38 protein-coding genes and 6 pseudogenes (1 of these 44 running past the window's edge) are annotated in these 57,671 nt (G+C 67.9%); 23 read left to right on the top strand and 21 right to left on the bottom strand.

The features are described 5' to 3' along the window. The 5 genes from ACTRO_RS07210 to ACTRO_RS46965 form a co-directional block, all read right to left on the bottom strand. Positions 1-337, bottom strand: partial view of a phytanoyl-CoA dioxygenase family protein gene (locus ACTRO_RS07210; RefSeq protein ID WP_034262161.1) — the start only. 557 nt of this gene lie to the left of the window's left edge; 337 of the gene's 894 nt are visible here — the first part of the coding sequence; its start codon is at positions 335-337; the stop codon falls past the left edge of the window. 13 nt (positions 338-350) lie between these two features. Then, positions 351-1,175, bottom strand: a complete 825-nt coding sequence (locus ACTRO_RS07205) for a maleylpyruvate isomerase family mycothiol-dependent enzyme (RefSeq protein WP_034262157.1) — start codon at positions 1,173-1,175, stop codon at positions 351-353. Next, positions 1,157-2,359 carry an aKG-HExxH-type peptide beta-hydroxylase gene (locus ACTRO_RS07200; protein ID WP_169739842.1) on the bottom strand — a complete coding sequence of 401 codons (1,203 nt, stop codon included), beginning with the start codon at positions 2,357-2,359 and terminating at the stop codon, positions 1,157-1,159. The genes ACTRO_RS07205 and ACTRO_RS07200 overlap by 19 nt, the downstream gene beginning before the upstream one ends. Positions 2,360-2,433: 74 nt before the next feature. Beyond that, on the bottom strand, positions 2,434-3,564 hold the full coding sequence (locus tag ACTRO_RS07195; RefSeq protein WP_034262150.1) for a radical SAM/SPASM domain-containing protein: 1,131 nt from the start codon (positions 3,562-3,564) through the stop codon (positions 2,434-2,436). Positions 3,565-3,640: 76 nt separating this feature from the next. Continuing rightward, complete coding sequence (locus tag ACTRO_RS46965; RefSeq protein ID WP_157435888.1) at positions 3,641-3,805, bottom strand: hypothetical protein; 165 nt, start codon at positions 3,803-3,805, stop codon at positions 3,641-3,643. 286 nt (positions 3,806-4,091) lie between these two features. Here ACTRO_RS46965 and ACTRO_RS50825 point away from each other — a divergent pair. Then, positions 4,092-4,279: pseudogene (locus ACTRO_RS50825) on the top strand (hypothetical protein). A gap of 191 nt (positions 4,280-4,470) precedes the next feature. Here ACTRO_RS50825 and ACTRO_RS07185 read toward each other — a convergent pair. Further along, on the bottom strand, positions 4,471-4,950 hold the full coding sequence (locus tag ACTRO_RS07185) for a nuclear transport factor 2 family protein (RefSeq protein ID WP_034262146.1): 480 nt from the start codon (positions 4,948-4,950) through the stop codon (positions 4,471-4,473). Positions 4,951-5,305: 355 nt separating this feature from the next. On the opposite strand from ACTRO_RS07185, the pseudogene ACTRO_RS50820 reads away from it, so the two are divergent. From ACTRO_RS50820 to ACTRO_RS50815, 4 genes and pseudogenes are all read left to right on the top strand, one after another. Continuing rightward, a pseudogene (locus ACTRO_RS50820) lies at positions 5,306-5,470 on the top strand (hypothetical protein); the annotation flags it as partial. A gap of 133 nt (positions 5,471-5,603) precedes the next feature. Then, positions 5,604-6,182 carry a hypothetical protein gene (locus ACTRO_RS49525; RefSeq protein WP_245594318.1) on the top strand — a complete coding sequence of 193 codons (579 nt, stop codon included), beginning with the start codon at positions 5,604-5,606 and terminating at the stop codon, positions 6,180-6,182. A gap of 547 nt (positions 6,183-6,729) precedes the next feature. Beyond that, positions 6,730-7,029, top strand: a pseudogene (locus tag ACTRO_RS48755) (ATP-binding protein); the annotation flags it as partial. Positions 7,030-7,934: 905 nt separating this feature from the next. Further along, a pseudogene (locus ACTRO_RS50815) lies at positions 7,935-8,129 on the top strand (ATP-binding protein); the annotation flags it as partial. A 249-nt stretch (positions 8,130-8,378) separates the two neighbouring features. On the opposite strand, the gene ACTRO_RS07165 reads toward ACTRO_RS50815, so the two are convergent. Then, positions 8,379-9,284, bottom strand: a complete 906-nt coding sequence (locus ACTRO_RS07165; protein ID WP_157435886.1) for a hypothetical protein — start codon at positions 9,282-9,284, stop codon at positions 8,379-8,381. A gap of 1,416 nt (positions 9,285-10,700) precedes the next feature. On the opposite strand from ACTRO_RS07165, the gene ACTRO_RS07160 reads away from it, so the two are divergent. Together ACTRO_RS07160 and ACTRO_RS51335 are read left to right on the top strand one after the other, a co-directional pair. Further along, positions 10,701-11,219 (top strand): hypothetical protein, encoded by a 519-nt coding sequence (locus tag ACTRO_RS07160; protein WP_034262135.1) that lies wholly within the window; start codon positions 10,701-10,703, stop codon positions 11,217-11,219. Positions 11,220-11,295: 76 nt separating this feature from the next. Further along, positions 11,296-11,409: pseudogene (locus tag ACTRO_RS51335) on the top strand (DUF2716 domain-containing protein); the annotation flags it as partial. 168 nt (positions 11,410-11,577) lie between these two features. Here the strand turns inward: ACTRO_RS51335 and ACTRO_RS07150 are convergent. Beyond that, the gene (locus tag ACTRO_RS07150) at positions 11,578-12,363 is read right to left on the bottom strand and encodes an SPFH domain-containing protein (RefSeq protein ID WP_084316046.1); all 786 of its coding nucleotides are present in this window, start codon (positions 12,361-12,363) and stop codon (positions 11,578-11,580) included. Positions 12,364-12,582: 219 nt separating this feature from the next. After that, complete coding sequence (locus tag ACTRO_RS07145; RefSeq protein WP_157435884.1) at positions 12,583-12,948, bottom strand: hypothetical protein; 366 nt, start codon at positions 12,946-12,948, stop codon at positions 12,583-12,585. Positions 12,949-13,165: 217 nt separating this feature from the next. On the opposite strand from ACTRO_RS07145, the gene ACTRO_RS07140 reads away from it, so the two are divergent. Together ACTRO_RS07140 and ACTRO_RS07135 are read left to right on the top strand one after the other, a co-directional pair. Beyond that, the gene (locus ACTRO_RS07140; protein WP_342673753.1) at positions 13,166-13,486 is read left to right on the top strand and encodes an ABC transporter permease subunit; all 321 of its coding nucleotides are present in this window, start codon (positions 13,166-13,168) and stop codon (positions 13,484-13,486) included. 180 nt (positions 13,487-13,666) lie between these two features. Then, entirely contained in the window at positions 13,667-18,250 is a 4,584-nt protein-coding gene (locus ACTRO_RS07135) for a glycoside hydrolase family 3 N-terminal domain-containing protein (protein WP_051450445.1), read from the top strand. On the opposite strand, the gene ACTRO_RS46950 is transcribed toward ACTRO_RS07135, so the two are convergent. The 10 genes from ACTRO_RS46950 to ACTRO_RS07095 all read right to left on the bottom strand — a co-directional run bounded on the left by ACTRO_RS46950 (position 18,234) and on the right by ACTRO_RS07095 (position 27,843). Next, positions 18,234-18,494: a hypothetical protein gene (locus ACTRO_RS46950; protein ID WP_157435882.1), complete on the bottom strand. Its 261-nt coding sequence runs from the start codon at positions 18,492-18,494 to the stop codon at positions 18,234-18,236. The two genes, ACTRO_RS07135 and ACTRO_RS46950, sit on opposite strands and share 17 nt — an antisense overlap. Before the next feature lie 164 nt (positions 18,495-18,658). Beyond that, positions 18,659-19,648, bottom strand: a complete 990-nt coding sequence (locus ACTRO_RS07130) for a DMT family transporter (protein ID WP_051450444.1) — start codon at positions 19,646-19,648, stop codon at positions 18,659-18,661. A 553-nt stretch (positions 19,649-20,201) separates the two neighbouring features. Beyond that, positions 20,202-20,729 carry a DUF6879 family protein gene (locus ACTRO_RS07125; RefSeq protein WP_034262128.1) on the bottom strand — a complete coding sequence of 176 codons (528 nt, stop codon included), beginning with the start codon at positions 20,727-20,729 and terminating at the stop codon, positions 20,202-20,204. Then, on the bottom strand, positions 20,726-21,064 hold the full coding sequence (locus ACTRO_RS07120; RefSeq protein ID WP_157435880.1) for a hypothetical protein: 339 nt from the start codon (positions 21,062-21,064) through the stop codon (positions 20,726-20,728). Before ACTRO_RS07120 ends, ACTRO_RS07125 begins: the two co-directional genes overlap by 4 nt. A 470-nt stretch (positions 21,065-21,534) precedes the next feature. Then, complete coding sequence (locus tag ACTRO_RS48750; protein WP_051450305.1) at positions 21,535-21,816, bottom strand: hypothetical protein; 282 nt, start codon at positions 21,814-21,816, stop codon at positions 21,535-21,537. Continuing rightward, positions 21,791-23,056 (bottom strand): IS4 family transposase, encoded by a 1,266-nt coding sequence (locus tag ACTRO_RS07110; protein ID WP_034261336.1) that lies wholly within the window; start codon positions 23,054-23,056, stop codon positions 21,791-21,793. Before ACTRO_RS07110 ends, ACTRO_RS48750 begins: the two co-directional genes overlap by 26 nt. 302 nt (positions 23,057-23,358) lie before the next feature. Then, positions 23,359-24,699 (bottom strand): MFS transporter, encoded by a 1,341-nt coding sequence (locus ACTRO_RS07105; RefSeq protein WP_034262122.1) that lies wholly within the window; start codon positions 24,697-24,699, stop codon positions 23,359-23,361. 100 nt (positions 24,700-24,799) lie between these two features. Further along, entirely contained in the window at positions 24,800-24,925 is a 126-nt protein-coding gene (locus tag ACTRO_RS50260) for a hypothetical protein (protein ID WP_281177842.1), read from the bottom strand. 179 nt (positions 24,926-25,104) lie between these two features. Beyond that, on the bottom strand, positions 25,105-26,655 hold the full coding sequence (locus tag ACTRO_RS07100) for a sensor domain-containing diguanylate cyclase (RefSeq protein ID WP_051450443.1): 1,551 nt from the start codon (positions 26,653-26,655) through the stop codon (positions 25,105-25,107). Between the two features lie 3 nt (positions 26,656-26,658). Next, the gene (locus tag ACTRO_RS07095; protein ID WP_051450442.1) at positions 26,659-27,843 is read right to left on the bottom strand and encodes an FIST signal transduction protein; all 1,185 of its coding nucleotides are present in this window, start codon (positions 27,841-27,843) and stop codon (positions 26,659-26,661) included. Positions 27,844-28,234: 391 nt separating this feature from the next. Between ACTRO_RS07095 and ACTRO_RS07090 the strand changes: the two genes are divergently transcribed. Continuing rightward, positions 28,235-28,600, top strand: a complete 366-nt coding sequence (locus tag ACTRO_RS07090) for a nuclear transport factor 2 family protein (RefSeq protein WP_211244143.1) — start codon at positions 28,235-28,237, stop codon at positions 28,598-28,600. On the opposite strand, the gene ACTRO_RS07085 is transcribed toward ACTRO_RS07090, so the two are convergent. Next, positions 28,581-30,230, bottom strand: coding sequence for an amidohydrolase (locus ACTRO_RS07085; RefSeq protein ID WP_051452312.1), 1,650 nt, complete (start codon positions 30,228-30,230; stop codon positions 28,581-28,583). The genes ACTRO_RS07090 and ACTRO_RS07085 overlap by 20 nt on opposite strands. Positions 30,231-30,350: 120 nt before the next feature. Between ACTRO_RS07085 and ACTRO_RS07080 the strand changes: the two genes are divergently transcribed. The 7 genes from ACTRO_RS07080 (at position 30,351) to ACTRO_RS44790 (ending at position 48,002) form a co-directional block, all read left to right on the top strand. Beyond that, positions 30,351-31,331 (top strand): AsnC family transcriptional regulator, encoded by a 981-nt coding sequence (locus ACTRO_RS07080; RefSeq protein WP_342673723.1) that lies wholly within the window; start codon positions 30,351-30,353, stop codon positions 31,329-31,331. A gap of 652 nt (positions 31,332-31,983) precedes the next feature. Next, complete coding sequence (locus tag ACTRO_RS49520) at positions 31,984-35,925, top strand: carbohydrate-binding protein (protein ID WP_051450441.1); 3,942 nt, start codon at positions 31,984-31,986, stop codon at positions 35,923-35,925. Between the two features lie 24 nt (positions 35,926-35,949). After that, on the top strand, positions 35,950-38,136 hold the full coding sequence (locus ACTRO_RS49515; protein ID WP_084316043.1) for a carbohydrate-binding protein: 2,187 nt from the start codon (positions 35,950-35,952) through the stop codon (positions 38,134-38,136). A 237-nt stretch (positions 38,137-38,373) separates the two neighbouring features. Then, the gene (locus tag ACTRO_RS07065; RefSeq protein ID WP_245594317.1) at positions 38,374-42,441 is read left to right on the top strand and encodes a glycoside hydrolase family 3 C-terminal domain-containing protein; all 4,068 of its coding nucleotides are present in this window, start codon (positions 38,374-38,376) and stop codon (positions 42,439-42,441) included. Positions 42,442-42,969: 528 nt separating this feature from the next. After that, positions 42,970-44,430, top strand: a complete 1,461-nt coding sequence (locus ACTRO_RS49510; protein WP_051450440.1) for a chitinase — start codon at positions 42,970-42,972, stop codon at positions 44,428-44,430. A gap of 308 nt (positions 44,431-44,738) precedes the next feature. Beyond that, positions 44,739-46,358 (top strand): lectin, encoded by a 1,620-nt coding sequence (locus tag ACTRO_RS07055; protein ID WP_034260365.1) that lies wholly within the window; start codon positions 44,739-44,741, stop codon positions 46,356-46,358. A 15-nt stretch (positions 46,359-46,373) separates the two neighbouring features. Beyond that, on the top strand, positions 46,374-48,002 hold the full coding sequence (locus ACTRO_RS44790; RefSeq protein WP_063627936.1) for a GDSL-type esterase/lipase family protein: 1,629 nt from the start codon (positions 46,374-46,376) through the stop codon (positions 48,000-48,002). 73 nt (positions 48,003-48,075) lie between these two features. Here the strand turns inward: ACTRO_RS44790 and ACTRO_RS07045 are convergent, their stop codons facing one another. Beyond that, entirely contained in the window at positions 48,076-49,203 is a 1,128-nt protein-coding gene (locus tag ACTRO_RS07045; protein WP_034262119.1) for a glycoside hydrolase family 19 protein, read from the bottom strand. A gap of 478 nt (positions 49,204-49,681) precedes the next feature. On the opposite strand from ACTRO_RS07045, the gene ACTRO_RS42945 reads away from it, so the two are divergent. From ACTRO_RS42945 to ACTRO_RS48720, 6 genes and pseudogenes are all read left to right on the top strand, one after another. Beyond that, positions 49,682-51,586, top strand: coding sequence for an arabinofuranosidase catalytic domain-containing protein (locus ACTRO_RS42945; protein ID WP_245594316.1), 1,905 nt, complete (start codon positions 49,682-49,684; stop codon positions 51,584-51,586). A gap of 146 nt (positions 51,587-51,732) precedes the next feature. Next, on the top strand, positions 51,733-52,959 hold the full coding sequence (locus ACTRO_RS07035) for an ROK family protein (protein ID WP_051450438.1): 1,227 nt from the start codon (positions 51,733-51,735) through the stop codon (positions 52,957-52,959). A 119-nt stretch (positions 52,960-53,078) separates the two neighbouring features. Continuing rightward, a pseudogene (locus ACTRO_RS07030) lies at positions 53,079-53,914 on the top strand (IS5 family transposase). Between the two features lie 1,541 nt (positions 53,915-55,455). Then, entirely contained in the window at positions 55,456-56,646 is a 1,191-nt protein-coding gene (locus ACTRO_RS07025) for a tyrosine-type recombinase/integrase (protein WP_169739841.1), read from the top strand. A 168-nt stretch (positions 56,647-56,814) separates the two neighbouring features. Beyond that, positions 56,815-57,135, top strand: a complete 321-nt coding sequence (locus ACTRO_RS48725; RefSeq protein ID WP_211244141.1) for a hypothetical protein — start codon at positions 56,815-56,817, stop codon at positions 57,133-57,135. Between the two features lie 213 nt (positions 57,136-57,348). Beyond that, complete coding sequence (locus ACTRO_RS48720; protein ID WP_211244140.1) at positions 57,349-57,666, top strand: DUF389 domain-containing protein; 318 nt, start codon at positions 57,349-57,351, stop codon at positions 57,664-57,666. Positions 57,667-57,671 lie beyond the last annotated feature (5 nt).

The raw sequence follows: 57,671 nt of genomic DNA, 5'->3' as shown, positions 1-57,671 counted from the left end.
AGCCGCGGCCGAGGAGGGAGTCCAGGTAGCGCCGGGACTCGGGGTTGCGGACCAGCTCGCGGAAGGGGCGCGCGTCCGGCTCGGGCAACTGCAGCGGATCCGGCTTGAACCCGCGGCAGCGCCGGCTGCCGCCCAGCGTCTTCGACGGCCCCGGCCCGAGGGTCGAGCGCGCGATGCCCTCCGGGTGCCGGTCCACGGCCTCGTTGAGCCGGGCCACATGACTCTCCGTCAGGGCCCCGCGCACGACCACGAACCCGTTCAGGTCGAACAGGAACCGCTCGCGGTCGGTCAGCCGGTTCAGCGGGGCTGCGCCACCCATCGACGGCGACGGGTTCATCGGTCAACTCCCTTCACGGGCATCCGACGACCCTCCACCAGCGCTCGAACCCCGCGGCGGTCAGGGAGTCGGGGTCGGGGTCCGGGTTCGGCTGAAGCGGCCGTCGCCAGAAGCGCAGGAGCAGGTCCTGCGCCGCACCGCGCAGGGCCACCGGGTTCGGATCGGGCGGCGCCGTGCCGCTGCCGTCCGCCCCCGCGTCGAGGGCGCCCTCGCCGAACGCCACGTCCCAGGACGCCGAGGCCACGTCGGTGCACTCGACCAGATAGTGCTCGCCGGACGCGGCCACGGCGCTGCGGCGGCGGCGCATCAAGGGTACGAAGTGCGTGACGAACTCGTCGATCCCGTCGCCGGCCAGGCCCGGCTCGATGCGCAGGTCCTCGCCGTGCGCGCTGGCGGCGTCCCATTCGTGCACGACCGTCTCGTGGCACATCCGCCGGATCCAGAACGCCACGGTCCGCTCGCTCGACCACGACCAGATCCGCTCGTCCTCGCCCGCGGCCGCGAGGGTGTCCACGAGCGTGTCAGTGGCCTGCGTGAACCAGGCCCGCATCGTGCCCGGGGCGGGCGCCCGGACCGGACCGAGCCGGGTCTTGACCTCCTTGCCCGAGACGGGGCGGCTCCTGGTCAGCTCGCTGACGTGGAGGTAGACCGCCCCGACGTGATGGACGAGGTCCGCCAGGGTCCACGCCGGGCACCCGGGGACGATCAGCGTCGGGTCGTCCTCGGCCAGGTCGGCCAGGGCGACGGCGCTGCTCTGCACGGTGGCGAGATAGTCGGCGGCGAGATGGTCCGCGGCGAGATGGTCGGGCGAGCCCGACCCTAGCTGAGGAGATACCACGGTTCCCTCCGTTCCTCGGTCCCTGCGGCGGCCAGATGCTCCCCGATGACTCTGCGGGCCCTCTGGACCTCATGGTGGTGGCTCTCCTCGAGCTCGGCCAGCGCCGCGGCGTTGATCGCGCCCATGCCGTTCACCAGCGCCTCGCCGGCGGCCGTCGGCTGTGCGTCCGCCGACGCGAGCTGCGCGATTCCCGCCTCCACGCACGCGCGCCAGATCGCGAGCCGGCGATAACCCCGGCGGGTCGGATTGAGCACGGTGAAGAGCCGCGCGAAGGTCGTGGCGATGCCGAAGAAGACGTAGGTCCCGTGCAGCACGCCCTCCGCCTGCCGCGTGTCCGGCCGCCACGGCGCGTTGACCGGCCGGCTCGGATCGCCGAGCAGCGTGGCGCTCTCTTCGAGCAGGAACAGCTTCAGGTGATGGTATTCATGGCAGACCATCGCCAGCGCCTCCAGCGGGTCGGCGAAGACGGCGTAGACCACGCCCGGCAGCTCCCGCGCGCTGCTGCTGTGGATGGCCCGGCCCGGTGGCCGCTGCAGCGGCACGAGGGCGCGTGCGACGGCGGTCAACTCGGCCAGCGTCTGCGGCGACGCCCGCTCCAGCAGCTGCAGCGTACGTTCGAGGCCTGCGAGGTCCTCGTCACCCGGCGGCTCGGCGATCGCGAAGAAGTCCGGAATGCCGAGGGGGAGCAGGCCGTCCTCGGTGGCCAGGCGCATATCCGCGGTCCGGACCGACTGCCGGACCTGAACCCTCGGGCTGCTCCGGCGTACCGCGAGGGTCCCCGTCCCGGCGGCGGGCGCCAGGGTGACGCGCGTGTCGCCGCGGCTGAGCCGCACCTCGCCGTCGTGCGCTGCCAGGGTCACGGGTTCCGGCGCGTCGCCGAAGTCGATGGCGAGCCGGCTGTGCGCAAACACGATCTTCGAGACGGCGAGCGGTTCGCTGAACGAGCCGCCGACGGTCACCGTGGCCTCGGCGGCCAGGCCGCACAGATCGGCGTAGACCCGCGGCTCCTTCTGGATCCGGCCCGGAGGCAGGTGGATCCCGCCGCAGCCGCCCGCCTCGTGGGCGAAGGACGCGTCGGCGGCGAGCGCCTTCTCCAACTGCTCCGCGACGACGGACGGAACCTGCAGGCGGCCGACGGCGGCGGTGTCCTCGTGCCGGGCGTGTGCCCGGATCGCCCGCGCCACCACGGCCAGGCCTTCGCCCGGTACCAGCCACGGCCGTACCGCCTCCGCCGCGCCCTCGTCGTCCGCTGCCTACCTTAGGACGTCCATGCGAGCGCTTCCGCGGGTACCTTGCTCGCCGCCAGCCGCTTGGCGATGTGCTCGACGAGCGGGCGCCAGCCGCAACAGGAGCCGAGCTGGTCCGCCTTGCCGTAGCCCTCGTGGATGTACCATTCGTGCGGACAGCCGCCGGCGCAGATGCCGAAGGTCGGGCACTCGCGGTACCGGCCGAGCCGCTCCGCGTCCGCCTGGCGCAGCGCCGCCATCCGCAGATCCGCCGCGACCTCGTCGAAGGTGGTGCTCGCAAGGTTCCCGAAGGCCCGGTCCGGCTCGCCCTGGAACAGCTCGCAGTGCATGATCGTGCCGTCGGCCTCGATCCCGTAGACCGAACCGAGGCAGTTGCCTGAGATCAGGCAGCTGCGCGGCGCCCGGCCGAGCAGCTTGCGCAGGACGGCGTCGAAGTTGTTGATCTTCACCGTGGAGTCGCTCGACCACCAGAGGTCGAACAGCCCGCACAGGTAGGCCGACCAGTCCGCGCCGCCGAGGAACTCGGGGGAGATGGTCGGCGCGGCCTCGTCCCCGGCCACCGGGTTCGGCGGGCGCACGGGGACCAGCGTGACGTTCGAGATCCCAGCGCTCTGCAGGAAGGACCAGATGTACTCCGGCCCCTTGCCGACCAGCTCGTGCGAGGCCACGATGCTGACGCCGTGCGGGATTCCGCGGTCGCGCACTTTGACGAGCGTCTTCTCGATCAGCCGCGAGGAGGAGCCCCCGCCGCGTGTCGGGCGCATCCGATCGTGGATCTCGGGCGGCCCGTCGATGCTGATGCCGAGGCCCACGTGCTGGGCCACCAGGAAGTCGAGCCACTCGTCGGTCAGCCGCGTGCCGTTCGTCTGCAGCGTGTTGGTGAACTTCCGCCCGGCCGGCCGGTGCCGCGCCTGCTCGGCGAAGACGTGCCGGTAGAAGTCGAGGGGCACCAGCGTCGGCTCGCCGCCGTGCCAGTTGAAGTGCACTGCGGTGACGTCCTTGGCGGCCATCGCCCGGCGGACCATCAGATCGGCGGTCTCCAGGGAGATCGCGTTGGCGGTGCTGCGCCAGTCGTTGCAGTAGGAGCAGCGCAGATTGCACTCGCGGGTCGCTTTGACTATGAGGGTGAGCAGTCCCGGCATGAGATCCTCTCCACGGCGTCCGGGTGCCAAAGGTGCATGGAGCCTCCGCAGCCCGCCGTACCGTGCTGCTCAGGCGTCAGCTTGCGGTGATCGCGGACTCATCCGTCGCGAGGGGCTCGTCTGCGCCCTCGAGCACGAGGCTCGCGGTGTCGAAAGTCGCTCGCCACCACATCATCTCGAGGTCCTCGGACTTCTCCGCGCACTCCTGCACGATCTCGCGTACATGCGATTCCTCTGCCATGTCACACCTCCTCCCGCCGTCACGACTGAAAGGGAACGGGACGCGCACATGCAAATGTGATGATTTGACACAAAGGCTGCAGAGGCCCCATGTAGGGCCCGACTCTAGCGATCGCCCGAAGCCGCGGCCAAGGTTCTGAGATGGACAGTTCCGAGGTGGACAAGCTCGCGTGGCCGCGGCACGGCGCTATGCTCTACGCAGCGGAGGCCTCGGGATCGACGAGAAACCGTCGACCACGCTGAAGACCAGGCGACCTCCCGCTGAGCCCCGGTAGAATCAGGGCACGATGAGCAAGCGGAGATACGTACCCCGCGGCGTCCCAGGCGGCTACCGGATCTGGGACAACAGGGCCCGCAGCTGGTGGGGGAGCTCTACGAACTCTGTCCGGACGAGCTCGTCGCCGCGCTCAACAACGGGGTCGGCTACACACGGCTCACCGAGATCCTCAAGCGCACGCGGGCGCAACGACGCTAGCGGCACCAGTTCAGCCCAACTCCTGTCAGCTCCCCCCAACGGGCCGTATCCGGTCACAACGGCCCTCAACTCGACCATGCACGGTAGGGCCCCGCACGGTGTCAGTGGACGCCAGTAAGGTGGGTACCTCCTTCGGCCGAGGGGTGATCGATGACGGGTGGCGTGTTGCTGACCTGCCTGGCCGCCGCTGTTCAGTCGTCTTCGTCTAAAAGGATCGGAGAGTTACTCGCGGCGAGTGGCGCGAGGTCAAAAGGTCGCACCACTGTCCGGCGGGCGATCCGCCACCGGTCATCCTCGCGGCGGTATTCGTCCTCGTACGCGCCTCCGCCCACGATCCATCGCAGGTCGGGCAGTTGTACCAGGACGACCGCGTCGCAGCGGCCGGCCGCCGTGTCGCCGTTGATCCGGTCGACGATGTGGTTGGAGGTCGCGTGCTGCATCGCTGGGAAGGTGGCCCACTGCACTTCAACAGCACGACGGATCTCGACTGTGCCCCGGTAGACGCGATCCGGACTTGTCTCCCAGACGGCATCGTGAGTCCACACCGCATCCCAGCGTTGCGCGTCGCGGTGATCGGCGGCGATGCAGTAGTCGTGGACGAGCCTGTGCAGGGCCAGCTCAGTTTCCACCCGGTCCAGTCGGGCGGCGAGAGATTCCAGGTCGATCGTCATCGGGCGTTCCTCCAACACCGGCGATAGCGCACGTCTGCGAACACTCAAGCGCACCTCCACGGTGCTGGGCCCCGCTCGCGGGGGCTCTAATAGCCCTCCGCGGTGTTTCCGAGTGCACGTGTGCGGGATCTCGTTCGGGTGCTCGTCGATGCCGACGTGCATAAAGACAGGGCCTCCGGTGTAGCTCGGGGTTGTTGAGATCCATCGAGCAGGGAGGCCCTGTTGTCTTCGTTGTACGCGAGTGCCGCCGCCGATTCCAGCCGCCGCGCCGTTGGTTGCGTCTGTCTCGCGCACCGTTATGGCAATGCCGGGGACCGGCCGGTGCGTGTGCGGGCCTATCCGACGGATCTGACGGATGAGCAGTGGGAGCGGATCCTACCGGCGATCCCGTTGCCGGCCTGGCTTGGCGGGCGCGGTGGCAGCCGGAGGGCTACTGCCACCGGAGATGATGGACGCGGTGTTCTACGTGCTGGACAACGGGATCAAGTGGCGGGCGGTGCCGGTGGACTTCCCGGACTGGGCCGCGGTCTACCGGTTCATCCGGCGCTGGCGCAACCAGGGCCTGATCGGGAGGCTGCACGACCGGCTGCGGCGGGGTCGGGCCCTGGGCCACGCGCTTCGACTCCGAGGAGGCTCTGGTCACCGCCGACAATGTGGCGCGCGCCCACGCGGTCGAGCACCACGACCTCGCACCGGTGCTCCCGTTCGCTACGGTCTACGGACCGGGCCTGCATGCCGACAAGGCCACCGCGATCGGCATCAGCACCCGAATGCCGATCAACGAGGACGGCTCCACCAGCTACACCCGCGGAGACTTCCTCGGCGGGCTGGTCTACGGCGTCTATCGGCCTGCCGAGACCGCCGACGCCGCCACCGGGCCGGCCGAGGGCGACCAGTTGTGGAACACGACGCTCTATCCGTATCCGGCCGGCGATCTCGACCCGCTCTCCGTGCCGCTTGCATCGTTGGGGCTCGAGGTGACCGGCGTCGATCGCCGCTTCCTCAACTTCTGCGCCGGACTACTCGGCTGCGAGGCAGTGGACGATCTGGGCATGCTCCAGCCGACCTTCGCCCTCGCCTGGCCCGACTACCGCGACTGCGTCGCCGTGGGCCTTCGGCATCTCATCCAGCAGCGGCCGATCGAAGCCGCCGATCAGCTTGCGTTCTACCTCGCCCAGGTCTACGCCTACCTGTTCGACGGGTTCGGCTCGATGCCGGTGGCGCCGAGCTAGGCGCGCGTTCAGCGGACGGCACGTGACGGCCCTCTAGGACGTGTCGGAAGTGCGCACCACGGAGCGGCCGGATTTCGAACGCTGGGCGAGCGGCGGGCGAGCGGATGGGCGCGGACGGCGCGGCACGATCGGCTACCGGTAGGACGGGATGGCGGCGGGCGACCGGACCGGAGCGCGGGAGATCGGACGTCACAGCCCAAGCTGGCATATTCGATAGCTGATCCGCCTCAGCTACGGATCAAATGGTGAGAGGTTCGAATCCCTCGGGGCGAACCGAACCATCCGCACCCTGCATAGGGTGCGGCTGTCTGTACAGCGGCCCGCGATTGCCCGGCGCGCCGCGTTCCAGTCGTGCCGGTTGCATCCGGCGCGGCGCGTGACCATCAGCGCGGGGTGGGCGGAACCCCGCCGGCGCCGACGCCCTCGATGAGCACTTCGGCTACCGCGGCGCCGTCGACATGCTCTTCGCTGCCGCCGGCCTGCACGCCGAACCCCTCCGCACTCTGCTTACCGCCGCACCCTCACCCGCGACGAAGGACGAGAGCCGGTGACCGTGCTGCGCCCCGGCCTCGCAGACAGCCTCAACACCCTCAAACTCTCCGGCATGCTCGAAACCCTCGACGCCCGCCTGGCGAAAGCCCACGGCGGCGACCTCGGGCACCTCGAGTCCTTCCAGATCCTGTGCGACGACGAGATCGCCCGGCGCGAGGCCCAGGGCATGGCCCGCCGCCTGCACCGCGCCCGCTTCGATACCGCCGCCACCCTCGAAGGCTTCGACTTCACCGCCTCCCCGACGCTGCCCGCGGTCCAGATCCGCGACCTCGCCGCCCTGCGCTGGCTCCACGCCGTCACCGCCCAGCAGGCCGACGACCTCTACGAACTCGTCTCCCACCAGGGCAGTTCACCGTACATGATAGCAAATATCACAATTACCGCTGCGGCCAGGGCCCCAATAAGAACGTAGCGTCTACATCCACCCCACTGCATGGCTCTATTGCAGCGCGCTGAGTCACAGGTCCGCAACCGCTTCGTCCCAATAGACTGGCACAGTTTCGATGCTCTCCCACATGCAAGTGGGCCGGCGGGCGGCCTGGCGAGTGGGCTGGGTTTCGATGGCCTGGCGCCGGGGGTGCGGCGCTGCTGGGGTTCGCGCAGCAGCACTGTGCCCCCTTCATCCGGCCGTGGAGTGGGTGAAGAGGGCGCAGGTCTGGGCCAGATACTAGATGAGGTGAAGAAAGGTTCACCGCCCGATGAGGTTGGCAGGGCGCGCGGCGACGGGCGTGGCTGACTGCGTGGCTGTGCGCGGGCAGCCTCAATACTTGGCTATTGGCTCTTAATGATGAGTCCGCCGATTACAAGCAGCATGAGTATCAGCGCTATGAGCGCAAGCACTACCAGCCAGAAACAGCCCCGTGCGCGCGCCCGCGAACGGTGCAATTGCCCCGCAAATGCTATATTCTCAGCCGTCTCGGGAATATTTCCCGTTCCGCCGCATATTTCGCATCTGTTCCGCACCACTCCCGTAGGGGTCGGGATGGGAATCTCGCCTGTGCCGTGGCAATTCGGGCACCGCATCGTCGCCTGTTCAGACGGTTGCTCATAGATACCTCGTGGATCCTGTGTCATCTTGCCCCCTCGTGCTCGTGCACCTCATGACGTAACGACGTTCGGAAGCCCACGCTCGCGAGTGCCGTCTTCCATCAAAGATACCTGTACATCAGACTACGCGCATACTTTGATCTGGGCGGCGGCCTTGTAAGCAGGCGAGGCCGAGCACGTCGGTTGGCCGTCACCGCTAACCGGGCACCCCAGGACTGGTACGGGCCGTTCCCCAACCCCGTTGTCGCGGAGTCCTTGCTCGACCGGATCATCAACACCAGCCACCAGGTCTTCACGAACGGACCCAGCTACCGGCCCAACAAGCGACCCAAGGCGAAGACCCCGAAGCCCCTGCCCACCAACCCCGACGACCGGAAAGCACCCGTCGACTGCGGCATGACCGCACTGACCGTCCCCGAGATCCAGCGCATACTGATCACGACCAATGCCCAACGAGCACCGGCGAACCAGAACGAGAATCTCCATCTAGCCTGGTCTGACTGGCGTCGACGCCACCAAGCCCGCGCCCGCTGGCACCACCACCGCACACGCCTCACCCTAGCGACATGATCGCGAAGCCGTGCCTACAGGCAGCTGCTATGTACGTAGATCAGCTCCGTAGTCTGCTGCGTCCTGGAGCACCAATGGGGTCCTGGGACGCGGCACACCCAACTGAGGCCGAGGTCGCGGAAGGCCGGGTTTCAGCACGCGGGCTACAGTCTCGAACACACGGCGCGCAGCCACGTCCCCGTATTCGGAGAACTCCTCGGTCGCGACGAGCACCACTGCGCCGGACGCCAGGCCCACAACGCGATGAAACGCCCCGCTGTCCGTCAATGCGCCAACGCCGCCCAGGTCCGCCGCGATCTCCTTCGGAACCACTGTCACCCAGTCATAGCCGCGAAGGTATTGCCGAGCCGCCGGGTACTCGCTGAACACCCCGTAAGATCTCAACGCGTACTCCAGCTCCGTGCGCGTGGCATCGCCCCCGTAGCCGACCGCACCGAACACCGAATCGGTGATGTCCGCTAGCTCACGCACCACTTCCAACACCCGTTGCTGGACGGACCGGTCCACGAAGAGCTCCTCCGGGACGTCCAGGATCAGCTGGGCGAATGACTTGTCCACATCGTCACGCCGCACACGCGCCATGGCATGGTCCCGCACGCCGGAACGCGTCACCGCCCACCAGATCGAGCAGCCGGCCACGGCCTCGTTCAACGCCCAGTCAAGGTTCGCCGCCGTGAACTTGCGGCTCCGGCTCCTCCCACCGAACTGAAGGGAGGCCGCGCCCAACGAGGAATGCGGGTAGGCAGCACCCGGGACCTCCGGGAAGACCGCTGTGATCGCCGATGCCAGCCAATCGGAAACCACCGCTCGGTATGCTTCATCCCCGCCCACGTCGATCAGCAACTCGACGTGCATGTTGGTTGGCACCGATGACGGCCCTTCTGCCCGTTCCGCCGCCTCCACCCAGGCGTTTCCGGCATCGTAGCCGATCAACCCACGTAGGTGCGGTGCTCTCAGGCCCTTGCCGAATCCACTCTTGGAACGAGACCGCTTCTGTGGCGCGCTGACCGCACCGGGCTATCATCCAGCGCGTCAGCGCAGAAGCCCGAATGGCGTCCAGCCGGACATAAGCGCGGCACTGAGTGCGCCGGGAGTGCCCCTGCAGTCTTCGTCAAGTGAATCGGGCTGCGCGCGGCAAGCTTGGCAGGCAGTATGCAGCAGCGGTCGATCAGTTCAACGACAGCCAACGGATACTGCACATCGAGATGCAATCGTCCCACCAGGACCGGGTGAGCGTAGCCTGATACGGCACCAGCGCGCTTCTGCCGCGGCAATAGTGTTGGCCGGGATAGTCAGTCCGCAGGATATTATGGCGATATTAATCAGAGGCCGCAGTATTGCGCCTTATCGCCAAACTGTGAAGTATGCTCAATGGTACTTAGCCTGAAGCTAGGCGCATGCAGCGGACGGCAGGGCGATCGTAAGCCAATCTATTGATATTAGGTGGTAGTATTTTATAGAGCCGCGATAGCCTGGATGAATGGCTGGCGAGCGAGGTAGGCGACCTCCCCGTCCGCCCAGTCTGTTCTGTCCCTGTTCCGCGAGAGTATGAAAAGTACCTACGGCAGACGGAAAGGGTGCGGCATGGAAACCGCAGGTCGGGTCTGGTTTCGACGTAGCGTCAGCGGCACTCAGATCGTCACCGCAAGATCTACACCATCTTCGAGGGCACCAGCGAGATCCAGCGCCTCGACATCGGGCCCGCTGAATCAGGAAAGGTGGCGCTTCTGCCCGCCTTCCCGGGTCGTAGGTCGCTTTAGCCGCGGTGCGCCGACCCGCCCGACTGCATCCAGGCGACAGCTTTGATCCGTGGAGCATGTGTTGGAAGTCTGCTGCAATAGACGACCATCGGCCCTAGCCTGGAATCTGATAGCCCGTAACCCGTGCGGTTGAGCGCAGTTCAGCGCATTCGCTGGGGAGCATGCTCCCTGGTTCGGCTCCCCGCGGCGCTCCCCGCGGGGCTGGCCGGCGGGTGAACTCTTCTCACCGCAACCTCCTTACTCTGATGCGCCGTCAGGCGTGTGCATCCGGCGGCCCGGTGGCGTTCTGCAGCCCAGTGTCCGCGCTCCAGGCGACGACTGGCGGGCCTCTCGACCTGGGTTGATGTGCTCGAAGTGAGACTTCGAGGAGTGTCCTTCCCCCCGCGTCGGAGCCAGCGCGACGACGATGAGAACGGGGAGCAGGGTGGGAGCGTGCTCCTCAGCCGAGGGCCGAACGCCTCGTTCGCCTGAGCCACAGTCAGGTGGAGGAACCATTGCCGATACATCGAACCAATGACCTCTTCCGCGGCGGAAAATCAGTTCTTGATCGACCGCGCCGCCGGTACGCTCGCCCTCGTGGTGAACAGGGATGAGTGAGCCGACTGCCCGGGATCAAGTGCCATCGCCCCACGCGGTAGCGGTCTGGCTCGTACTTGAGACGCTTGCGGTGGAGCGCACGCCATGGTGGGCCGCGCAATGGCTGGCCGACGGCCACGACGGTCACGCACTACGGGAGTTGGCCGGCTTGAACGGCAAAGACTCGCACGCAGTGCGCGATCTGCTGCCGACGGCCCTGGCCGAGACGGGCGTCGAAATACTGCCCACGCGCCTGGCTGCGGCTACCGCATCCTTCCGTGACCTGGCCGAAATGCTCCTCTTGCGCCGGGCTGACCCGCAGTGGGTGGTCAAGCGCGTCGAGCAGGTCATCGTTCAGGCGCAGTACGACGACGACGTGCTTAACCTGCCGCTCGGCCACCTCTACGGCCTCGACGATGAGTGGGAAGGCGGGTGGGGCCGCACCTCAGCGGATCTGAAAGCCGAGGTCGAGGCCAGATGCTCCGAACAGCTTCGCGTGGCCGCGCCGTGGCCGATGCGTCGGAGTTCTTGACATGAGCAACTGGGACACATGGGTGGCGAGCCACTGATGGGACTCGGCCGCCTGGGCACAGGTCAGGGACGAGGAGGCCCAGCGGCTGTGGGACCGGTTCGATGCAGAGTTCCGGTTTCGCCCGAGCATGTACGACCTACCGGGGACCGACGAGCCGACACCAGCGATCACCTACAGCCTCACGGTATGAACCGGACGTCTGCCGCCCCCGCGATGACATCGACCGCATCGCCTAATGCCCACTCCGCCACCCGCGAAACCGCCACATGCAGCACCTGCGCCGCGGTGATCATAGCGAGGGAGTTCGAGACGTGGAGCGTGGCGCGCGCGCCCGCATCTCGGACTTCTAGCGCCAGTCTCACTTCCGTGACGAAGTCGCCGGTTTCCCGCCAGGAATGCCTTGGGAATGGGTCTCGGGCGCTTCGGCTGGAGCCTCGCGTTCGACGAAGCGGCCGATTGCCCGGACGCTCTCAAGGAACTGGGCTGGGAAGACGATCGTCGAATTCTTCTCCGCGGCGACGTCCGCGAGGATCTGCAGGTTGCGCAACTGGAGGGCGACCGGGTGGTTCGCGATGACGTCGGCGGCATCGGCGAGTCGGTCGGCGCTGAGGGCTTCGCCCTCAGCTGCGATGATCTTGGCCCTTTTCTCCCTCTCCGCCTCGGCCTGCCGCGCCATCGCGCGCTGCATGGTGTTCGGCAGTTCGATGTCTTTGAGTTCCACCAGCAGGACGTCTACGCCCCATGGCTTGGTGAGCTCGTCCAGGATCTCCCTGATCCGCTTGTTGAGCGTCTCGGTATCGGTCAGCACCTGATCGAGGAGAGAGCGGCCGACCACGTTACGCACGGTGGTCTGGGCGATCTGCGCGACGGCCGACGAGACGTCTTCGATTTCGATAATCGATTTGACCGGATCGACGCGGCGGAAATATGCGACCCCGGCCACACCGATCGAGACGTTGTCCTGGGTGATCACCTGTTGCGACGCGATCGGCATGGTCACCGTCCGCAACGTGACCTTGACCATCCGATCCGCGAGCGGAATCATCAGCCGGATTCCGGGTTCTCGTACGTTACGCAGCCGCCCCAACCGGAACACGACTCCGCGTTCATATTGCCGCACGACGGCGACGCCGAGGCTCGACATGGTGATCGACCCTTCGTTGACGACTTTGAGTAAAGGCCGTGCCCCCTGCGGCCCGCTCACTCCAGCCGATCATCTCGAGCAGCAGCCGCACAGGTCCGCAAGCCCAACCCAAAATATGACTTTCAGCCCTTCTCGGTCAACCGGTCGAGTCGGACACGTCTAATGAGACAGGCACCACGGCGACCGGAGCCGTCGTCCGGGGGGCCTCTATGGGTTTCGTCAAGCGTGGCTGACGAGTGCGAGGCGGCGGTGCGCTCTGGCCGGTCGCCAGAAGCAGGCGCCGCTCACTAGTGCGGCGAGCGCGAGGTAGATGCCAGTCTCACACCATTGCAGTGCCCAGAAGTCGCCGGGGGGCTGGTAGGTATAGTCGACGTGCAGCTTGTAGGAGGCAAGGCAGTCGCCGACCGAGCCGGAGCCGGTGAAGCAGTGGAGATCCGAGCGGCCATTCAGTTGTTGTGCGAGCAGCACTCCACGCATGCGTTCCGCGAGGCAGGCCGCGCGGTCCAGTTGCGTGCTCAGTACAGCGCCGCACGACCGCCGCTCGCCAGGTGACAAGTTGCTCGTAGCCGCATCGAGTCTCCGCACGTGTGTGACGATACCCAGGTGACGCGCCGGCGCGCTCCTTGAGTGCTTGGTGGCCAACTGCGCGGCGCTGTGGTCGATGATCGCCACCGCGTTCAGCGCGGCGCAGAACCAGCTCGGCCGGATGGACCTGTGGACGCAGGGCTGAGCGCGTCGAACCTCTCGCAGGCCTGGAACAACGGCGTCAGCCGAGGGCTGCTCAACTCCGCGGTCATGGAGGCTGCCGATCTACATCCTGACCGGGTTCATGAAGCGCATCCCGCTCGCACTGGAGGAGCAGGCCCGCGTGGACGGCGCCGGCGATCTGCGCATCTTCCTGAGGATCGTGCTGCCCCTGTGCAAGCCCGCGCTCGGCACGTGTGCGGTCTTCGGCTTCCTGATGATCTGGGACCAGTACCTGCTGCCGCTCCTCGTCATCCAGACGCCGTCGATGAACCCCCTGACGGTCGTGGTGACCTCGCTGCAGTCCTCCCAGGAACTCGGCGACGGCGTGCGGCTGGCCGCCGCGGCCATCCTGATGGTGCCGAGCGTGCTGCTCTAACAGGTCATACAGCGTCTGTTCGAGCGCGGCATGCTCAGCGGGTCGGTCAAGGGGTGAGGAGGGACGCCCGGTTCCGGAACCGAGCCAGTCCATTGACATCGGTTCTCCGCCGCCGCGATACTCCCCAGCACTGCCCACGAAGCTGTACCGATGGTTCTGACCAGCAATGGAGCTCTCGCCATGTTCCTTCCCGCCGCTGACCGCAGCCGATACCGCACCCGGCGCCGCGCGCCCGTCCACGTAGTGGTGCTCGCGCTGCTCGCGGGTCTGCTCACCTTTGGATTCCAGCAGATCGCCGTGGCCGACACGGCCTCTGACACGAACATAGCCCTTGGCGCCGAGGCGACCGCGTCCTCGGCACAGGGTTCCGACACCCCGGCCTCCGCGGCGGTCGATGGCGATGCCACGACCCGCTGGTCTTCCGCGTGGAGCGATCCGCAGTGGTTGCAGGTCGACCTCGGTGCGAACGCGGCGATCTCCGGTTTCTCCATCCAGTGGGAAGCCGCCTTCGCCACCGCGTACCACGTCGAGGTCTCTAGCGACGCGACGACGTGGACGCAGGTCTACTCGACCACCTCGGGCGCCGGCGGAACCGAGTCCTTCTCGGCTCCATCCGGTACCACCGGCCGCTACGTGCGGCTGACCGGCACCGCACGCACGACCATCTCGGGCGCGCAGTACGGATATTCGATCTATGAGTTCCAGGTGCTCGGGCACTTCACCCAGGAGGGCGTGAGCGCGGGCGTCGACGCCGCCAGCCTGCAGCAGGGCTCGTCCATCGACCTTCCGGTGAAGCTGAACACGGCTTCCACCGCTCCAGTCACGGTCGACTACGCGACCACGGACGGCAGTGCGGTCGCGGGCACCGACTACGCCGCCGCGGCTGGAACGTTGACCTTCGCGCCCGGACAGACCTCGCAGACGATCCACCTCACGGCACTGCCCGACCCGCTGAACGGGCCGACCAAGACGTTCAGCGTGACGCTGGCGAACGCGAGCCCGTCCGGGACCTCAGTCGGCCCGCGGGCTACCACGACTGTCAGCATCCTGAACGAGAACCCGGTGCCGACCGACGGCGCGGTGCAGAGCATCGACGGCTTCGACGGCACCATCCCGTTCAGCAGCGGCAATCCCGGCCTGTTCACCTTCGGCTCGGACACCGCTTCGAACCCGGCGCTGACGCAGGTCGCGGCTCCGGACGTGCCCGGCGCGGCGAGCGGCAACCAGGCGTTGCAGGTCGCGTACAAGATCTCCGGGTGGGGCGGGTTCTCCCGTGACTTCGCCACCGCGCAGGACTGGAGCGCGTACGACGGGTTCAGCTTCTGGGTGAAGGGAACCGGCTCGGGCCAGAAGATCGAGTTCGAGGTGAAGATGGGCGGAGCGGACGGCGAGCACGCCGAGCTGTGGCAGTCCTTCTTCACCGACGACGTCAACGGCTGGAAGAAGGTGCAGGTCGGCTTCGCGAACCTGAAGAAGCGGGCGGACTACCAGCCGGCCGGCGCGCCGAACGACGCGCAGATCTCGCTGACCAGCATGTGGGGCTACGCCGTCAATCTGCCTGGCAGCTCGAGCAACACGCTGGTGTTCGACGACGTGCAGATCTACCAGTCGCTGCAGATCCTGCAGGGCTTCGAAGGGTCGAACCCGATCACCGACACCGACGGCGCGCTGGCGAACACCGGGGTGTTCTCGTGGGGCGGCAACACGGAGAGCACCCCGACGCTGAGTATCGCCCAGTTGGACCGGCCCGGCGTGACGGACAACCACGCGTTGCGCGGCACCTGGGCCGACGACAGCAGCTACGGCGGCATCAGCTACGACCTGGCCACGACCGCGCCCGAGGACTGGAGCGCGTACGCCGGCATCGAGTTCTGGTTCTACGGCCACAACCCGAGCAACGACGCGGTGCCCGGCTCCGGGCCCACGTACGAGTTCGAGGTGAAGATGGGTGGCGCTGATGGCGAGCACTCGGAGCTGTGGCAGACCTTCTTCACCGACGACTGGCAGGGCTGGCACCTGATCCAGGTCCCGTTCGCCTCGCTCAAGCACCGCAGCGACTTCCAGCCCTCCGGTGCGCCCACCAACACCTCCATCGATCTCACCGCGATGCGCGGCTTCGCGCTCACCGAGCCCGCCGGCACGACCGCGGGTGAGTTCGACGTCGACCAGTTCGCGATCTACGGAATCAACACGGGAACCATCAACGCGCACGTGAGCACCGCGCAGGCGGTCTACGCGGTCAACCCGGGCGGTACGGCCACGGTCGGGGTCACGCTGAGCACGGACGGCGGCAAGGCGCTGGACCACGATGTGACCGTCGGCTACGCGCTTGGCGGCGGCACCGCGACGGCGGGCACCGACTACACCGACACCAGCGGAACCCTGACCTTCCCCGCCGGATCCGCCTCGGGCAGCACGCAGTCCTTCACCGTGCAGACGCTGCCGAACACGACCGCGTCCACTGCGAAGACGATCCCGCTCCAACTCGCGCCGACCGGCGCGGACGTGAGCGCCGACAACCCGGTCGTGGTGATCAACGCGCACGGCCTGCCGTACCTCGACTCGTCCCTGCCGGTCGCCACGAGGGTGGCGGACCTGCTCTCGCGGATGACGCTGGAGGAGAAGATCGGCCAGATGACCCAGGCGGAGCGCGGCGACCTCACGCACCAGTCGGACATCACCGGCGACGCGCTCGGCTCTCTGCTCAGCGGCGGCGGCTCGACCCCGACGCCGAACACGCCGCAGGGATGGGCCGACATGATCGACTCCTTCCAGGCGCGGGCGCAGGCCACCCCGCTGCAGATCCCCCTGATCTACGGCGAGGACTCCGTACACGGAGACAACAACCTGGTCGGCGCGACGGTCTTCCCGCAGAATATCGCCCTGGGCGCGACGCGCGACCCGGCGCTGGTCAAGCAGGACGGCCAGATCACCGCGACCGAGACCCGGGCCACCGGCGTCACCTGGGCGTTCTCGCCCTGCGTGTGCGTGGCGCGGGACGAGCGCTGGGGTCGCACCTACGAGTCCTTCGGTGAGGACCCGGCGCTGGTCACCCAGATGGAGACCATCATCGACGGGCTCCAGGGCGACGGCGCGCTCAGCAAGGACACCAGCGTGTTGGCCACCGCCAAGCACTTCGTCGGCGACGGCGGTACCACGTACGGCTCCTCCACCTCGGGCTCGTACAAACTCGACCAGGGTGTCACCACGGTGACGCCGGCCCAGTTGCAGGCGCTGTACCTGGCGCCGTTCCAGGCGGCGGTGCAGCAGCACGACATCGGTTCGGTCATGCCGTCGTACTCGAGCCTGCAGATCATCGGCCAGGACGCCGCACCGATCAAGATGCACGCCCGCGCCGACATGATCACCGGGGTGCTCAAGCAGCAGTACGGTTTCACCGGCATCGTCATCAGCGACTGGCAGGCCATCAACCAGCTCGGCCCGGACTACGAGACCGACATCGAGACCTCGATCAACGCAGGCCTCGACATGATCATGGTCCCCGATCAGTACGTCAACTTCGAGAACGATCTCAAGGACCTGGTGAACAAGGGCCTCGTCAGCGAGTCGCGGATCGACGACGCGGTTACCCGGATCCTGACCCAGAAGTTCCGGCTCGGCCTTTTCGAGCAGCCGTACGCGGACCGGACCAACGCCTCGACGATCGGCGACGCGGCGCACCGGGCCGTGGCGCGGCAGGCGGCGGCCGAGTCGCAGGTGCTGCTGAAGAACGCGGTCTCGACCGCGACCGGCACCGCGGCGCTCCCGCTGTCGGCGACCGCGAACATCTACGTGGCCGGCAGCAACGCGAACGACCTGGGCAACCAGCTCGGCGGCTGGAGCGTGACGTGGCAGGGCGGTTCGGGCAACAACACCGACGTCGGCACCACGATCCTGCAAGGCATGCAGGCGGACGCTCCGAACGCGCACATCACCTACTCCGCGGACGCCTCGGCTCCGATGACGGGCTCTGATGTGGGCGTCGTCGTGGTCGGCGAAACCCCGTACGCGGAAGGCGTGGGCGATGTCGGCAACGGCAGCCGCACCGTCGATCTGTCGGCGGGGGACAAGGCGGCGGTGGACAAGGTCTGCGCCGCGATGCGGTGCGTCGTGCTGATCGTGTCGGGCCGGCCGATGAACATCGCGCCGATCCAGTCCGAGGCGAACGCGATCGTGGAGTCCTGGCTGCCGGGCAGCGAGGGCGAGGGAGTGGCGGACACACTGTTCGGCAAGTCGCCGTTCACCGGCCGCCTGCCGGACACGTGGGCCAAGCAGATCGACGCGACGACCACTCCGGTCGATGTCGGCATCCCGGCCACGACCGGCGCCTACGACCCGCTCTACCCGTACGGCTGGGGTCTGCGCACCGACTCGGAGCGGACCCGGATCACCACCGTGCGCGATGCGCTGGCCAAGCAGAAGGATCAGACCTCGAAGGTCGCCGCGACCTTGCTGACCGCGCTGCTGAACGGCAAGGGCAACTGGAACGCCGACGGCTCGCTGGCCCACACGGGTGCCGCGCTGGCGCTCATAGCCGCGGCGAGCCCCGCGGTCCAGGGCACTTCCCCAGCCGCCGAGGCCAACGCGAATCTGCTGGTGTCGGTCGTGCGCGACATCGCACAGAACGCGATCGTCGCGGGCGGCGCGACGGCGATGACCCGCACCGCCGCGACAACGGCCGACGCCGAACACGCCCTGATGAGCGGCGACGCGACGACCGCGATCGCAAAGCTGACCAAGGCATACCTCACGGCCGCTCTGTAGCGACCGGCAAGGAGGAGCGGCTGGTCGCGGCCCACGGGTTCAACCCGTGGGCCGCGATCTCGTTCACCGTCACGCGCTCGGCGCGGCCTGCCTGGCGTCCCGGCTGACGCTCTCGATCTATGGCGGTATCGCAGAATCCTTCGACGCCATGACCCGGCGGAACGGAGCGTTCAAGAACTTCATGCGGCAGCGCCAGCCCGGACAGCACCGTAACCAGTAGCCGATAGGTCAGGGACACGAGCACGACGGCCGATCGTGTCGCCGCTGAATCCGCAGGTCAAGCCGGTGGCCGACATTCGACCGGTACAGGCACATCGACGTGCCCAAGGAAGGATTTTCGTGCTTTGCATTCGCCGGCCGGCCGTGGGAGGGGGACGCCCTACCGCGGCCGGGCCGCGCGTCGACGGGCTACCGCTTTCGAGTCTTCTCGGCACTCCGAACGGTGAGGATAGCGAGGCCTGCCCCGAGGATGGCTAGTCCGACCCACGAGACCGCTGGGAGGCGTTCGCTGAGGACGGTGACGCCGAGAACCGCGGCGACGGCGGGTTCGGCGAGGGTGAGCGTCGTGGCGGTGGCAGCCGTGGTGTGGCGTAGGCCGTGACCGAAGAGACGGTACGCCACGTAGACGGTGAATACGGCCAGATGCAGCGTGACCAGCGATCCGCGGACGGTGGCCAGCCAGCGCGGGTCAGAGCCGAGTACGAGCGGTGCGACGAGTAGCGCGGCGGCGCCGAACATGACGCCGAAGACGCTTGCCGAGGCGTGGCTCCGGCCGACGAGTCTGGCACCGATGAACGAGTAGGCGGCGTAGGACAATCCGGCGCATGCGGCCATTGCGATGCCGGCCGCGTCCACAGATGTGCCGTGGCCGTGGCCGTGGCCGTGGCCGTGCCCTGGGCCCAGCGCCAGCAGCACGCAGCCGACTGCCGCGGCAGTGGTCGCGGCGGCCCAGCGCCCGTTCGGTCGGGACTTGTCGATGATCCAGGCCAGGAGGCCGGTGAAGACGGGCGCGCTGCCCAGTGCGATTACCGTGGCGACGGCCACTCCGATGCGGTGAACCGCAGGGTAGAAGCTGACGGGGTATCCGGCGACGGCGATGGCGCCCATGGCCAGCAGGCCCCGCTCGGCGCGGGTGCAGGCGGCGGGCAGGGGGCGGGCGCCGGGCGAGGTGAGGAACAGCAGTAGGCCGCCGAGGACGAGTCCGGCACAGCCGATCGCCGCGGGTGGCGCGGCAGAGGGGGCCAGGGAGCTGGTGGTGCCCGTCGTTCCCCACAGTACCGCCGCGATGAGGATCGGTGCCGGGCCGGCGAACGCGGAGTTCAGGCCGGCGCGTGCACGAGCGGCAGCCGGGATGGTCGTGACCGGGTCATGAGGTATCAGGGATGTGTCATTCGGCATGGTCGTGTTCTTCCGTTGTCGAAAGCGTCAGGGACGGGTTCGTCGAAACGGGCGCACGACATCACATACGGCCACTCGGGGAGTCGGTCGGTGTCGGAGGGTCGAGTCGTCGGTGTCTGCGCCCGATCAGGCGCAGAGCGGCGGCAGAACGACATGCCAGTACGTGTTCACGGGGCGATCGTACGCGGCGAGCGCCGGTGCGGGCCAGCCTGTGATTGCGAACGCATCAAGATATTGAAAAGAAGGATGTTCGGACGGGCGAAGCCGGACCTTCTCAGAAAGCGAGTGCTGGCCCGCGCGTGAAAATCGGCGAGCACGGATCACGGAACCCGCGCCAGAGCCAGGCCTCGTGGTCGTGGTGGCATACTTGTCAGCCAAGTCGGCGAATCGGGTCCATCGCACGTGCTCGTCGAGGATAGGCGATGATGCCGGCTACCTCCTGCTCAGCACCGCAAGCAGAACACCATGCCCTGATGTCGTTCTCGGACCAGACGAGCCGCGAGCAGTCTCGCGTGTTCTGCACGGATCGGTGAGGCGATGCGGGCAACGGGTCCTAGGCGCTGGGAGTGTAGTACTCGTGCGGGATGCCGCGGTTCCAGGCAGCCTCGAAGCATTCGGTCGCCAGCTTCGCGATGTCCGGCTCGATGCGCAGCTCGTGTCGCACCACGTCGCCGTTACCGGAGAAGTGCCCGAACAGGACTGACGTGGAGTCGAAGACCCAAAAGTCCACCGGTACTACGAGCAGGTCGACACAAGCTGAGCGGGGAAGCCAGCGGACCAGCTCGCCCGCGGCGACGTTCGCGGATGTGATGGAGTGCTCCCAGCGGATGTAGTCGGTCAACGGCTCGGAGACGATCCTCAGCCTCCTGACTTCCACTCCCCGCGCGGTCGCTTCGCGAATCGCGGCACTCCACTCGCTCCAGAAGGTGCTCTCGGGGTCAACGTCGGGGACGCCCCCGGCGATGAAGTCGTCGTATGACGCGCGGTAGAGGTTGCTGTCGAGAACCCACGTGTCGCGTTGCTCGAGGTGGTAGGCGGTCAGCCGCGTGGTCTCGAGACGGTCGAAGAACGGGTCGGTCACCCCAGCGCCGCCTTCAGCGCGGGGATGGTCGAGGCCGGGAGGCGCACGATGGCTTCGTGGCCGGGGATTCGCGCGATGCTGGGGTGACGCCCAGGGACGGAGCCCGCGACCTCTGCCTCCGTGTGGTCCTCTTCGGGTGCCTTGGAGTTCTGCACGATCAGGTCGCCATTCGTCTCGTCGCGCCAGACGGGCGGTGAGTTGGTGTTCGGGGTCTCAGGGATCCGGGTCATGATGCCCTTCGTGCTGGGGGTGAATGTCCTGTTGCTACGAGCTTGCAGGGGGATCGTGCTAAAGGGAAGCAGGCGTTTGCGGACTTCCACGTCCATCCCCGACATGTGCGAGATCCCACGCGGCCATCCTCGGAACGCGGGGCCGCGAAGCTAAGCGACCTGTACCCGCCCTCGCGGCGAGAGGCAGACGTACGCGCGGCCGAGCGCGGGCTGGTTCGTTGAGGGTCAGCTGAGGAGTATGCGGTGGCGGAGAAGCTTGACTCCGTCGTCACCACACTGACGTTACCTCCGGAAGTGCGACAGCGCCCCGGGAAGCAGGAGACGCTGCGCGGCGCCTTGCCCGGCTCAGCGAGCCGGCGCTGTTCGCTGCGACAGCTGGCTGACTGCCCACATTCGAGGTGGGGGTCTTGGGGCGGGTCGGTTGGGCAATGGTGCGCAGGGCTTCGATCCGGCGCCGGGTGAGTTCGTGGGAGTGGTTGAGGAAGTCCACGACGCCCCTGTCATCAATCCCAGGAGATCTTCATGACTGCGACCTCCTGACCGGCCTCGGGTCAATGCCGCTCACGGTAGATTGATCATGCGGTGAGTTCGAGGTTTCCCGTGCTGATCCGTCCCGGATGCAGCACTTGGCGTGCCGGCGGGAGGTTGGCGATGCGTAGGGTCGGCGGCCCGGCGTGGCGTACCCCGACATCAGTGGCCTTCTTCACGGCGTACTGGTTGTGACGTGCCCGTTTGACCACGCGCGGGTAGGAACGGTGGCGCCGCTCGCGATGCAGCTCGCGCGGTGCGGTGATCTCCGTGTTGAACCGCTCGAGCAGGGCCGCCAGGCCCTCAGGGGGAAAAGGCCGCCGGATCATCGATCCGGCGGCGGATGATGCGGACCGCGTTGGTGAACTTCACCCGGTCCGGGTCGATGTCCGCCTCGGTCGCGGCCCGACAGATCAGGGAGTTGATCGCATAGTGGGTGAGCAGGTAGCCGTAGAGCTCCTGGATCACCATGTCAGGGCTCTGGGACCGCATGACCTTCCCCGGTCCCCGTAGAACCGTCTTGGCCTGCGCGTTCGCCTGCTCGTGCTCCCACCGCTCGTGATATCCCGCCGCCAGCAGCGCGGCCGGGGCACTGCGCGCATCCAGCAGCGTCGTCAGCAGGCAAAACAGCTCCCGCTCCCCAGCGGTGCCCCGGTCCGCCACCTCGTACTCCACCACCCGAACCAGCCGCGCGCGATCCTCGAACTCCTCCAGATCCGCCCCCGCCCGAGCCGCCGCCAGGACCTGCTCACGGACCTTCGCCGAGGTACGCGACGCGAACACCACCGAGGTGTACGAGCCGTCCCCGAGCTTGGCGACCAGCGGCAGCGCAATCGTGTCACCCAGGCGCCACAGCAGCTCAGCACCCGTCTGCGACGCCTGACACCAGTCGGCGAACGAGTAGAAGTTGCGATCGGCCAACAACAGCATGTCCTGGTCGAGGAACCGGTAGAGCCGACGCGCCGCGGACTGCTCCCCGCTGCCCTTGCCGCCGCACGGCCCCGCGTCCGCGCCGATCGGAGCCCGCGAGCCGCACTCGACCAACGTCACCACCCGCATCTTCGGGAACGCCGACCGGTTGCCGCCCGAACCGGCGTACCCGAAGTACCCCGCGTTCGCCGCACTGTCCGGCACATCCCACTCGAACCCGTCGATCGAGACCATCCGCCTGCCCGCCAGCCACGCCCCCCGCGTCAGCATCCCCGCCACCGGCTGCGCAACCTGCTCGAACACCTCCCGGACCACGTCAGAACCCAGACGCTTGCGCGCCTGGGTGATCCCGCCCGACCCGGGACACTCCCACCCGGCGTCCCAACGCCCCCAATCCTTCAGGACCTCGGTCAACCGGGTCAGGACCTCCTGATAGTCCTCGTCCGCGAACAACGCCATCGCCATCGCGAAATACACCATGACATGCGCCGGAAGCTTCGCATCCGCCCGCTTCGCACCCCTGCCGAACTCCGCCACCGCGTCATCGATCACCACACGCGGCACCGCCGCCGCCAACAACCCGACCGACACATGATCCGTCAAACGGCCCGACAGGCCCTCCACAGCACTATGCGACACCCCCCGACCGTAACGCCCCACCAATCACCGCACGAACACACAGGTCACAAGCATGATCCCACTACGCTGAGCGGCATTGGGCCTCGGGTGGTGCGGACCCAAACGCCCAGCCCGCCCCGGCCACTTCAAACCCAGTGAAACGCCGAACAGAAAGTAGCAATCCCATGACCGGCCAGGACATCTTAATCATCGAGACTATTGCTCCTCGACGACATCGCCGAATTACCTGACCCCGGTTCAGCATCGTCGGCGCCTGGTGTGAAACGGCAACATCGCAGACCTCAAACACATACGCCGGTCGCTCATCGCTGGTCGTGCAGAGGTGGGAGAAGGTGGCGGGCGCGGGGTGGTTCGGCAGCGAGGGCGGCGGCTCTGCGGTAGAGGTCGGCATCGTAGCCGGTGGTGCGTTCGTGGTGCTGTCTTTGGTGCTCGCCCCAGCTGGGCACTTCGAACACTTCCAAGTATCGCTCGAGGTCGGCGACGTCGCGGTAGACGGCCCAGCGGGCGGCGCCGGTGCGGCGGCGGGAGGTGCCGAGGGCGTGGAGGGCTTCGAGGAGTTGCGCGGAGTTTTCGGGGGCGGCGCGGTAGGAGACTTCGACCAGGACGGGGCCGGCGGCGGGGTCGGGCTCCTCGTGGTGGCCGGCGACGGCGCCGATCTCCGGTTCCATCCATGGGCTGACGACGGTGCGCTCGAGGGTGCCGGTGAGTGCGCGGATCGGGACGACCGGGAGTAGCGCGACGCCGACGAGCAGGAGCGCGCTCGCGGCGAGCAGCGTGTCGACGGTTCCGATGGCGCCTGCGATCAGGCCCCACACCAGTGCGCCGACACCTTGACCGCCCATGAACACCATCAGGTAGACGGCCAGGCCGCGGGCGCGGACCCACGTGGGCAGTGCGAGTTGGAGCGTCGTGTTGAGGGTGGACAGGCTCACCAGCCAGCCGACTCCGGCCAGCAGCAAGAGCGCTGCGACCGCGCCCCAGTGGTGCAGCGTGGCGCAGGCCAGGCCGCCGACGGCGTAGGCGACGGTGGCGGCGCCGAGCAGGGTGTTGCGGCCGAGGTGCGCTCGCAGGGTTTTGATCAGCAGCGCACCGACGACCGCGCCGACGCCGAGGGCGCCGAGCAGCAGGCCATAGCCGCCGGAGCCGAGGCCGAGACGCTTGCTGGCTACGACGGGGAGCAGACCCCAGAGGGCTGATGCGGGCAGGACGAACAGTGCGGCGCGCACCAGGATCCGGCGGATGCCGGGTGCGTTGCGGACGTAGCGCACCCCGGCCCGCAGCGCGGGCGCCATCGGTTCGGCGGCGGCCGGTGCGTTGGCCTGCCGCTTCCAGGCGAGTACCGCGCCGACGACGGCGAGGTCGGAGATAGCGTCGATGCCGAAGACGACGGCCGGGCTGCTCACGGCGAGCACGAGGCCGGCCAGGGCAGGGCCGATGGCGCGTGCGACGTTCACGTTCAGGCTGCCGAGTGCCGCGGCGGCGGGTAGCTGCGCGCGAGGGACGAGTTCGGGTTGGATCGCCTGCCAGCCGGGGCTGGTCAGGGCTTGGCAGATGCCGAGTAGCAGGGTGATGGTGATCAGGGTGGCCGGTGTGACGAGGCTAGCCGCACTGAGCACCGCGAGCGCACCGCTGACCACAGCCATCGCAGACTTGTCCCACAGATGAGCTGGCCAAGGCGAACGACCGCGTCCCACGGACGAGTCCGTGGGACGCGGTCGACTCTCGCAGGATGCTGATCGGCGGTCAGGCGGCCTGGAGCAGTCCGCGGAGTCCGGCGGTGTCGATGAGGTGGGCTCGGGAGGGGAAGACCTTGTCCACCAGGACCCGGTCGACTTCGGGGTCGGGGTCGGCCACGCCGTCGGTGAGCACGAAGACGCGTCGCCTTCGGCCAGGCCTACGACCAAGGAGACGAGCACGACCATCGATCATGTCGATGGTGAGCCGACGTATCTGATCCGTCGGTGCCGGGAATGGGATCATGTTGGGGTGGTCGTCGGGAGTTTTGGAGGTACTACGGGCATCATCCACGAGCGCGTCGGCGCCCTCGCCTAGCCGAGGCTCGATCCCCAGCGAAACTGCGAGGGGTCGCTGCGCCGCTGCTGCGAATCGCGCGAGACAGCCTCCTGAGTGAAGACCTCGTACCTCCCGCGGCCGTTGCGCTTGGCTTGGTACATGGCCATGTCAGCGCGGCGCAACAGGTCCACCGGTTCGGGTAGATCCGGCAGGGTCATCGCGATCCCGACACTCGCGCCGACGTTCAGGCTCCGGCCGGCCACCCGTATCGGGTCACTCAGAGCCCTGATGATTCGGCTCGCCACGGTCGTCGCCGCCCGCGCGTCGGACAGGCTGGTCAGCAGCACGGTGAACTCGTCCCCGCCGAAGCGCCCGGCGATGTCGGAGGGGCGCAGCTGGGAGGTGATCCGCTGCGCGGCGATCGCCAGCAGTTCGTCGCCCGCGGCGTGCCCGAGCGTGTCGTTGACCGACTTGAACCCGTCCAGGTCGATGAACAGCAGCGCCGCCTCCTCGCCGCGGGCAAGCTGCTCGGCGACCTGGTCCATGAACAGGCCCCGCCCAGCCAGGCCGGTCAGCGTGTCGTGCACGGCCCGGTTCATCTTCTCGAAGGTGCGCGCGTCGGTGAGCGCGAGGCTGACGTTCTGCGCGAACGTCCGCAGCGTGTCGGCCTCCGGCTCCTGGTACCGGCGCTCCGGATCGTACGAGGCGACCAGCAGGCCGCCGGAGACCTCGCCGCTCTCGTGCACCGGCGCCGCCATCGAGGCGTGCAGCCGCCCACCGGTCAGCTCCCGGATCACCGGCGCGGCCCGCTCGTATCCGGAGAGCGTGACCACCTGGTTGCGGCGCATCGCCTCGCCCGCCGCGCCCGCATCGGCCAGCGGGACGCTCGGCAACCCGAGCACGTCCAGGCCCACCGCCGCGAGCAGCGTCGCCCGGTCCGGCGCGCCGTGATCCCTGATCCACAGCCCGACGATCTCGTCGCCCAGCAGGTCCTGGGCCGCCGCGGTGATCGTCTCGAGGATCTGCTGGAGCGGATCGCGCCGGGAGATCGCGCGCTGGATCACCGAAACCTGCAGCTGGAGCCGCTGCTGCTCGCGCAGCGAACGCAGCAGCCGGGCGTTCTCGGCGGCCTGCCGTTCCGATTCGCGCCGCATCCGGTGCTCGGCCTCGAGGGTGCGCAGCACGGTGAGCGTGAGCTCCATGAGCCGGCCCATGCCCCGCACCAGGTTGCGTTCCTCGACCGAGAACGGCTCGCTTCCCCAACGCGCGATGATCAGCCGGCCGGGGTGGGTTCCGGACCAGCGCGACACGATGGCCTGGCACTTCGCCAGCCCGGGCACCTCGATCCAGTCCCGCTCGCCGCGGGCGATCGCCAGCAGATCCTCGGTCTGCGTTCTTCCGGCCGGAAAGCCGACCGCCGCCACCACCTCGTCGTCCAGCACGACTGCGGCGACCTCCGCCTCCAGCGCCTGGGCGGCGCGCTCCGCCGCGGCCTGGACCGCGGAGGGCTCGTCGGTGAAGGAGGTCACCACGGCCAGGAGCTCCAGCAACTGCTGGGTCTCCGGTGACGCTGCGGGACCGGTCATCGCTCAGCCCAGCGCCAGGACGGCGAGGGTCTGGTTGTGGAAGCCGTCGATCCCGCGCACGCGGGCTATCTCGCCGTAGGTGTAGAAGCCGGCGAACGGGGCTTCGCCCGCCCACTGCTCCAGCCGCTCGCCCTCGCGCCTGATCCCGTCGTCGCCGAGTACCGCGCGCAGCGCCGCGCAGCTGAAGGTCAGCATGCCCACCAGCGGCTGGCCGTCCAGGCCCTCGGTCGCCTCGCGGCAGGCGGCGTCCGTGGCCGCCAGGATGGACGCCTCGTCCCCCTCCATTGCCCAGGTCAGCCCGCCGTGGTCGATCGCGCTTCCGCCGCCGATGGAGCGGCCCTCGAGGTCGATCTCGGTGCTCAGGTTCCGTGCCTCGACCCCGTGGCGGCGCTGGACCCCGAGCGGCCTGCTCATCGCGAAGGCCATGAACGCGTCCGCGTCGGTGTACGCCTCGACCGGGGCGCGGAGCTGGTCGAGGTAGTTGTCCAGGGCGGGGGCGTCGTCCAAGGTGTAGACCCGCCCGTTGCCGCTGCGGGTCACGATCATCGGCTCGCCCACCTTCCGCCAGCCGTGGTGCACCGCGACCGACAGCGGCCCCTCCGACGCGATCGTCACCGCGATCACAGAGTCGGTCAGGACGCGCTCGCCCGCGATCAGGTAGCCGCCGGTCATCCGCCAGCCGTCCCCGCACGCACCGCCGAACAGCGGCACGGCGGCCCCCACGACGCTGTATACGCCGCGCAGGATCGCCTCCTGGTCACGGATCATCGCGTCGGTCAGCAGCAGCTGAACCCGGTACGGCAGCGGCGCGACCTGGTCCCCGCAGCAGGCCACCTCGGCCCCGGCCTCACGCTGGCGCCCCGCGACCTGCTCGGCCACCGCCACCGAGACGCTGAAGCCCGGCCCGCCGAGCGCCGCGACCGTGACCGTGCCGTCCGTGGGCCCGCCGGGCCCGAGCTCGCCGTGCGTGGTACAGCCGACCACCGGCACGCCGGGAGCGGCCTCGCGCAGCCCGCCAACGACGCCGGCCGGGTCGTAGGTGATCGCGGAGAACACCACCAGCAGCTTGGGGTCATCTCCCTGAACGGCCTGATGCGCGGCCTGCTTCGCCGCTGACCGCGCGTCCGCGTCGTCCGCTCGGCCGACACCCATCCAGCGTCGGCGCTCTCCGGTCTCGATGGCACCCATGTTCCACCTCCTCGACCTGCGGCGTCCGCGACGGGTGGCAGCTGTCGGCTCGAGAATGTGACGTAGCCACTTCCATTTTAGCCTCTACCCGTCGAAATCCACCACGCGACCTACGCCGGCCCGATCGCCGACGACGCTTCCCGTGGGCTTGCCCGGGGCACAGTGAGAATACAGCACTCTGTCATCAGTGTGTTCGATGAATGAACGACCATCGCCTCGCTGTGCGCCCGTGAGCCGCGTGGCCGCGCGGCGGGTACTCCCGTCGCCGGACACGATGGTGTGATGGTCTGCCACACGCCGCGCTCAGCGCAATCGGCTGCGTCAGGCTATTGAACCAGGACGCTGTACTCGTCCCTACAGAGACCTGACACGCTGACTCGGAGGACCACCCGTGGACGTCACCGTCACCGACCTGATGCGCCGTAACCTCCTCGAGGTCTTCAACGAGCCGGACCCGGACCGGCGCAGCGCTGCGATCGCGCAGACCTACGTCGAGGACGTCGTGTGGCACGAGCCCGACCGCGTCCTCCACGGCCGCGGGGCGCTCGCCGAACGGGCGACCGAGTTGCGCGCGCAGGCCCCGGACTTCGTCTTCCGCCCGGACGGCCCCGTCTCGGTTAACGACGACCTCGGCCACCTCGGCTTCCGGTTCGGCCCCGCGGGCCAACCGCCGGTTGCGACCGGGATGGACATCGCCCGCTGCAAGGAGGGCCGCATCGTCGAGCTCTACACGTTCGTCAACGAGCATGCGTCCTGAATTGACCGTCGGCTGCGTGCTCGAGCTCGTGGACGAATCTGCCGCCGAGGATGGTGTGGGTGGGGTTCAGGTCGCGCAGGTCGTCGTCCGCGCACTGAGCGGGGTCGCGGTCCCAGATGGTCAGGTCGGCGAGGCGGCCGGGGGTGAGCTGTCCGCGCAGGTCGCTTTCGCTGTTGAGGGCGGCTGCGGCGGTGGTGTGCAGGGTGAGCGCCTCGTCGTAGGTGATGGCGTGCTGCGGGCCCTGAACGCCTATGACGGTCTGACGCGTCGTCATGCCCCAGATGGAGCGCATCGCGCCGAACTGGCCTACGGGGAAGTCCGATCCGGCGCTGACCTGCGCTCCGCGGTCCAGCCAGCCGCGCGCGGGGAAGAGTTCGGCGACGCGCTCCGGTCCCCAGAACTCGCGTTCGACCTCGGCGGTGTCGTGGTGCAGCGGCTGCTGGATAGTCACGGGGATACCGAGGGCGACGGCGCGGTCCTGCTGTTCGGGTGAGGCCAGGCCAGCGTGTTCCATGACGAGGGTGCCCTGGGGCAGACCGGGGTTCTCGCGCAGGACGCGCTCGTAGACGTCGATGAGCACGCGCACCGCGCGGTCGCCGTATGCGTGGGTGCCCACGCGCCAGCCGCGGCGGACGACGGCGGTGACCGCCCTGGTCAGTTCGTCGGGGTCCCAGATGAGGGTGCCGGAGAAGGCGTGGTCGCAGGCGTAGGGCTCTTCGGTGGCGCCGGCTTCGAGGCCGCCGTCGAGTCCGAATTTCACGCCCCACACGTGCAGCCACGGGTCGGCGTCGTAGCGCCACCCCTCCATGACATCGAGCAGGTCCTCGACTTCCCGTGCGGAGGTGAGCCCGAAGGTTGCGATCAATGCGCGCACCCTTGTGTGGAGTGCGCTTGCCTTTCGGGCTTCGAGCAGGACGGCGTAGTCGTGGGGGAAGACGGCGCAGTCGCGTACGGTGCCGATGCCCGTGGCGGCGAACTGACGGCTCGCCAGGCGCAGGCCTTCGACCTGTTCTGCCCGGTCGGGCGCGGGGAGAAGACGCTCGACTAGGCGCTGGGCGTTGTCGATCAGGCGCCCGTTGAGCCGGCCGTCGGCGTCGCGGCCGATCACGCCGCCCGCCGGTACGGGGGTGTCCTCGGTAATGCCCGCCAGGCGCAGGGCGTAGGTGTTGACGACGTCGTTGTGGCCGCCGCGCTTGACCAGGACGGGGTGACGGTCGGTGGCCTGGTCGAGTTCGTCCGCGGTCGGCATGCGCCGCTCGGCGAGGTTGAGTTCCTGCCAGTTGGTCGTGGTGCGGATCCATTCGCCCTCGGGTGTGACGGCGGCGCGCTGCCCGATCAGGTCGAGAAACTGCGCGATGGTGCGGGCCTGGTGGACGGGGACGTCGTGCGCGCTGTGTCCGGCGAAGATCAGATGCGTGTGGGTGTCGTCGAATGCCGGCAGCACCGTGGATTCGGGCAGGTCGTGTACGGCGGTCCGCTCGGTGATCCACGCGTCGAGTCCGTGCGGATCAGGGGAGAGGGCGACGATGCGGTCGCCCCGCACCGCCAAGGCCCGCTGTGGGGGTTGGCCCGGCACCAGCGTGTGGATGTCCGCCGCCCGGATCAGCAGATCGGCACCATGATCAGACATCGTGTTCTCCTCCACTCGGCTCAGCTCGCGTTATGGCACCGTCATATGGCCTTGCACATGATTAACGCCATATACCGAGTGGGAATCGAAGAGAACACGACATCGCCTGGCCTTAGAGTGATGGATGTGCGCCAAGACCTGGATGAAACTGACCGCCGCATCGCGGCTCTCCTACTGGCCGCGCCGCGCGCCTCTTGGCGCGAGGTCGGGCGGCGTCTTGACCTGTCGGAGCGCACCGTCGTGCGCAGAGCCGCGCCCCTCTACGCAGACGGCACCCTGCGCGCCACCGTGGTCCGCAACCCGGCGCGATTCCCCGGCGTGATCCCGCTCGCGCTGCGGATCCGCGCCCGCCCGGACAAGGTCCGCAGCGTTGCGGGCGCACTCGCCCGACGCGACGACACCGTCTGGGTCGACATCCTCGGCGGGGGCGATGAGATCTCCGCAGTCTTCTTCCTGGAAAGCCCAGAGGCCCGCAACACTCTGCTTCTGCGCGACCTGCCCGCCACCGACGCAGTCCAGGCGTGGAGCGCGTACACGCTGCTGCGGGTCTACCCGACCGCGTTCCGTTGGACCGCCGGGCTACTTTCCGCCGAGGAGACGAGCGGCCTGCACTCCGCCGAGGCAACGATGGCTTCCGCGCCCGCACCGCTCGCGTTCGACCCTGCACTCATCGAAGCTCTAACCGAGGACGGACGGGCCAGCTACGCAGAGATCGCACACCGAGCCGGCACCACGCCGCTCACCGCCCGGCGGCGTCTCGAGGCGCTGCTGAGCGCCCAGGTCCTGCGGCTGGCGACCGAGGTGGACCTCGCGCTGCTCGGCATCCACGCCGAGGCCCTGCTCTGGATCAGTGTGCAGCCGGGAGCGCTCGAGCAGACCGCGTACGCGCTGACCGAGCACCCGGGCGTGCGGTTTGCCGCGGCCACCACCGGCCCCTCCAACCTGCTGGTCGCACTGGCGGCCGCCGATCTCGACGCGCTCTACGCGTTCCTGACCAGCACGCTCGGTCCGCTGAGCCAGATCACCGCAGTGGAGACGACGCCGCTACTCGCCACCGCGAAGCGCACCGGCTTGATCCGCCACGGCCGACCCCGTGTCTGAGACGTTTTCCAGGAACCTGGAGGCTCTGAAACCCCGTCCGACGTCCGGTTATGTGCGTCATCGGCGTTATTCCGCGGGAGATTTGGAGCTTCTCGGGCTCTGCACCCGCAGATTGCACGGCGCAGGAACATAAATCAATGCTCTTCTACCGCGGCGTCGGGGAGAGATCAGGTTCGGGTGAGGCCGGCTTCCCGAGGGCGGCTGGTTCCGGAACCTCAGGTTGCGAAGTTCCGGAACCAGACGACCGCGAAGGGCCGAAAGAACCGATGTTTGTCCATTCGATGCAGGAACTATCCGGCACAGGCTTGATCAAGTGCGTCCGTGCCGCCCGGCGATCCTGACGCTTTCTCGCATGTCAGCGCTGGATGACAGCGCTGCGCTGTAAGTCTGCAGGGCTGCGCTCGATCTTTGCGGAGATTTGGACCTTCTTTCACCTGACGCCTCTTCTTGACATCGGATGTATCGTGTCCCTGAGTTTAAGAGTCGCATCGGTTGCAACGATCTCCGGCAGCCCACTCCGGAAGCGACAGCAAGGCTTGAAACCTCCCGAAATGCCCACCACGTATCGGAGGACCTTACCTTGGATGCTCGACGCCCATTTCGCTTACTAGCACTCGGAAGTGCCCTGACTCTGACGGGCTCGCTCTTCACCGTGGTCTTCGGGTTATCCCAGCCGGCCGCTGCCGCGAGCCTGACCACGGCCTGGCAGAACGGTGCGTTCTCGGTGAACACCGGCGGCGTGGTCTCCCGTTCGGACATCGTGCTCGGCAGCCCGAACACGGCGAACAGCCAGTCGCTGCCGCTGGGCAACGGCTCGCTCGGTGTGGCCGCGTGGGCCGCCAACGGCTTCACCGCGCAGCTGAATCGCAGCGACACCATGCCGTACCGGCTCTCTCCCGGTCAGGTGAACATTCCCGGGCTGTCCGCGATGACCTCCGCCTCGAACTTCAGCGGCTACCTGGACCTCTACAACGGCGTGCTCGACGAGTCCGGCGGCGGTATGACGCTGCAGGCGTGGGTGCCGGCGGGCAAGGACGAGCTCGTCGTCAACGTCACCGGTGCGAACCCGAGCACGCAGGAGAGCGCGACGCTCAACCTGTGGAGCGGTCGGTCTCCGTCGACCGCCGCGTCAGGCGCGATCGCAAGCTTCGCGCAGACGTGGGTGGACAACTCGCAGGCCGGCTACTCCAACCAGACCTTCGGCGCGATGGCCGCGCTGACCGCGGGCGGCCAGAACGTCAGCGCGTCGGTGGTCAACGGCACCCAGGTTAAGGTCACCTTCAACCCGAACAGCGACGGCTCGTTCCGGGTCGTGGTCGCTTCGCCCCAGTGGACCGGCGGCAACGCGACCACGACGGCGCAGTCGCTGATCGGCGGCGACACCTCGTCGACGGCGGCCTCGCTGTTGTCCACCCAGTCCGCGTGGTGGAACGGCTTCTGGGCCAACAGCGGTCTGATCGAGGCGAACTCCTCGGACGGCACCGCGCAGTACTTGGAGAACCTTCGCACGCTCTATCTCTATGACGAGGCCGCCAGCATGAAGGCGGGCAATTTGCCCGGCAGCCAGGCGGGCGTGGCGAACATGTTCAACTGGAACGAGGACCAGCAGGACTGGTACCCGGCCGGCTACTGGATGTGGAACCTGCGCGGCCAGATCACCGCCAACGAGTCTTCGGGCAACTTCGCGCTCAACACCCCGATCTTCGACATGTACCTCAACGACCTGCCGACGACCGAATCGTGGACCAGCGCGCAGATGGGCGGAAAGCCGGGCGCGTGTGTGCCCGAGACCATGCGCTTCAACGGCAACGGCTACTACAACGGCGGATCCGTCGCCTCCGGCAGTTCCTGCGCTCTCGCCGCCAGTCCGAACTACAACGCGGAGAATGTCACCAGCGGCGCGGAACTGGCGTTGTACGTATGGCAGCAGTATCAGGACACCGGCAGCATCAGCTTCCTGCAGAAGTACTACCCGATCATCCAGCAGACCGCGACCTTCCTGTACAACTACCAGAGCCTCGGCTCCGACGGGTTCCTGCACGCGGTGGCCAACGCGCACGAGACGCAGTGGGCCGTCCAGGACCCGACCGACGACCTGGTGGCCGACCAGGCGCTGTTCAACATCGAGATCAACGCGGCGACTGCGCTCAACACGGACGCGAGCCTGGTCTCGCAGATGCGCACCGCGCTGACCGAGATCGAGCCGTATCCGCGCGTCAACCAGTCGAACCAGACGCAGTTGCTCAACAGCCAGCCGACCTCCGCGTCGGCGGCCGCGAGCGCGGATTCCGGCGGGGCGGACGTGATCGGCATGTCCTACCAGCCGAGCGCGGCCACCCACAACGGCGAGAACATCGGCTTGGAGACGGTCTGGCCCTACGGCCAGATCGGCGACAACACCGTGGTCAACGGCGACAACCTCACCGCCCTGGCGGATCGCACGTACACCAACCGGCCGAACAAGACCAATCCCGACTGGAACTTCGACGCGGTCCAGGCCGCCCGGCTCGACCTGGGCAGCGAGGTCGCTAACGATCTGACCACGGTGACCGAGAACTACCAGGCCTACATCAGTGGTCTGGCCAACCTCTTCAACGGCAGCGTCGGCACCAACTCGTACATCGAGCAGCAGTCCACTGTCGCCACCGCGATGGATGAGGCTCTCGCCACGCAGTACGACGGCACGCTGCGCTTCGCGCCGGCCTGGCCGTCCAACTGGGACGGGTCCGGCACCGTGTACGTCCAGGGCGGCACGAAGGTGGACGTCCAGGTCGAGAGCGGCACCCTGGCCACGGCCGCGATCCAGGCCGGCTCCAACAGCACGATCACGGTCAAGAACCCGTGGCCGGGTCAGCAGGCGCAGGTCGTCAACGGCTCGTCCGGCGCGGTGATCGTCTCGCCGACCACCGCGGCCACCTTCAGCCTCCCGATGACGGCCGGGACCTCGTACCTGGTCGAGCAGCCCTCGAACCCGACCACCTCGATGGCCTTCGCCCAGGTCACCGGCACGGCCGCGACCACGTACCGGACGCTCGGCGGCAAGGTGCAGATCGGCCTGCCGGGCAACAGCGTCTCGAGCAGCTACCCGAACCTGGCCGCATCCTTCAACGACGTCGCCATCACCGCCGACAACAACACCAACCCCGGCAACTACGACGGTGGCGGCGCGAGCTTCTCGGAGACCGCGCTCACCAACGCGGGTGCCGGCCCCGGCGCGACGGTCACCTCGTCCGGCGTCGCGTTCACGATGCCGAACGTGGCAGGCAGCACGAACGACAACACTGTCGCACAGGGGCAGAAGATCACCATGTCCGGCTCGGGCACGCTCGGGTTCCTGGTCTCGGCCAGCTACGGCCCCGCCACCGGCAGCGGCACCATCACCTACACCGACGGCAGCACCCAGAGTTACACGCTCAACGTCCCGGACTGGTGGTCCACCACGGCGCCATCCGGCGGCGCGGTCGCGGTCACGTCGGCCTATCAGAACCGCGCCAACAACACGACCTACGCCCAAACCGGTGACATCTTCTCGATCCCGATCACACTCACATCGGGCAAGCCGGTCGCCTCGGTGACCCTGCCGTCCGGCGGAGCGCTGACGTCGGGCACTGCGGCGATCCACGTCTTCGCGATGGCGACCACGGGCGCCGGCGCGGAGTCTCCGTATGGCGGTAGCGCGGCTGCGGTCCCGGGTTCGGTGCAGGCGGAGAACTACGACACCGGCGGGCAGGGCGTGGCGTACAACGTCACCTCGGTCAACGGCAACGGCACCGCGTACCGGGCCGACGGGGTGGATCTGGAGACGACGTCGGATACCGGTGGTGGTGACGACCTGGGCTGGACCGGGACCGGGCAGTGGTTCAAGTACGCCGTCAACGTCGCGACCGCCGGTACGTATCAAGTCAGCTTCCGGGTCGCGGCGCCGTCCGGGGTGACCGACGCGTTCCACCTGTCCAACTCCGCAGGGACGAACCTGAGCGGCAATGTGAACATCGCTTCGAGCGGAGGATGGCAGACCTGGGAGACCGTGACCGCGAACCTCACCCTCCCGGCCGGCCAGCAGACCCTGACCCTCAACGAGGACAACGGCGGCTGGAACATCAATGCCCTCACCTTCGCATCGTCGCAGGGCCCGTACGGTGGTACCGCCGCCGCGATCCCCGGCACGCTCCAGGCGGAGAACTACGACACCGGCGGGCAGGGCGTGGCGTACAACGTCACCTCGGTCAACGGAAACGGCACCGCCTACCGGCCCGACGGGGTGGACCTGGAGACCACCTCGGACACCGGTGGCGGTGACGACCTGGGCTGGACCGCGACCGGACAGTGGTTCAAATACACCGTCAACGTCGCCACCGCCGGGACACACACGATCAGCTTCCGCGTGGCGGCGCCGTCCGCGGTCACCGACGGCTTCCACCTGTCCAACGCCTCCGGCACCAACCTGAGCGGAAACGTCAACGTCGCCGCCACCGGAGGCTGGCAGACCTGGGAGACGGTGACCGCCACCGTCACGCTCCCCGCCGGCCAGCAGACCCTGACCCTCAACGAGGACAACGGCGGCTGGAACATCAACTTCATGACGGTCTCGTAAGCGGAGACGGAGAGGATTGCGATCATGGGTATCACCCGCAGGAAGCTGCTTGTCTCGGCGGCCGGGATCCCGTTGGCCGGGGCGGCCGTCGCGCAGCTCGCCGAAGCGCCGGCGGCCAGCGCCGCGAGCGGTGTCGGCGACGTCGTCGGCAAGATCACCGTCGGTTACCAGGGCTGGTTCGCGTGCATCGGCGACGGGGCGCCGATCAACGCGTGGTGGCACTGGAGCCAGAACCAGGCGCAGGCGCCGTCGCCGAGCAACAACAACATCAAGGCGTGGCCCGACATGACCATCTACAGCAAGGGCTACCAGACCGGCTACGCCAACCTCGGCAACGGCCAGCCGGCCACCCTGTTCTCCTCGGTCGACCAGCAGGTCGTCAACGCCCACTTCAGCCTGATGCAGCAGAACGGCTGCGACACCGCGGCCCTGCAGCGCTTCGACCCGAACGGCTCGGAGGGCCCCAGCCGCAACGAGGTCACCAGGATGGTCAACACCGCCGCCCAGACCTACGGCCGGAAGTTCTACATCATGTACGACGCCTCGGGCTGGACGAACATGAAGACCGAGACGCCCGCGGACTGGACCAACGTGATGTCCCAGTACGCCTCGTCCTCGGCCTACGCGCACCAGAACGGCAAGCCGGTCGTCGGGATCTGGGGCTTCGGGTTCAACGACACCAACCACCCCTGGTCGGCCGCCGACTGCCTGTCGGTGGTCCAGTGGTTTCAGAGTCAGGGCTGCTACGTGATGGGCGGGGTGCCGACGTACTGGCGCACTGGGGTCAGCGACTCGCGCGCCGGCTACTCGAGCGTGTACTCGGCGTTCAACATGATCTCGCCGTGGATGGTGGGACGCATCGGCACCAAGGCCGACTCCGACAGCTTCTACACCAACGTCAACGTCGGCGATCAGGCCTACTGCAACTCCAACGGCATCGATTACCAGCCTTGTGTCTTGCCGGGCGACCTCTCGGCCAGCCAGCGTGTCCACGGCGACTTCATGTGGGAGCAGTTCTACAACATGGTGCGCGTCGGCGCGCAGGGCATCTACATCTCCATGTTCGACGAGTACGGCGAGGGCAACCAGATCCTCAACACCGCCGCCACCCAGGCGGGCGTGCCCACCAACTCGGGCCTGCAGTCCCTGGACCAGGACGGCACCGCCTGCTCGGCCGACTACTACCTGCGGCTGACCAACGACGGCGGCCGGATGCTCAAAGGCCAGATCGCTTTGACCAACGTACGCCCCACCGTGCCCGTACTCAGCGGCGAAGGTCCGTACGGCGGCAGCCCGGCCGCGATTCCGGGCACTGTGCATGCGGAGAATTACGACACCGGTGGGTCGGGCGTGGCTTACAACGTCTCCTCGGTCAATGGCTCCGGCAACGGCTACCGTGCCGACGGTGTGGACCTGGAGACGACCTCAGACACCGGTGGCGGCTATGACCTGGGCTGGACTGCGACGGGGCAGTGGTTCAAGTACACCGTCAACGTAGCCACCGCCGGCACGCACACCGTCAGCTTCCGCGTCGCGGCACCCTCCTCGGTCACCGACGCGTTCCACCTGTCCAACGCCTCGGGAACCAACCTGAGCGGCAACGTGAACCTTGCCGCGACCGGAGGATGGCAGACCTGGACGACGGTTACCGCGAGCGTCACGCTCCCCGCCGGTCGCCAGACCCTCACCCTCAACCAGGACAACGGCGGCTGGAACCTCAACTACGCCACGTTCGCGTCTACGCAGAGTCCGTACGGCGGCAGCCCGGCGGCGATCCCCGGCACGGTGCAGGCGGAGAACTACGACACCGGCGGGCAGGGCGTGGGGTACAACGTCACCTCGGTCAACGGCTCAGGCAACAGCTACCGCGCCGATGGTGTGGACCTGGAGACGACCTCAGACACCGGTGGCGGCTATGACCTGGGCTGGACTGCGACGGGGCAGTGGTTCAAGTACACCGTCAACGTAGCCACCGCCGGCACGCACACCGTCAGCTTCCGCGTCGCGGCACCCTCCTCGGTCACCGACGCGTTCCACCTGTCCAACGCCTCGGGAACCAACCTGAGCGGCAACGTGAACCTTGCCGCGACCGGAGGATGGCAGACCTGGACGACGGTTACCGCGAGCGTCACGCTCCCCGCCGGTCGCCAGACCCTCACCCTCAACCAGGACAACGGCGGCTGGAACCTCAACTCCATGACGTTCTCTTAGGCCGCGGCTTCAGAGCCCTGGTGTATGCACGGCGGGTGCGTGTCCGGAGCAGAGCTCTGCTCCGGACACGCACCCGCAGGGCACAGGCTCATTCAACCGACCCTAGTCTGAATCTGCGGCCCAATGGCTGGACAGACCTTGACTTCTGCTCGATCGCGGCTAAACAGTATCTACGAGTTCTCATTACTCCGACGAGCGATCCGCCGCGGGCGGCGCTCCGTGAACAAGGAGACAACGTTGTCATCCCTCCTCGGGCCGAGGAAGCACTCCCGAAGAATCAGTTCGACGACACGACGAGTCATCGCCACCGCCGTGGCCGCGGCTTTGGCGGCCGGGGTGCCGGCCGCGGGCGCGCGGGCGAACTCGGCGGCTTCCGCACAGACAGCCGCCGCCACCTCCGCGCAGCCGATCTATCTGAACACCCACTACTCGTTCGCCGAGCGGGCGGCCGACCTGGTATCGCGGATGACGCTGGCCGAGAAGGTCGCGCAGCTGCAGACGAACAACGCTCCGGCGATCCCGCGGCTAGGGGTCCAGCAGTACACGTACTGGAGTGAGGGCCAGCACGGCGTCAACCGGCTGGGCGCCGACACCGCGGCGAGCAGCCAAGGCGAGCTCAATCCGGCGGCGACCAGTTTTCCGGTGAACTTCGCCGCCACGATGTCCTGGGACCCGCAGTTGACCTACCAGGAGACGACGGCGATCTCGGACGAGGCGCGCGGGTTCCTCGACAAGTCGCTGTTCGGGACCGGCCAGAACAACCTCGGTCCTTCGGCCTCGGACTACGGGGACCTCACCTTCTGGGCGCCGACGGTGAACATGGACCGTGATCCGCGGTGGGGACGGACCAACGAGTCCTTCGGCGAGGACCCGTACCTGGCATCCACGATGGCCGACGCGTTCGTCGACGGGTATCAGGGTGAGACGATGACCGGCCAGCCGATGACGCCCTACCTGAAGGTCGCGGCCACCGCCAAGCACTATGCGCTCAACAACGACGAGGACGTCCGCCACACGCAGAGCGCGGACACCACCGACGCGAACATCAGGGACTACTACACCAAGCAGTTCGCCAGCCTTGTGCAGAACGCGCACGTGTCCGGCGTGATGACCTCCTATAACGCGGTCAACGGCACCCCGTCGCCGGCCGACACCTACACAGTGGACGAACTGCTGCAGGCGACCTACGGCTTCGACGGATACACCACCTCCGACTGCGGCGCGATCGGCGACGTCTACTCCTCCGGCGCCCACGACTGGGCGCCGCCCGGGTGGACGACCAACGGTACGACGTGGACGAACTCCGCCACCGGCAAGCAGATCTCCGCCGCGGCCGGCGGTCAGGCGTTCGCGCTGCGGGCCGGCACCCAGCTCAACTGCTCCGGCGGTGAGCTGACCACCGCGAACATCGACGCCGCGATCTCGCTGGGGCTGCTCTCCACCGGGGTGATCGACGGCGCGTTGACCAAGCTCTTCACGCTGCGGATGGAGACCGGCGAGTTCGATCCGGCGAGCAAGGTCGCCTACACCGGGATCACGAAGGCGCAGATCGAGTCGCCCGCGCACCAGGCGTTGGCCGAGAAGGTCGCGGCGCAGGATCTCGTTCTGCTGCAGAACGACAAGGTATCCGGCACGTCCGCTCCGCTGCTGCCGGTCGCTCCGGCCACGCTGAACCACATCGTCATCGTCGGCGACCTGGCGAACACCACCACCCTCGGCGGGTACTCCGGCGACCCGACGCTGAAGGTCGACGCCGTCCAGGGGATCACCGCAGCGGTCAAGGCGGCCAACCCCTCGGCGACGGTCACCTTCGATTCCTGCGGCACCTCCGCCTCCGCCACGACGCCCGCGGCGTGTTCGGCCGCGACCCAGACCGCCATCAAGACGGCGGACCTGGTGATCGTGTTCGTCGGCTCGGACCTCGGGGTGGCCGATGAGGGCACCGACCGGGGCACGCTGGCCCTGCCCGGCGACTACGACTCGCTGATCAGCCAGGTCGCGGCCCTCGGCAACCCGCGGACGGCGCTGGTCATGCAGGCCGACGGCCCCTACGGCATCCAGGACGCCCAGAAGGATTTCCCGGCCATCGTGTTCAGCGGCTACAACGGCGAGAGCCAGGGCACCGCGCTGGCCCAGGTGCTGTTCGGGCAGCAGAACCCTGACGGGCACCTGGACTTCACCTGGTACGCGGACGACTCCCAGCTTCCTGACATGAACGACTACGGCCTCACCCCGTCCCAGACCAGCGGGCTCGGCCGCACCTACATGTACTTCACCGGCAAGCCCACCTACCCGTTCGGGTACGGCCTGTCCTACTCGCGGTTCAAGTACTCCGACCTTCACGTCGGGCCCGGATCCGTCTCCGCCGACGGCACGGTGAAAATCGGCGTCGACGTCACCAACACCGGCACGGTCGCCGGGTCGACGGTCGCGCAGCTCTACGCCTCGCCGCAGTTCTCCGTCTCCGGTGTGGAGCTGCCGCAGGAGCAGCTGATGGGCTTCCAGAAGACGAAGGTGCTCGCGCCTGGGAAGACCCAGCACGTCGAGCTGTCCGTCAAGGCCTCCGATCTGAGTCAGTGGGACGAGAGCGCCCTCAAGCAGGTCGTCTATCCCGGCGCGTACAAGTTCGCCATCGGACCTGACTCCACCACTGCAGCGGGTTCCGCCACGGTACGGATCCGCGGCGCCATCACCCCGCGGGTGCAGACAGTCACCGTTCAGCCGGGTCAGGTGGTCTTCAATGCCGGCGACACCTTCGACCTGACCGGCACCAACCCGTGGATCGCCCCGGACACCGACGCCTCGCTCGAGCAGCCCCACGCCACTGCGGACAGCATCATCGAGGCCGCCGACAACGACCAGTCTTTCGCGGACCTCTCCAAGGCTCACGTCACCTACCGATCCACGGATCCTCAGGTCGCCTCGGTCAGTGCCGCCGGGGTGGTGACCATGCGCGCGGCCGGTGCCGCGACGATCGAGGTCACCGTCAACGGCGTCACCGGCACGGCTCCGATCGTCGTGCAGGAGCCGTTCGCCCTCCAGGCTCCGAGCGTCGTCAAGCCCAACACCACCATCACGGCGACCGCCACGTTCACCAACTCCGGCACCCGCGACGTCCGCGACCTGGCGACCAGCTTGACCGCGCCCAGCGGCTGGAGCGTCACGGCGAACCCGCCGTCATCAGGGTCCGACATCGCCCCCGGCCAGAAGGTGACGGCGACCTGGACCGTGGCGATCCCGAGCACGGTCAAGCCGGGCGCCACCGCGGAGTTGGACGCGACGGCGCGCTTCTCCGGCGCGGCTGGGCCGTACTCCGAGAACGCCGTCAGTACCCTCACCGCGACCTCGGGCGCCACACCCGAACAGGTAACGCCGGTGGTCACCGGGACGAGCCCGCCCGCCGGTGAGCTTCAGGTGGTCCTGCACAACCCGTCGGACACGCCCACCACCGTAACGGGCGTGAACTGGAAGCTCGGCGATGAATCGGGCACCGCGCCCGCGAGCGCCACCATCGCCCCGCAGGGGACTGCCACCGTGGACGTGCCGGTGACCAGCGTCGGCTTCGCCACCATCTACCCGTTCACCGTCACGAGCGTCATCTCCGGCGGTCTGTCCTCGGAGTCGCTCTCCGGCCACGTCACCTTCATGCCCGTGGTCAATAAGAGCCTGGGCAGCTCCTGGACGCTCGCCCAGGTCCAGGACGGCCCGGCGATCGACCTGAGCACCACCGCCGACGGCAAGTGGGTGTCGCTGGACGGCAGCCAGCCGTACGGCGGCGACGCCGACCTGTCGGGCAAGGTCTGGCTCGACTGGGATTCGACGAACCTTTACATCACTGCCGACCTGACTGACGACGTGTTCTCCGAACCGGCGACCGGCGTCAACATCTGGCAGGGCGACTGCCTGCAGATCGCTGCCACCTCGGGCGTCCCCGGAGCGTCGGCCTCCGAAAGCACCGCATCGGTCGACGGCCACTACGAGTACGGAGCCGCGCTCACCTCGCTCGGCTCCCAGCTCTACCGGTGGACCGCCCCGACCGAAGGCAGCGGTCAGGTCACCGATGCGGCGGTGAATGTCACCAGGGACGAGACGACCCACACCACCCTCTACGAACTCGCCATCCCCTGGACCGACCTCACCTCGGTCCAGCCGACCGCGGACACCGTGTTCTCCTTCTCGCTGATCGTCAACGACAAGGACGCCGGGGCGCGCAAGGGCTTCATCCAGTGGGGCGACGGCATCGGCACCAGCAAGGATGTGGCCGGGTTCAACATGGCCCAACTGATGCCGGCAAGCGGGTCCTGAGGGTTACCTGTGGGGCCCGCCGAGAACTCGGCGGGCCCCACACGGGCCCTGCACACAGTCCTCAGGCCTGTGCTGTACGAGCGCGCCGTTGGTCGTCGAGGCGCCGGAAGCAGTGAGGACGAGGCCTGAGTTGCGATTGAGCAGCTCCTGGGGCGATCAGCTGCCACTGCTGGTCGGAGCTGGCGTTCTGTAGCCACTGCACGGCGTCATGGCCATCGAGCAGCTCCGTGCCGTACACGCCGCGGTCCCGGCCGACACCCGCCCGGATGAATGCGGCGAATCCGGGCGGTCCAGTTCCGGAACCCCGCAAAAGCCTTGACGCGCCGATTGGTTTAGACCACCGTACGTGGCGTCACCTTGTGCCCGCGGTATGACGGCCGGGACATCGGACCTCTGTGTCAGAGCGCGTAGCCCGCGCGCAGAGGACTCGGGAGCCCGGCCGGCCGTGGCGAGACCAATCCCACTCCAGCGCCCGGGGCTCATGCCGGGCTGCCCGGATGGCTTCTCCTCACAGAATCGGGATGCGCCATGAAACCTGACAACCTCGGAGGTCTCGGCCCGCGCGCGGCGCGGTACGGAGGCGCGGCGGTGATCGCCGCCGGCACGCTCGCACTGGCGGCCGGAGGCATCGTCGCCCTGGCCGGCCCGGCTCAGGCCGCCAGTTCGATGTACGTCGCGCCCTACGTCGACATGTCCAACTCGCAGGAGAGCGTGCTCAACTCCGTCATCTCCGCGGACGGCCTGCACGCCTACACCGCGGCCTTCGCCATCGGCGAGGGCTGCAGCGACATCTGGGGCGACACCCTGCCGATCGGGTCGGACCCGACCATCGGCGGCGAGATCTCCTCGGCCAAGGCGGCCGGCGCGCAGGTCATCGTCTCCTCCGGCGGCGCGGCGGGCCTGCCGCTGTCGTTCACCTGCACCAATCAGAGCACGATCGACGCCGGCTACCAGGCGATCATCAACGACTACGGCACCCAGTACCTCGACTTCGACATCGAAGGCGCCGCGATCGCCAACACCACCGGCATCGACCAGACCTTCCAGGCCATGAAGGACCTCAAGGCCTCGAACCCCGGCCTGGTCTGGTCGGTCACCGTGCCCGTCCTGCCCAGCGGCCTGGACAACTACGGCACCGCGCTGCTCCAGGACGCCAAGAACATGGGTGTGACCATCCCCGTCGTCAACGTCATGACGATGGACTACTACCAGGGCAACATCGAGATGGGCCAGGCCGCCATCAGCGCGGCGCAGGCCACGCTCAGCCAGATGAAGGCGGTGAACTCCGCCTACTCGTACGCGAACGTCGGCATCACGCCGATGATCGGCGTCAACGACGACGGCTCCACCTTCACCCTCTCCGACGCCTCCACCTTCACCCTCTCCGACGCCTCCACGGTCGCGAGTTGGGCCGAAAGCAACGGAATCGGGCGACTCGCCTTCTGGTCGGTCGACCGCGACCAGGCCTGCCCCGGCGGCACCGGCGGGGCCGCGTCCTCCACCTGCAGCGGAGTTTCGCAGAGCACCGGCGCGTTCACCAAGGGCTTCCTGGGCAGCGGAGGTGGCGGCGGCAGCACCGGTGGCGGTGGCGGCAGCACCGGCGGCTCCGGCGCGACCGGACCGGTCACCGGGTATCAGGGGCTGTGCCTGGACGTGCGTAGCGCGAGCAGCGCTGACGGCACGCCCGTGCAGGTCTACACCTGTAACGGCACCAACGCGCAGCAGTGGACGGTGGCCTCGAACGGCACGCTCCAGGCGCTCGGCAAGTGCCTGGACGTGTCCGCAGCGGGGACCGCCAACGGCACGAAGGTGCAGCTCTACACCTGCAACGGCACCGGCGCGCAGCAGTGGCAGGCGCAGTCCAACGGCGAGCTCATCAACCCGAACTCGGGCAAGTGCCTCGACGACACCGGCTACGGCGGCTCGGGCACCCAGGTGCAGATCTGGTCGTGCGGAGACACTTCGAACCAGCAGTGGCACGTGGCCTGACACCTCTGGCCGTGCGGCCCGGGATGCCTCGGGCCGCACGGTTCCATCCGAATTCTGGATGTTGACGAACCGAATTCCGTATTACTGCCGCAGCCTCAGTTGAGCCGGAAGCGGCTGGCAGGTTCCGGAACTGACCTGTTTAGAGCCATATCCTCGGGCTCCTTTGGGAAACGGTTGTCTTGGTGAAGTTTTGACTGTATCCAGCTGAATAGCGCTGCTACGTTGGCGACGCGGACACCCCACATGTTCATCCGCCTGCAGAACCCTCACTCACCCACACACACGCTTCGCGCGTTTGAGGAACTACCATGACGATCTCTCGACGCAGGCTTCTGTCCACCGCGCTCGCCGGCACCACGGTCGCGGCCGTGGGCGCAACCGAGCTCATCTCCGCCCTGACCAGCCCGGCCAGCGCCGCCTCGCCCGCCGGCGACGTGGTCGGCAAGATCACCGTCGGCTATCAGGGCTGGTTCGCGTGCATCGGCGACGGGGCGCCGATCAACGGCTGGTGGCACTGGAGCGACAACTGGGGGCAGGCTCCGTCCCCGAGCAACAACAACATCAAAGCCTGGCCGGACATGACGGTCTACAGCAAGGGTTATGAGACCGGGTACGCGAATCTCGGCAACGGATCCCAGGCCACGCTGTTCTCCTCCTACGACCAGTCCACGGTCAACGAGCATTTCGCGCTGATGGCGGCGAACGGGTGTGACACCGCGGCGCTGCAGCGGTTCGACCCGAACGGCTCCGAAGGACCGACCCGCAACGCGGTGACGGCCAGGGTGAACACCGCCGCGCAGGCCAACGGCCGGAAGTTCTACATCATGTACGACGCGAGCGGGTGGACGAACATGGCCACCGAGATGCCGGCCGACTGGACGGCCAACATGAAGCAGTACACGTCGTCATCCGCCTACGCGCACCAGAACGGCAAGCCCGTCGTCGGTATCTGGGGCTTCGGCTTCAACGACTCCAACCACCCCTGGTCCGCCTCCGATTGCCTGTCCGTGATCGACTGGTTCAAGAGCCAGGGCTGCTACGTGATGGGCGGCGTCCCCACGTACTGGCGCACCGGCGTGAGCGACTCGCGGGCCGGGTACTCCAGCGTGTACAACGCCTTCAACATGATCTCGCCGTGGATGGTCGGGCGGATCGGGACGGTCGCGGATTCGAACAACTTCTACAACAACGTCAACGTCGGCGACCAGTCCTCCTGCAACGGCAACGGGATCGACTACCAGCCGTGTGTTCTGCCCGGGGACCTCTCCGCCCGCCAGCGCGCGCACGGCGACTTCATGTGGGGCCAGTTCTACAACATGGTGCGCGTCGGCGCTCAGGGTATTTACATCTCGATGTTCGACGAGTACGGCGAGGGCAACCAGATCCTGCACACCGCCGCCACCCAAGCCGCCGTGCCCGCCGGCTCCGGCCTGCTCTCCCTGGATGAGGACGGCACCGCCTGCTCCGCCGACTACTACATGCGCCTGACGAACGACGGCGGCCGGATGCTCAAGGGCCAGATCGCGCTCACCGCCACCCGGCCCACCGTGCCCAACCCCGGCTCCTCCACCGGTGGCGCCACCCCCGGGTGCGGCCAGATGACCGGCAACCAGCAGATCACCGTGAACCAGTCCATCACCTCGTGCGACGGCCGGTTCCAACTGATCCTCGGCGGCGACGGCAACCTCGTGCTCTACCAGGGCAGCACCGCGCTGTGGGCCTCGGGCACCGCCGGCCAGGCCAGCGCCAAGGCGATCATGCAGGGCGACGGCAACTTCGTCATCTACAACGCCTCCGGCAGCCCGCTGTGGGCCAGCAACACCGCCGGCGACAACGGCGCCTACCTCTCCGTGCAGAACGATGGCAACACCGTCATATACAACTCGGCCGGAACCGTCCTGTGGAGCACCGGAACCGCAGGGCACTGATTGCAGGGGACATCCATGCCTATCCCATCGACACTCGCTCGCCGCGTAACCGCCTACGCCACGGCGCTCGTCACCGCATCGGCGTTCCTCAGCACCGGGCTCGCGACCACGGCCCGCGCTGCTGCGGCCGATCCCACCAGCGGCTACTGGACCGGGACCTGGGGCGCGGCACCCGAGAGCGGGGGTGCGTCCTTCAGCGGGCAGACCATCCGTCAGATCGTGCACACGAGCATCAGCGGAACCGAGGCGCGGATCCAGATCTCGAACGTCTTCGGCAGCGCGCCCCTGACCGTGACCGACGTCCACCTGGCCCGGTCCGGCTCCGGCTCCTCGATCACGGCCGGCACGGACACCTCGTTGACCTTCGGCGGGTCGGCCACTATCACCATCCCCGCCGGAGGCACTGGCTTCAGCGACCCGGTGAGCTACGCCGTGCCCGCGCTGACGAACCTCACCGTCAGCTTCTACCTGCCCAACTCGACGGGCGCCTCGACCTATCACCGGCAGGGCACGCAGACCAACTACATCGCGTCCGGCGACGTCGCCGGTGCCGCGAGCCTCTCCGGTGCCCAGACCACGGGCAGCTACTACTTCCTGTCCAACCTCGACGTGCTCAACTCCGCCTCGCAGGGCTCCGTGGTGACCTTCGGAGCATCGATCACCGACGGGTACGCCTCAAGTCAGAACGCGAACACGCGATGGCCCAACGACCTCGCCTCGCGGCTCGTGGGGGCGGGAGACACCGTCGGGGTGATCAACGAAGGCATCAGCGGTAATCGGCTGCTGGTGGACGGCAGCGGGCAGAGCGCGCTGGGCCGCTTCGACCGGGACGTGCTCGGGCAGCCGGGCGTGCGTTGGGTGATCTTCTCCGACGACCCGATCAACGATTTGGGTTCGACCAGTCCGCAACCCACCGCCGCGCAATTGATCGCCGGTGTTCAGCAGTTGATCGCGCTGGCGCACCAGAACGGCATCAAGTTCATCTGCTCCACGCTCACCCCGTATCAGGGTGCGGGCTATTGGAACTCCTCGGGCGAATCGGCCCGGGAGGCGATCGACGCCTTCATCCGCGGCTCGGGTAGCGGCTGCGACGGGGTGATCGACCAGGACGCCGCGACGCACGACCCGTCGAATCCGACCTGGTACCTGCCCGCCTACGACAGCGGCGACCACCTGCACCCGAACGACGCCGGCTACCAGGCCATCGCCAACGCGGTGAACCTCGGCCTGTTCACCCCGCCGAACCTGCCGGTGATCTCCTTGCGGGCACACGCGAACGGCGACTACGTCACCGCGGAGAACGGCGGCGGATCCGCGCTGATCGCCAACCGGACCGCGATCGGCTATTGGGAGCAGTTCGACGAGATCGACGAGGGCAGCGGCGCCATCGCGTTGCGCGCCCACGCCAACGGCCTGCTCGTCACCGCCGAAGCCGCCGGCGCGCAGCCGCTGATCGCCAACCGGACCGTCGTCGGCGCCTGGGAGACCTTCCAGCTGATCCACAACGCGGACGGCAGCGTCAGCCTGAAGGCCGACGCGAACGGCGACTACGTCACCGCCGAGGCCGCCGGTGCCCAGTCTCTGATCGCCAACCGCACAGCCATCGGCGGCTGGGAGGAGTGCGACCTGATCGTCGACAACTGAGCCCTGGTTTCGGAGCGGCCTGTTCCCCGGCAGCGGAGGCGCTGCCGGGGAAAAGGCGTGTCAGGTCACCGGGTCAGCAGGTGAGGTTGCCGCCGGGGGAGACGCCGAGGATGGAGGTGAAGGATTCGTAGTCGTTGACCCGGTCCTGCATCTCGGCGGTGTTGCCGCCGTTGCATTCGATGTCGTTGATGGCGCGGATGGTGGCGCCGAAGCCTGAGCCGCCGGTCATGGCCTGGTGGGAGGTGACGGAGCCGTTTCCGGTGCCGGTGAACCAGTACCAGAGTGCTGTCTCCCAGGCGATGGCCGCGTTGGTGGAGACCAGGTTGGGGTTGTCGAGCAGGTCCTGGCCGATGGCCTGGCCGGCGGCTTCGTAGTTGAAGTTCCACGAGATCTGCAGCGGGCCGCGGCCGTAGTAGGCGTAGGTGCCGGCCGGGCAGCCGTAGGACTCGGAGGCGCAGTAGTCCCCGGACTGGTCGATCTCGTTGACGTAGACCAGTCCGCCGGTCTCGTGGTCGACGTTGGCCAGGAACGCCGCAGCCTCCTGCTTCTCGACCGTGGTGCCGCCGGTGGTGGCAAAGGCAGGGTACGAATTCAGTGCTGCGACGAGCCCGCTGTAGGTGTAGAACGAGTTGCGGCTCGGGAACATCTGGTCGAACTGCGCCTCGCTGACCACGAACGAGCCGCCGCCGGCGGTGCTGCCGCCGCCGGGCACGGTCCAGGACTGGTTGGCCCCTCCGGAGCACGCCCAGATCTGGACCTGAGTGCCCGAACCGCCCCACCCGGTGTCGTCCAGGCACTTGCCGGAGTTCGGGTTGATCAGCACCCCGTTCCCGCCGGGCTGCCAGACCTGCGCGACGGTGTTGTTGCAGGTGTAGAGGTCGACCAGGGTGCCGTTCGCGGTGCCGGCGCCGGACACGTCGAGGCACATGCCGAGCACCTGGAGGGTGCCGTTGGACTGCACGGTCCACTGCTGGGCGTTCGTGCCGTTGCAGGTGTAGACCTGGATCGGGTTGAACAGCGCGGTGCTGGCGCTGCGGTCATCGAGGCAGAGCCCCTGGTAGCCGGTGATCGCCCCGGTACTGGCGGCCTGGGCGACGGTGGCGGTGCCGACGCCGATGCCGGTCAGGAGCGCGAGCGCTCCGAGGACGGCTACGGCGCGGCGGCGGACGGCGTGGGTGAATGAATGCTTCGTCGGTCTCATCCGGTGGGTCCCTCGCTTCATGGCGTGGTGGGAATCGAGCCCTGATACAGGTGCGCGACCACGGAACCTTCGGCGGCCTCTGCCACGAGCGTGGGGTGGGTAGGGCATGACAGCGCTGCGCCGAGCCTCCGTACGGTGCGAGGGTGGTCTAGTCCAATCGAGTTGTCAAGGCTTGCGGGGTCGAATGCCGCCACCTTCCGCGTTGGACCGACTTCGCGCAGAACCGGAGAGGACATCTGGTTCCGGAACCTGGCCAGTCTCTTGACTTATGTCCATGGTCGGCTGAATATGTGTGCTGCGTCACCGGACGCCTCCGCGTACCCGCAGATCACCGCGAAGCCGTCCCGGAAGCATTCGACGACTCGCCCTCGTCGCCCACCGGCGATGGCGCATGGCGCTTCGGCGTGACAGCCCGGCCCCCGCCCCACTCCCGTCCTGCGCGGCAGGCGGGCTCAAAACCGATGTACGGAGGTTGTTCGTGCATGTCCTGAACCCAGTCCGACGGCGCGCGCGGCTGTTGTTCGCACTGCTGCTGGCCTTGGCGATCGCAGTGCCGTTATCCGGTACGGCCGCGCCGCGGGCCGCTGCCGCCGCTTCCGCCCTGCCCTGCGACATCTACGCGTCCGGCGGCACGCCGTGCGAGGCGGCCTATAGCACCACCCGCGCAATGTTCGCCTCCTACAACGGTCCGCTCTACCAGATCCAGCGCGCCTCGGATAACAGCACCCTGAACATCAGCCTCCAGGCAGCCGGCGGGGTCGTCAATTCGGCGCCGCAGGTCTCCTTCTGCTCCGGCACGACCTGCACGATCACCCTGCTCTACGACCAGACCGGCAATGTGAACAACCTGCCGATCTCGCCCGGCACTTCCTGCTCCGGCTGCTCGAGCGGCCTCGCCGGGCCTGGCACCAACGGCGCCGACATCGGCGCGGACGCGATGGCGCTGCCGGTCACCATCGGCGGTCAGCCGGCCTACGGCGTCCTGGTCAACAACATCGGCACCGGCTACCGCAACAACAACGTCAAGAACGTGCCCACCGGCTCGCAGCCTGAGGGCATGTACATGCTGACCTCGTCGAACCTCACCAGTGGACTGTGCTGCTTCGACTTCGGCTCGGCCGAGACCAACGACTCGGACGACGGCGACTCGACCATGAACGCCATCTACTGGGGCACGGCGTGCTGGACCGGCGGCTGCTCCGGCTCCGGCCCCTGGGTCGGCGGCGACCTCGAGAACGGCATGTACTTCAGCAACGCCGGCCCCAACCCGTCGAGCATCCCCAGCGAGACCGGCTCCTTCGTTTCGGCGTGGGAGAAGAACAACGGCACCACGAATTTCACGCTGAAGTACGGCAACGGGCAGTCCGGCGGGCTGACCCAGTCGTACTCGGGCGCGCTGCCCAACGGCTACAACCCGATGAAGGTGCAGCCCTCGATCGAGCTGGGCACCGGCGGGGACAACAGCCCGAAGGGCAAGGGTGAGTTCTTCGAAGGCGCCGTCACCGCCGGGTTCCCCACCGACGCCACCGAGAACGCCGTGCAGGCGAACATCGTTGCCGCCGGCTACACGAACAACACCACCACGTTCGCACCGAACACCGAGTCTGTGATCAGCCTGCACGCCCACGCCAACGGCAAGTACGTCGACGCGGCCAACAGCACGACCTCGCTGATCGCGGACGCCACCTCGATCGGCACGAACGAGACCTTCGACATGTTCCTCGACGAGAACGGCACGCTGAATCTGCGAGCCCACTCCGACGGCGACTGGGTCACCGCCGAGAGCAACGGCAGCTCGCCGCTGATCGCGAACCGCGGGGCCCCGGGGCCGTGGGAGACCTTCTACCTGATCCATAACTCCGACGGCAGCGTCAGCTTCCGTGCATACAACGACCAGAAGATCGTCACCGCCGAGAACGCGGGCGCGTCGGCGCTGATCGCCAATCGCACCGCGATCGGCCCGTGGGAGGAGTTCGACCTCGTCTACGACACCGTGCCGGTGAGCCTGCGCGCCCACGCGGACAACGACTACGTCACCGCGGAGAACGCCGGAGCCGCCGCACTGATCGCGAACCGCACCGCGATCGGGGGCTGGGAGACGTTCGACCTGATCCACAACAGCGACGGCAGCGTCAGCTTCCGCTCGCACGCGGACGGCGACTACGTCACCGCCGACAACGCGGGCGCATCCGCCCTGATCGCGAACCGCACGGCGATCGGCCCGTGGGAGGAGTACGACCTGATCGCGAACACCGATGGGAGCATCAGTCTCAAGTCCCACGCGAACAGCAAGTATGTCGACGCCGCGAACAGCACCACATCGCTGATCGCGGACGCGGCCACGCTCGGCACGGCCGAAGAGTTCGACCTGATCTTCGACTGAACGGCCGTCGCAGGGTTCTGCAGCGCAGTCGATGCGCCCGGACGGGGTCTGCTGTCCGGGCGCATCGACATTCGGCCGGGTTCGAGCTGAACGGGAGCCGATGGCAGTGTAAGACAAACCTCTGTGACGCCAGGTACTGTGACTTCGTGCACGTCGACGACGAGACCGCGCCCGCTGCGGCGGAGGCCCCGATCAGCCTGAACGATTTGGGCCGGGTGCGCATCCTGCGTGCCTTGGCGGACGGTCCCCGGCTGACCAGATCCGAGATCGTCGGCCGCACCGGGCTGGCCAGGGCGACCGTGGGCTCGGTCATCTACGAGCTGATAAGCGCAGGCCTGGTGCGCGAAACTCACACGGCCGGCTCGATCGGGCCCGTCGGCACGCGGAGCGGGCGGCCGCCACAACTGCTCTCGCTTGAGCCGACGGTCGCATATGCCCTCGGGCTCGACATCGGCCACGACGGCGTGCGCGCGATTCTGGCCGATGCCATCGGAACTGTGCGCTGGGAAGACTCCAAGCGGGTAGCCGTCGACGCAGAGCCCGAACACGCTCTGGACGCCGCGGGTGGATTGGTCGAAGCCGCGATATCAGAGGTAGGAGTCCCGCGAGAGAAGATCCTGGGCATCGGCGCTGGCATCGCCTGCCCAGTCGACAAGGACGGGCGACGCCTGCATGCGCAGGGCATCATGAAGGGCTGGGTCGGCATACGTCCGCTGGACGAGCTGGCCGACCGTACCGGGCTGCCCGTGCAGATCGTCAACGACGCCAACGCCGGGGTCCTGGCCGAGCGCCGCTTCGGCGCCGCGCGCGGATGCGACGACGTGCTCTATCTGCGCCTGTCCTCCGGCATCGGCGCCGGCGCCGTCTGCGCCGGCCGGATGCTGTTGGGCCACGGCGGCATCGCCGGCGAGCTCGGTCACATCGTCGTCGACCCCGCAGGCTTGCTGTGCCGGTGCGGCAACCGCGGCTGCCTGGAGACGGTGGCCTCGCCCCCCGCGATCGCGCAGCTGCTCGCGCGCAGTTGGGGCCGGCCGGTGGGAGCCGAGGACCTACCCGCCCTGCTCGCCGCCCATGACCGAGGAGCCCTGCGGGCGATCGAGGACGCGGGCGACGCCGTCGGCCGGGCGCTGGCGATCGCCGTGATGCTGCTCAACCCGCGGTTGATCGTCGTCGGCGGAGAACTGGCGGCTGGGGGCGAGACGCTGTTCGAACCCATGCGCCGCGCCATCGCCCGCAACACGATGGTCTCCCATTCCGACACCCTCAGCATCGTCCGCAGTGCCCTAGGCGACAGCGCCAGCGTCCGCGGCGCCGCAGCCCTCGTCCTCGAACGCCTCCCGGAGGCGCTGACAGCGGTCCTTGTGAGCGCGTAGCTCGGTTACGCGAGCTGATAGGTAGGCATCTTGGGATGGTTTGCGGGGCGGCTTTCGCACGATCGGCTGATCTCGGACTGAATCGTCCGCGGGCTCGGGACGGCTGCGCTGAACTGAGGATGACGACGCGCAAGCCGTATCGCAGCGATCTGTCGGACGCCGAGCGGGCGGTGATCGAGCCGGAGCTGGCCGCGTGGCGTGCGCCTCGGCTCGAGCGGAAGGTCAGCTCGAATCACCCTCTGCACGATTTGCGTGAGATCGTGAACGCGGTCCTGTACGTCAACCGCACGGGATGGGCCTGGGAGTACATCCCGCACGACTTCCCGCCCTCAAGACGGTCTACGGGTACTTCGCCGCCTGGCGCGACGACGGCACGAGCGAGCACATCCACGACGTGTTGCGCCGCCGGCTACGCCGGGCACGCGGACGCACCGAGGAGCCGGGCGCGGTGGCCATCGACTCCCAGACCGTCAAAGCCGCCGCGAACGCGCAGGCCGAGACCGTCGGATACGACGGGAACAAGAAGACCAAGGGCGGCAAGCTGCACATCGCCGTCGACACCATCGGCCTGCCGATCGTGCTCGGCGTCTCCGCGGCGAGCCTCGGCGACTCCACGGTCGGCCGGCAGGTCCTCGACCACCTCACCCCGAGCGTGACGAAGGCGTGGGTCGACGGCGGGTACAACGCGAAGGTCCTCGAACACGGCGTGGACCTCGGCGTCGACGTCGAGGTCGTACGCCGCGACACAGCGTTCGCCAGCTTCAAGGTGCTGCCACGCCGGTGGGTGGTCGAACGCACCTTCGGCTGGTTCATGCTTCACCGCCGCCTGGCTCGCGACTACGAGACATGACAGGAAGGCTCACAGGCAATGATCCATTGGTCGATAATCGGCATCATGGGCCGAGCCCTTACGGGCAACTCCACGCCCACCTGGCAGGAACCTCGATTTATGTAGCAGACACTCCAAACTGTCCCAAGGTGCCCACTAACGGCGCCTATGGTAAAGAACTGCCCCCGCGAACGCGGGGACGACCGGGCCGGAGTCGACGCGACCGGCACCGCCACGGAACTACCCCCGCGAACGCGGGGACGACCCGTCCAGAGCGACCGAGGTACCGAGCTCCGATGCGTCAGCAACGCGTGAAATCCCTTGCCGAAGTCTGTTCCACGGAGACCCTTACGAGCGGACTGCGCGGACCGGCCGCCGGACTCGGTGGCTCTCTGCGCTGGCCGTACGGCCACGGGGACTGTCTCGTTTTTCGTGTCTGCTGGCATATGGCTGACAAACGATCAAAAGACCGGCCTCAGAGTTATCTGAGACCGGCCCTGACCTGTGACTTCGTGGTGGGCGATACTGGGATCGAACCAGTGACCTCTTCCGTGTGAAAAAAAAAAGAAGCGTTCACCTTATATCAACATAGAGATATCTTTATTGTGGCTGTGACCTGCATGGATCCTGCTCCCATTATAGCGTCCACGGCGAGTTGTCGCGTTCGACGCTGTAGGGCGTTGATCTGATGGTGTGCCAGGTCCCATCGTTGGTCGTCTGTGCTCCCACGTTCGCGCGGCGCTGATGGCCGGGCCTCGGGCGTGGCGGCGGCCACGAGGTGTCGCCGGCGAGTTCGGCGCGGATGTCTCAAAGGACCGGGCTGCCGGTCGCTGACCAGGACGGGAGTCAGCTGTTCGCCGGGGGCCGGCTGCGGATATCTTTCCGGCGCGGTGAGGTTGATGACGTGCTGACGCGGATCGTCGCGGCGTTGGCGCCGCAAGAAACGGCGGGGGTCGTGGCCGGGGGCATAGGTATGCGCGTGTCGGACGACCGTGTTGCGACTGCTCCCAGAATGTGGGGGCGGCCGAACTCTTCCTCGGGCACGGAAGGTGTCGTGGATGCGTTTTGCCCAGGTTGGCGCGGGTGGGACGTACGTGCGGAGAAGGCGGACGACGTATCTTGCTCCCAAGGCCCTGCGATCATTTCGGGTACTGCAGCGGTGCGTAAGAGTTCACGGGTGCTGCCCCCGAGATAGGGGAGATGGAATCGCCCCAGGTCATCGGCATGAGCAGCCGATTTCGGTGAGATGCTGTGAGCGCGGTTGTGGCTGTCGGGTGTTGGCTTGTAGGCGCCGCGTGACTGAGAAGTCGGCGTGTTCGACCCCATCGGGTGGTTCCGCTGTGGCCGTGCGGCTCGGCGGTCCCTGGCGTGAGCGAGCCCGGGGCCGGTGCCGATTGGCCTGTAGTGCACGGGTGAGTCTTTTATCAGGGCTTATTCACCGTTCAGGGTTGTGTTCATGCGGCTGCCGGCTGTCCGGGCGAGTTGCGCGCCTGGCGCGGGGGCAGATGCCTGCTCGCCGGCCCGGATGGGCGGCTGACTGCTGGAGGGCCGTGACTGCGGCTCGGCGCGGTTGTGGCGGTTGTTGCGTGTGGAGGTGTGTGGTGGCGTGGGTGGAGCGGCATGGGGCGGTTTTCCGGGTGCGGATGCGGACGTCTGAGGGGCGGACGGTGTCGATCGCGAAGTGCGGGACGTGGGAGGAGGCGTATGGGGTCGTGTTGGCGGTGCCGGGGGTGCCGGTCGATGCGGCGGCCAGGCGGGCGCGGCGTGAGCTGGCGCGTTCGCTGGCGGTGTGGCAGGGCGCGGTTCGTCCCCGGCCGGGCTCTGATCCGAGTGTGGAGGGGTGGGTGGTGGCGTGGCGGGCCGGGCTGTGCGTGCGGGCCTCAACCGCGGCGAAGTACGACTCGCATCTGCGTGTTCACATCCTGCCGCGGTTCGGGCGGGTACGGCTCTCGCAGCTGAGCAGGGTGGAGATCAAGTCGTGGGCGGGTGTGCTGGCCGAGTCGATGCACGGCTCGTCGGTGTGCTCGATTCTCGCTTTGTTCTGCGGGATTCTTGCCGAGGCGGTGCGCGAGGGGCTGATGCCGTTCAATCCGGCGCTGCGGCTGCGCGCGGCCTCGGACCGCCCGCAGGAGCGCGCTGTGGCCGAGCCGCGGCAACTGCGCATGCTGGCGGCGCGGATGCCGGGCGGCGCCGGGCTGATGACGGTGACCGCGGCGTACACGGGGATGAGGTGGGGCGAACTGGCCGGGCTGCACCGCGACAGCCTCGTGCTGGCCTCACGTCGCGGGTACCAGCCGCACGGGGTCGCGCCGTTCATCAGAGTCGATCCACTCTGCGGGGCGCTGCACGAGGTGGCCGGCCGGTTGGAACTGGGGCCGCCGAAGACCGGCGCGGGCGCGCGCCTGGTGCACCTTCCGCCGTTCCTTGCCGAGATGCTCGCGGCCCACCTCGATCAGCACCCTTACCCGTATGTGTTCACGGGCGGGCGCGGAGGCTGGTGGCACCGGAGCGCGTTTCGCAGACAGGTGTGGCTGCCCGCGCTCGCCGGCGATCCAGGGCACGTGGATGCGGCCCGAGGTCAAACGCTGCTCGGGTCGATGACCTTCCACGGGCTCAGGCACTCTCACAAGACGTGGATGGCGGAATTGCACACGTCCGCCTCGCTCCAGGACTACCGGCTGGGCCACCTACCGCGCGGAGTCCAAGGGCGCTACGAGCACCACACCCCAGGCATGATCCTCCGGCTCACAGACGACCTCGAACATCTATGGCACGCCTCCGCCCGATTCCCGGAGCCGGCCACCGCCAACCCGCCCGAGCGGGTTCCGGGCGGAGCCATGCGGCAGATCACTAATTAGAACTGACGGTTCGTCGGAAGAAATCAAACGACGAAATCGAGCCACGGGCTGCTGGGAGGCTGGCGATGCAGATGGTGCACGTGCGGGCCGTCAGCCCGTCCGCGCTGATCGACCAGGTCGATCAGGTGCTCTCCGGCAATCCGTGCGTCTTCGCCCTCGACGTCGCACGTGGCGCGGCGCGCAGCCCGGACGGCGAGCGTCGAGTGCGATGTGCTGACCAGCGCGGTGAACGAGGTGCTCGGCTCGCTGCGGGCCATGGGGCTCGAGGAGCGCGGGTCGATCACGGTGAAGTTCATCGAGCTCGCCGCCTGCCGGCTGGCCTCGGATACTGAGACGGCGCGGCTCGGCAAGCTCGCGTCGGCTCCGTGGTGGGTCGACCTCGATGCACGGATCGAGGCCGAGGCGAGCTTCGTCCCCAGCCTCTTCCTGCTCCTCGTGATCGCCGGGCTGATCGCCGCCATCGGCATCGTCAGCAACTCGCAGATCTGATCGTCGCCGCGATGGTCGTCGGCCCGGAGTACGGGGCGATTACCAGCGTCGCCCAGGGCCTCGACCAGCGCGTCTGGCGGCGGGTAGCCGAGGGCTCGCCGCCCTGTTCTTCGGCTTACTTGCGGCCATCGTCGCAGCGTTCCTCTTCAGTCTCCGGGTGCGCGGCTTGGATCAGCAGTCGAAGGCGTTCACGCTCTCCGGCCGGTCTCGGACTTGATCAACACGCCGAACTTCCTGTCCTTCTTGGTGGCGCTGCTGGCCGGGATCGTCGGCATCGTCTCGTTGGCCGAGTTGCGCACGAGCGCGCTGTTGGGCGTGTTCATCTCCGTCACCACGATCCCGGCTGCTGCGGACGTGGGCGTCTCCCTCGCGTTCGAAAGCTGGTCGGAAGCCTGCGGCTCGGTGCTGCAGCTGCTGCTCAACGTCGTCGTGCTGATCCTGGCCGGCGCGATCGCGCTGCGTGTACAGCGGTGGGCATGGCGTCGCACGCCCGGCGCGCCGGGCGTGCGACGGCTGCCTGAAGAGCGATGATTCGT

Origin of the sequence: Actinospica robiniae DSM 44927 (assembly GCF_000504285.1) — a bacterium.
GTDB lineage: Bacteria > Actinomycetota > Actinomycetes > Streptomycetales > Catenulisporaceae > Actinospica > Actinospica robiniae.
Note: the sequence above shows the minus strand (reverse complement) of the source record. Positions and strands in the feature narration are given on the sequence as shown.

Coding starts and splice junctions, on each gene's coding strand:
- ACTRO_RS07195 (WP_034262150.1), bottom strand. CDS start 3,564: ATGCCGGGACTGCTCACCCTCATAGTCAAAGCGACCCGCGAGTGCAAT.
- ACTRO_RS46965 (WP_157435888.1), bottom strand. CDS start 3,805: ATGGCAGAGGAATCGCATGTACGCGAGATCGTGCAGGAGTGCGCGGAG.
- ACTRO_RS07185 (WP_034262146.1), bottom strand. CDS start 4,950: ATGACGATCGACCTGGAATCTCTCGCCGCCCGACTGGACCGGGTGGAA.
- ACTRO_RS07160 (WP_034262135.1), top strand. CDS start 10,701: ATGAGTGAGCCGACTGCCCGGGATCAAGTGCCATCGCCCCACGCGGTA.
- ACTRO_RS07150 (WP_084316046.1), bottom strand. CDS start 12,363: ATGTCGAGCCTCGGCGTCGCCGTCGTGCGGCAATATGAACGCGGAGTC.
- ACTRO_RS07135 (WP_051450445.1), top strand. CDS start 13,667: ATGTTCCTTCCCGCCGCTGACCGCAGCCGATACCGCACCCGGCGCCGC.
- ACTRO_RS07130 (WP_051450444.1), bottom strand. CDS start 19,648: ATGCCGAATGACACATCCCTGATACCTCATGACCCGGTCACGACCATC.
- ACTRO_RS07120 (WP_157435880.1), bottom strand. CDS start 21,064: ATGTCGGGGATGGACGTGGAAGTCCGCAAACGCCTGCTTCCCTTTAGC.
- ACTRO_RS48750 (WP_051450305.1), bottom strand. CDS start 21,816: ATGATCCGGCGGCCTTTTCCCCCTGAGGGCCTGGCGGCCCTGCTCGAG.
- ACTRO_RS07105 (WP_034262122.1), bottom strand. CDS start 24,699: ATGGCTGTGGTCAGCGGTGCGCTCGCGGTGCTCAGTGCGGCTAGCCTC.
- ACTRO_RS07100 (WP_051450443.1), bottom strand. CDS start 26,655: ATGACCGGTCCCGCAGCGTCACCGGAGACCCAGCAGTTGCTGGAGCTC.
- ACTRO_RS07095 (WP_051450442.1), bottom strand. CDS start 27,843: ATGGGTGCCATCGAGACCGGAGAGCGCCGACGCTGGATGGGTGTCGGC.
- ACTRO_RS07085 (WP_051452312.1), bottom strand. CDS start 30,230: ATGTCTGATCATGGTGCCGATCTGCTGATCCGGGCGGCGGACATCCAC.
- ACTRO_RS07080 (WP_342673723.1), top strand. CDS start 30,351: ATGGATGTGCGCCAAGACCTGGATGAAACTGACCGCCGCATCGCGGCT.
- ACTRO_RS49515 (WP_084316043.1), top strand. CDS start 35,950: ATGGGTATCACCCGCAGGAAGCTGCTTGTCTCGGCGGCCGGGATCCCG.
- ACTRO_RS49510 (WP_051450440.1), top strand. CDS start 42,970: ATGAAACCTGACAACCTCGGAGGTCTCGGCCCGCGCGCGGCGCGGTAC.
- ACTRO_RS07055 (WP_034260365.1), top strand. CDS start 44,739: ATGACGATCTCTCGACGCAGGCTTCTGTCCACCGCGCTCGCCGGCACC.
- ACTRO_RS44790 (WP_063627936.1), top strand. CDS start 46,374: ATGCCTATCCCATCGACACTCGCTCGCCGCGTAACCGCCTACGCCACG.
- ACTRO_RS07045 (WP_034262119.1), bottom strand. CDS start 49,203: ATGAGACCGACGAAGCATTCATTCACCCACGCCGTCCGCCGCCGCGCC.